Annotated in this window: 53 protein-coding genes, 1 tRNA gene and 3 pseudogenes (2 of these 57 running past the window's edge); 32 read left to right on the top strand and 25 right to left on the bottom strand. The window is 58.6% G+C overall.

Annotated features, from left to right (window positions below):
• The 4 genes from kdpB to ACYZTL_RS07065 form a co-directional block, all read left to right on the top strand.
• Window positions 1-479, top strand: partial view of a potassium-transporting ATPase subunit KdpB gene (gene kdpB / locus ACYZTL_RS07080; protein ID WP_461951169.1) — the end only. 1,579 nt of this gene lie to the left of the window's left edge; the window shows 479 of its 2,058 coding nt (coding positions 1,580-2,058); its start codon lies off the left edge, out of view; it ends in the stop codon at window positions 477-479.
• Window positions 480-677: 198 nt separating this feature from the next.
• Complete coding sequence (gene kdpC, locus ACYZTL_RS07075) at window positions 678-1,223, top strand: potassium-transporting ATPase subunit KdpC (RefSeq protein WP_461951168.1); 546 nt, start codon at window positions 678-680, stop codon at window positions 1,221-1,223.
• 131 nt (window positions 1,224-1,354) lie between these two features.
• On the top strand, window positions 1,355-4,006 hold the full coding sequence (locus tag ACYZTL_RS07070; RefSeq protein WP_461951167.1) for a DUF4118 domain-containing protein: 2,652 nt from the start codon (window positions 1,355-1,357) through the stop codon (window positions 4,004-4,006).
• A 49-nt stretch (window positions 4,007-4,055) separates the two neighbouring features.
• The gene (locus ACYZTL_RS07065; RefSeq protein ID WP_461954280.1) at window positions 4,056-4,754 is read left to right on the top strand and encodes a response regulator; all 699 of its coding nucleotides are present in this window, start codon (window positions 4,056-4,058) and stop codon (window positions 4,752-4,754) included.
• Between the two features lie 142 nt (window positions 4,755-4,896).
• Here the strand turns inward: ACYZTL_RS07065 and ACYZTL_RS07060 are convergent, their stop codons facing one another.
• Window positions 4,897-5,937 carry a patatin-like phospholipase family protein gene (locus ACYZTL_RS07060; protein ID WP_461951166.1) on the bottom strand — a complete coding sequence of 347 codons (1,041 nt, stop codon included), beginning with the start codon at window positions 5,935-5,937 and terminating at the stop codon, window positions 4,897-4,899.
• Window positions 5,938-6,159: 222 nt separating this feature from the next.
• Here ACYZTL_RS07060 and ACYZTL_RS07055 point away from each other — a divergent pair, with 222 nt between their 5' ends.
• From ACYZTL_RS07055 to ACYZTL_RS07045, 3 genes are all read left to right on the top strand, one after another.
• Window positions 6,160-6,438, top strand: coding sequence for a hypothetical protein (locus ACYZTL_RS07055; protein ID WP_045058957.1), 279 nt, complete (start codon window positions 6,160-6,162; stop codon window positions 6,436-6,438).
• A 95-nt stretch (window positions 6,439-6,533) separates the two neighbouring features.
• Entirely contained in the window at window positions 6,534-7,292 is a 759-nt protein-coding gene (locus ACYZTL_RS07050; RefSeq protein WP_461951165.1) for a CHAD domain-containing protein, read from the top strand.
• Between the two features lie 217 nt (window positions 7,293-7,509).
• Window positions 7,510-8,307, top strand: a complete 798-nt coding sequence (locus tag ACYZTL_RS07045) for an acyl-CoA thioesterase (RefSeq protein ID WP_461951164.1) — start codon at window positions 7,510-7,512, stop codon at window positions 8,305-8,307.
• Here the strand turns inward: ACYZTL_RS07045 and ACYZTL_RS07040 are convergent, their stop codons facing one another.
• Together ACYZTL_RS07040 and ACYZTL_RS07035 are read right to left on the bottom strand one after the other, a co-directional pair.
• Window positions 8,308-8,673, bottom strand: a complete 366-nt coding sequence (locus tag ACYZTL_RS07040; RefSeq protein ID WP_461951163.1) for a terminase — start codon at window positions 8,671-8,673, stop codon at window positions 8,308-8,310.
• 229 nt (window positions 8,674-8,902) lie between these two features.
• Window positions 8,903-10,384 (bottom strand): methyl-accepting chemotaxis protein, encoded by a 1,482-nt coding sequence (locus ACYZTL_RS07035; RefSeq protein WP_461951162.1) that lies wholly within the window; start codon window positions 10,382-10,384, stop codon window positions 8,903-8,905.
• A gap of 179 nt (window positions 10,385-10,563) precedes the next feature.
• Here ACYZTL_RS07035 and ACYZTL_RS07030 point away from each other — a divergent pair, with 179 nt between their 5' ends.
• The 8 genes from ACYZTL_RS07030 to ACYZTL_RS06995 all read left to right on the top strand — a co-directional run bounded on the left by ACYZTL_RS07030 (window position 10,564) and on the right by ACYZTL_RS06995 (window position 17,107).
• Window positions 10,564-11,094, top strand: coding sequence for a hypothetical protein (locus ACYZTL_RS07030; RefSeq protein WP_461951161.1), 531 nt, complete (start codon window positions 10,564-10,566; stop codon window positions 11,092-11,094).
• Window positions 11,095-11,164: 70 nt separating this feature from the next.
• Window positions 11,165-11,356, top strand: coding sequence for a PLDc N-terminal domain-containing protein (locus ACYZTL_RS07025; protein WP_461951160.1), 192 nt, complete (start codon window positions 11,165-11,167; stop codon window positions 11,354-11,356).
• A 280-nt stretch (window positions 11,357-11,636) separates the two neighbouring features.
• A complete protein-coding gene (speE, locus tag ACYZTL_RS07020; protein WP_461951159.1) occupies window positions 11,637-12,512 on the top strand; it encodes a polyamine aminopropyltransferase in 876 nt (291 codons plus the stop codon).
• Window positions 12,513-12,668: 156 nt separating this feature from the next.
• On the top strand, window positions 12,669-12,902 hold the full coding sequence (locus tag ACYZTL_RS07015) for a hypothetical protein (RefSeq protein ID WP_461951158.1): 234 nt from the start codon (window positions 12,669-12,671) through the stop codon (window positions 12,900-12,902).
• 217 nt (window positions 12,903-13,119) lie between these two features.
• Window positions 13,120-13,461, top strand: a complete 342-nt coding sequence (locus tag ACYZTL_RS07010; protein ID WP_090181832.1) for a ribonuclease E inhibitor RraB — start codon at window positions 13,120-13,122, stop codon at window positions 13,459-13,461.
• Between the two features lie 474 nt (window positions 13,462-13,935).
• Complete coding sequence (locus tag ACYZTL_RS07005) at window positions 13,936-15,345, top strand: circularly permuted type 2 ATP-grasp protein (RefSeq protein WP_461951157.1); 1,410 nt, start codon at window positions 13,936-13,938, stop codon at window positions 15,343-15,345.
• A gap of 11 nt (window positions 15,346-15,356) precedes the next feature.
• Window positions 15,357-16,307, top strand: coding sequence for an alpha-E domain-containing protein (locus ACYZTL_RS07000; protein ID WP_095945245.1), 951 nt, complete (start codon window positions 15,357-15,359; stop codon window positions 16,305-16,307).
• Window positions 16,304-17,107 carry a transglutaminase family protein gene (locus tag ACYZTL_RS06995; protein ID WP_461951156.1) on the top strand — a complete coding sequence of 268 codons (804 nt, stop codon included), beginning with the start codon at window positions 16,304-16,306 and terminating at the stop codon, window positions 17,105-17,107. Before ACYZTL_RS07000 ends, ACYZTL_RS06995 begins: the two co-directional genes overlap by 4 nt.
• A 155-nt stretch (window positions 17,108-17,262) precedes the next feature.
• On the opposite strand, the gene ACYZTL_RS06990 is transcribed toward ACYZTL_RS06995, so the two are convergent.
• A complete protein-coding gene (locus tag ACYZTL_RS06990; protein ID WP_461954279.1) occupies window positions 17,263-18,090 on the bottom strand; it encodes a c-type cytochrome in 828 nt (275 codons plus the stop codon).
• A 680-nt stretch (window positions 18,091-18,770) separates the two neighbouring features.
• Here ACYZTL_RS06990 and ACYZTL_RS06985 point away from each other — a divergent pair.
• From ACYZTL_RS06985 to ACYZTL_RS06975, 3 genes are all read left to right on the top strand, one after another.
• Window positions 18,771-19,976, top strand: a complete 1,206-nt coding sequence (locus tag ACYZTL_RS06985; RefSeq protein ID WP_461951155.1) for an acetyl-CoA C-acetyltransferase — start codon at window positions 18,771-18,773, stop codon at window positions 19,974-19,976.
• Window positions 19,977-20,016: 40 nt separating this feature from the next.
• Complete coding sequence (locus ACYZTL_RS06980; RefSeq protein WP_461951154.1) at window positions 20,017-22,161, top strand: 3-hydroxyacyl-CoA dehydrogenase NAD-binding domain-containing protein; 2,145 nt, start codon at window positions 20,017-20,019, stop codon at window positions 22,159-22,161.
• 95 nt (window positions 22,162-22,256) lie between these two features.
• Window positions 22,257-22,985, top strand: coding sequence for an amidotransferase (locus ACYZTL_RS06975; protein ID WP_461951153.1), 729 nt, complete (start codon window positions 22,257-22,259; stop codon window positions 22,983-22,985).
• A gap of 56 nt (window positions 22,986-23,041) precedes the next feature.
• Here the strand turns inward: ACYZTL_RS06975 and ACYZTL_RS06970 are convergent, their stop codons facing one another.
• The 3 genes from ACYZTL_RS06970 to ACYZTL_RS06960 all read right to left on the bottom strand — a co-directional run bounded on the left by ACYZTL_RS06970 (window position 23,042) and on the right by ACYZTL_RS06960 (window position 25,788).
• A complete protein-coding gene (locus ACYZTL_RS06970) occupies window positions 23,042-24,013 on the bottom strand; it encodes a magnesium and cobalt transport protein CorA (RefSeq protein WP_461951152.1) in 972 nt (323 codons plus the stop codon).
• A gap of 147 nt (window positions 24,014-24,160) precedes the next feature.
• Entirely contained in the window at window positions 24,161-24,883 is a 723-nt protein-coding gene (locus ACYZTL_RS06965) for a 1-acylglycerol-3-phosphate O-acyltransferase (RefSeq protein WP_461951151.1), read from the bottom strand.
• A 215-nt stretch (window positions 24,884-25,098) separates the two neighbouring features.
• Window positions 25,099-25,788 (bottom strand): crotonase/enoyl-CoA hydratase family protein, encoded by a 690-nt coding sequence (locus ACYZTL_RS06960; protein ID WP_461951150.1) that lies wholly within the window; start codon window positions 25,786-25,788, stop codon window positions 25,099-25,101.
• A gap of 310 nt (window positions 25,789-26,098) precedes the next feature.
• Here ACYZTL_RS06960 and ACYZTL_RS06955 point away from each other — a divergent pair.
• A tRNA-Ser gene (locus tag ACYZTL_RS06955) sits at window positions 26,099-26,188 on the top strand.
• Window positions 26,189-26,501: 313 nt separating this feature from the next.
• Here ACYZTL_RS06955 and ACYZTL_RS06950 read toward each other — a convergent pair.
• From ACYZTL_RS06950 to phbB, 5 genes and pseudogenes are all read right to left on the bottom strand, one after another.
• Complete coding sequence (locus ACYZTL_RS06950; RefSeq protein WP_461951149.1) at window positions 26,502-26,768, bottom strand: hypothetical protein; 267 nt, start codon at window positions 26,766-26,768, stop codon at window positions 26,502-26,504.
• 310 nt (window positions 26,769-27,078) lie between these two features.
• Window positions 27,079-27,195, bottom strand: a pseudogene (locus ACYZTL_RS06945) (AAA family ATPase); the annotation flags it as partial.
• Between the two features lie 110 nt (window positions 27,196-27,305).
• Window positions 27,306-29,009, bottom strand: coding sequence for a class I poly(R)-hydroxyalkanoic acid synthase (gene phaC / locus ACYZTL_RS06940; protein WP_461951148.1), 1,704 nt, complete (start codon window positions 29,007-29,009; stop codon window positions 27,306-27,308).
• A 160-nt stretch (window positions 29,010-29,169) separates the two neighbouring features.
• Window positions 29,170-30,348 carry an acetyl-CoA C-acetyltransferase gene (locus tag ACYZTL_RS06935; protein WP_461951147.1) on the bottom strand — a complete coding sequence of 393 codons (1,179 nt, stop codon included), beginning with the start codon at window positions 30,346-30,348 and terminating at the stop codon, window positions 29,170-29,172.
• Window positions 30,349-30,412: 64 nt separating this feature from the next.
• On the bottom strand, window positions 30,413-31,159 hold the full coding sequence (phbB, locus tag ACYZTL_RS06930; RefSeq protein ID WP_461951146.1) for an acetoacetyl-CoA reductase: 747 nt from the start codon (window positions 31,157-31,159) through the stop codon (window positions 30,413-30,415).
• A 267-nt stretch (window positions 31,160-31,426) separates the two neighbouring features.
• Here phbB and ACYZTL_RS06925 point away from each other — a divergent pair, with 267 nt between their 5' ends.
• On the top strand, window positions 31,427-32,536 hold the full coding sequence (locus ACYZTL_RS06925) for an AraC family transcriptional regulator (RefSeq protein WP_461951145.1): 1,110 nt from the start codon (window positions 31,427-31,429) through the stop codon (window positions 32,534-32,536).
• Window positions 32,537-32,549: 13 nt separating this feature from the next.
• Here the strand turns inward: ACYZTL_RS06925 and ACYZTL_RS06920 are convergent.
• Window positions 32,550-34,987: pseudogene (locus ACYZTL_RS06920) on the bottom strand (DUF3141 domain-containing protein).
• Between the two features lie 250 nt (window positions 34,988-35,237).
• Here ACYZTL_RS06920 and phaP point away from each other — a divergent pair.
• Window positions 35,238-35,801, top strand: coding sequence for a TIGR01841 family phasin (gene phaP / locus ACYZTL_RS06915; RefSeq protein WP_461951144.1), 564 nt, complete (start codon window positions 35,238-35,240; stop codon window positions 35,799-35,801).
• Window positions 35,802-35,836: 35 nt separating this feature from the next.
• Here the strand turns inward: phaP and phaR are convergent, their stop codons facing one another.
• From phaR to ACYZTL_RS06900, 3 genes are all read right to left on the bottom strand, one after another.
• Window positions 35,837-36,370: a polyhydroxyalkanoate synthesis repressor PhaR gene (gene phaR / locus ACYZTL_RS06910; protein WP_461951143.1), complete on the bottom strand. Its 534-nt coding sequence runs from the start codon at window positions 36,368-36,370 to the stop codon at window positions 35,837-35,839.
• A gap of 437 nt (window positions 36,371-36,807) precedes the next feature.
• Window positions 36,808-37,173, bottom strand: coding sequence for a DUF6538 domain-containing protein (locus ACYZTL_RS06905; protein WP_461951142.1), 366 nt, complete (start codon window positions 37,171-37,173; stop codon window positions 36,808-36,810).
• A gap of 96 nt (window positions 37,174-37,269) precedes the next feature.
• Window positions 37,270-37,494 carry a hypothetical protein gene (locus tag ACYZTL_RS06900; RefSeq protein ID WP_461951141.1) on the bottom strand — a complete coding sequence of 75 codons (225 nt, stop codon included), beginning with the start codon at window positions 37,492-37,494 and terminating at the stop codon, window positions 37,270-37,272.
• A 140-nt stretch (window positions 37,495-37,634) separates the two neighbouring features.
• Between ACYZTL_RS06900 and ACYZTL_RS06895 the strand changes: the two genes are divergently transcribed.
• From ACYZTL_RS06895 to ACYZTL_RS06860, 8 genes are all read left to right on the top strand, one after another.
• Window positions 37,635-37,817, top strand: coding sequence for a hypothetical protein (locus tag ACYZTL_RS06895; protein WP_461951140.1), 183 nt, complete (start codon window positions 37,635-37,637; stop codon window positions 37,815-37,817).
• A 101-nt stretch (window positions 37,818-37,918) separates the two neighbouring features.
• Window positions 37,919-39,199 (top strand): serine hydrolase domain-containing protein, encoded by a 1,281-nt coding sequence (locus tag ACYZTL_RS06890; protein WP_461954278.1) that lies wholly within the window; start codon window positions 37,919-37,921, stop codon window positions 39,197-39,199.
• Window positions 39,200-39,227: 28 nt separating this feature from the next.
• Window positions 39,228-39,548, top strand: a complete 321-nt coding sequence (locus ACYZTL_RS06885; RefSeq protein ID WP_461951139.1) for a YbjQ family protein — start codon at window positions 39,228-39,230, stop codon at window positions 39,546-39,548.
• Window positions 39,549-39,726: 178 nt separating this feature from the next.
• Complete coding sequence (locus ACYZTL_RS06880; protein WP_461954277.1) at window positions 39,727-39,915, top strand: hypothetical protein; 189 nt, start codon at window positions 39,727-39,729, stop codon at window positions 39,913-39,915.
• Window positions 39,916-40,225: 310 nt separating this feature from the next.
• Complete coding sequence (locus ACYZTL_RS06875; protein ID WP_461951138.1) at window positions 40,226-40,597, top strand: bacteriocin; 372 nt, start codon at window positions 40,226-40,228, stop codon at window positions 40,595-40,597.
• 189 nt (window positions 40,598-40,786) lie between these two features.
• A complete protein-coding gene (locus ACYZTL_RS06870) occupies window positions 40,787-41,215 on the top strand; it encodes a glycine zipper domain-containing protein (RefSeq protein WP_017337436.1) in 429 nt (142 codons plus the stop codon).
• Window positions 41,216-41,344: 129 nt separating this feature from the next.
• The gene (locus ACYZTL_RS06865; protein ID WP_461951137.1) at window positions 41,345-41,539 is read left to right on the top strand and encodes a hypothetical protein; all 195 of its coding nucleotides are present in this window, start codon (window positions 41,345-41,347) and stop codon (window positions 41,537-41,539) included.
• Window positions 41,540-41,647: 108 nt separating this feature from the next.
• Window positions 41,648-41,863, top strand: a complete 216-nt coding sequence (locus ACYZTL_RS06860; RefSeq protein WP_461951136.1) for a hypothetical protein — start codon at window positions 41,648-41,650, stop codon at window positions 41,861-41,863.
• Window positions 41,864-41,894: 31 nt separating this feature from the next.
• Here the strand turns inward: ACYZTL_RS06860 and ACYZTL_RS06855 are convergent, their stop codons facing one another.
• Together ACYZTL_RS06855 and ACYZTL_RS06850 are read right to left on the bottom strand one after the other, a co-directional pair.
• A complete protein-coding gene (locus ACYZTL_RS06855; RefSeq protein WP_461951135.1) occupies window positions 41,895-42,290 on the bottom strand; it encodes a hypothetical protein in 396 nt (131 codons plus the stop codon).
• Entirely contained in the window at window positions 42,287-47,161 is a 4,875-nt protein-coding gene (locus ACYZTL_RS06850; protein WP_461951134.1) for an RHS repeat-associated core domain-containing protein, read from the bottom strand. The genes ACYZTL_RS06855 and ACYZTL_RS06850 overlap by 4 nt, the downstream gene beginning before the upstream one ends.
• A 260-nt stretch (window positions 47,162-47,421) precedes the next feature.
• On the opposite strand from ACYZTL_RS06850, the gene ACYZTL_RS06845 reads away from it, so the two are divergent.
• Window positions 47,422-48,117 (top strand): HAD-IA family hydrolase, encoded by a 696-nt coding sequence (locus ACYZTL_RS06845; RefSeq protein WP_461951133.1) that lies wholly within the window; start codon window positions 47,422-47,424, stop codon window positions 48,115-48,117.
• Window positions 48,118-48,255: 138 nt separating this feature from the next.
• Here the strand turns inward: ACYZTL_RS06845 and ACYZTL_RS06840 are convergent, their stop codons facing one another.
• Complete coding sequence (locus ACYZTL_RS06840; protein WP_461951132.1) at window positions 48,256-49,002, bottom strand: 3-oxoacyl-ACP reductase family protein; 747 nt, start codon at window positions 49,000-49,002, stop codon at window positions 48,256-48,258.
• Between the two features lie 125 nt (window positions 49,003-49,127).
• On the opposite strand from ACYZTL_RS06840, the gene ACYZTL_RS06835 reads away from it, so the two are divergent.
• Window positions 49,128-50,051, top strand: a complete 924-nt coding sequence (locus ACYZTL_RS06835; protein ID WP_461951131.1) for a LysR family transcriptional regulator — start codon at window positions 49,128-49,130, stop codon at window positions 50,049-50,051.
• A 58-nt stretch (window positions 50,052-50,109) separates the two neighbouring features.
• Here ACYZTL_RS06835 and ACYZTL_RS06830 read toward each other — a convergent pair whose 3' ends face one another.
• The 3 genes and pseudogenes from ACYZTL_RS06830 to ACYZTL_RS06820 form a co-directional block, all read right to left on the bottom strand.
• On the bottom strand, window positions 50,110-50,838 hold the full coding sequence (locus tag ACYZTL_RS06830) for an aspartate/glutamate racemase family protein (protein WP_461951130.1): 729 nt from the start codon (window positions 50,836-50,838) through the stop codon (window positions 50,110-50,112).
• Window positions 50,839-50,886: 48 nt separating this feature from the next.
• Window positions 50,887-50,991, bottom strand: a pseudogene (locus ACYZTL_RS06825) (hypothetical protein); the annotation flags it as partial.
• 455 nt (window positions 50,992-51,446) lie between these two features.
• Window positions 51,447-52,187: a phosphoadenylyl-sulfate reductase gene (locus ACYZTL_RS06820; protein WP_429527468.1), complete on the bottom strand. Its 741-nt coding sequence runs from the start codon at window positions 52,185-52,187 to the stop codon at window positions 51,447-51,449.
• A gap of 173 nt (window positions 52,188-52,360) precedes the next feature.
• Here ACYZTL_RS06820 and thrH point away from each other — a divergent pair, with 173 nt between their 5' ends.
• The gene (gene thrH, locus ACYZTL_RS06815) at window positions 52,361-52,978 is read left to right on the top strand and encodes a bifunctional phosphoserine phosphatase/homoserine phosphotransferase ThrH (RefSeq protein ID WP_149420208.1); all 618 of its coding nucleotides are present in this window, start codon (window positions 52,361-52,363) and stop codon (window positions 52,976-52,978) included.
• An 89-nt stretch (window positions 52,979-53,067) separates the two neighbouring features.
• Here the strand turns inward: thrH and pabB are convergent, their stop codons facing one another.
• From pabB to rloB, 3 genes are all read right to left on the bottom strand, one after another.
• Window positions 53,068-54,405, bottom strand: coding sequence for an aminodeoxychorismate synthase component I (gene pabB / locus ACYZTL_RS06810; RefSeq protein ID WP_461951129.1), 1,338 nt, complete (start codon window positions 54,403-54,405; stop codon window positions 53,068-53,070).
• A gap of 205 nt (window positions 54,406-54,610) precedes the next feature.
• Complete coding sequence (locus ACYZTL_RS06805; protein ID WP_461951128.1) at window positions 54,611-55,597, bottom strand: alpha-L-glutamate ligase-like protein; 987 nt, start codon at window positions 55,595-55,597, stop codon at window positions 54,611-54,613.
• A protein-coding gene (gene rloB / locus ACYZTL_RS06800) for an osmotic stress tolerance membrane protein RloB (protein WP_461951127.1) crosses the window boundary here: on the bottom strand, window positions 55,597-55,890 show its 3' portion. 1,242 nt of this gene lie beyond the right edge of the window; the window shows 294 of its 1,536 coding nt (coding positions 1,243-1,536); the start codon falls outside the window, past its right edge; it ends in the stop codon at window positions 55,597-55,599. Before rloB ends, ACYZTL_RS06805 begins: the two co-directional genes overlap by 1 nt.

The following is a 55,890-nucleotide window of genomic DNA, read 5'->3' as shown; positions in this document are numbered from 1 at the left end:
CGGCCCTGGCCCAGGCAGACGTCGGCATGGCGATGAACGACGGCACCCAGGCGGCGCGCGAGGCGGCGAACATGGTCGACCTCGACAGCGATCCGACCAAGTTGCTGGACGTGGTGCAGATCGGCAAGGAATTGCTGGTGACCCGTGGTGCGTTGACGACCTTTTCCATCGCCAACGACGTGGCCAAATACTTCGCGATCCTGCCAGCGCTGTTCGCCTCGATCTACCCGCAACTGGGTGTGCTCAACGTGATGCATTTGAGCAGTCCGCAGAGTGCGATTCTGTCGGCGATCGTGTTCAACGCCTTGATCATTGTGGTGCTGATTCCACTGGCCTTGCGCGGCGTGCGGGTGCAGGCGGCGAATGCGGCAGCGTTGCTGCGTCGCAATCTGCTGATCTATGGATTGGGCGGGATTCTGGTGCCGTTCGTGGGCATCAAGGCGATCGACATGCTGTTGACGGCGTTGCATCTGGTTTGATTGTTGATGGGCGGGTGGAGGCTGCTTTTGTGGCGAGGGAGCTTGCTCCCGCTGGGCTGCGAAGCAGCCCCACCCTGGGCACTGTGTTTATTCAGGCACACCGCATTGACCGGTTTACGACTGCTGCGCAGCCGAGCGGGAGCAAGCTCCCTCGCCACGGGTTATGTGTGTGCCTCTCACTGATTCGAGGATTTTGAAATGTCCACAATGATACGTCCGGCCCTGAGCCTGCTGGTCCTGATGACCCTGATCACCGGCGTCGCTTACCCCCTGGTGGTCACCGGTGTCGCCCAGGTCGCGTTCCCGGATCAAGCCAACGGCAGCCTCGTACATGACGCCGACGGTAAGGTCCGTGGATCGTCGCTGATTGCCCAGGATTTCGTCGGTGATGCCTGGTTCCATCCACGGCCATCCGCCGGTGCTTTCGCCACGGTGTCGAGCAGTGCCAGTAACCTTTCGCCGAGCAACCCTGCGCTGGCCACTCGGGTGATCGACGATGCCAATAAACTGCTGGTGCCAGGTCAGGGCCCAGTGCCATTGGCGATGGTCACCACCTCCGGCAGTGGCCTCGATCCGCACTTGCCACCGGCCGCGATTGCCTATCAACTGGCGCGTGTTGCGGCGGCGCGTAATCTGCCTGTGGCGACGCTCCAGAATCTGCTGACTGCGCACATCGAGCAACCGCTCGTTGGGCCGCCGGTGGTGAATGTGCTGAAGTTGAATGCCGCGCTGGAAAAGCTGTAAATCAAAAGATCGCAGCCTGCGGCAGCTCCTACGGGGATCGCGGTGCTGACTCGGCCAAATGTAGGAGCTGGCGAAGCCTGCGATCTTTTAAGGCAACACCCCCCATTTAAAGTCGAACAAGGCAATGACAGATGAGTGACTCCGGCCGCGCCGACGCGCTGTTAGCAGACCTGCCCCGCGACGGCCGTGGCCGGCTCAAGGTTTTCCTCGGCGCCGCACCCGGTGTCGGCAAGACCTACGCCATGCTGCAAGCTGCCCACACCCAACTGCGTCAAGGCGTGAAGCTCATCGCCGGCGTAGTCGAGACCCATGGTCGCGCCGAGACCGAGGCGCTGCTCGGCGGCTTGCCGCAACAACCCCTGGTGCGCTCGGAATACCGTGGCGTGATCCTCGAAGAAATGGACCTCGACGGCGTACTCGCCGCCAAACCGAAACTGGTGCTGGTGGACGAACTGGCCCACACCAACGCACCGGGCAGTCGTCACGCCAAACGTTGGCAAGACATTCAGGAATTGCTCGCCGCCGGCATTGATGTGTACACCACGGTCAATGTCCAGCACCTGGAGAGCCTCAATGATCAGGTGCGCGGTATCACCGGCGTGCAGGTCCGCGAAACCCTGCCGGACTGGGTACTGCAAGAAGCCTACGAATTGATGTTGGTCGACTTGCCCCCACGCGAGCTGCTTGAGCGACTGCGTGACGGCAAGGTCTATGTGCCGGAGCAGGCGCGGGCGGCCATCGATGCGTACTTCTCCCAGACAAACCTTACCGCCTTGCGTGAGCTGGCGATGCAAACCGCTGCGGCTCAGGTCGATAACGATCTGGCCCAGGGTTATCGTCAACTCGGTCAGTCCGCACCCGCCGTGCGCGGTCGGCTGCTGGTCGGCGTCGATGGCGATGCTCAGGCCGAACGTCTGGTGCGTCACGCCAGCCGCGTTGCCCAGCGTCGGCATTTACCGTGGAGTTTGGTGCACGTGGACAATGGCAGCGTGCGCGACGAGCAATCGCGTTTGCGCCTGCAAAGTGCCCAGCAACTGGCCGAACGCCTCGGCGGCGAAGTGGTGTTGCTGCGGGCCGGCGAGGTGGCGAAAACCCTGATTCAGCATGCCGCCGAACGCCGCGCCAGTCTGGTGTTGGTCGGCCAGTCCCGGCAGCGATTGCGCCGTCGGCTGTTTGGTGGCGGCTTGGCGGCGCGTTTGTTGCGCCATGCGCGCGGGCTGGAAATCAACGTCATCGACAGCGATCACGAACAGGATCAACCACGACAACGTCCGGTTCATTCGCTGGTGTGGTTCGACTATGCACTGGCGCTGGTCGCGACCGTGATCGCCAGTGCCATGGCCTGGGCGGTGGCGAGTGTCTTGCCGCTGCCGAATATTTCGCTGGTGTTCCTCGCCGCCGTGTTGCTGGTGGCGGTGCGCAGCAGCCTCGGCCCGGCGCTGGCCTGTGCCGCGCTGTCGTTTCTGACCTACGACTTTCTGTTCATCCCGCCGACTTTCTCCTTCCGCATCCAGCGCGAAGAAGATGTGCTGACCTTGCTGTTTTTCCTACTGATGGCGGCGCTCACCGGCAACCTCGCGGCCCGCCAGCGCCGGCAATTGCAGGCGCTGCGCGACACCCAGGAAGAGACCACCGAACTGCTCGACCTGTCGCGCAAACTCACCGCTGCCACCGACCGCCAAGCCGTGGTCAACGCCGGGGCCCAGCACCTCGGCGGCTGGAGCGATCTGCAACTGTGCCTGCTCAATCGCGACGGCCAGAATGGCTGGAAGATCGAAACCGGTGGCCCGCTGGAGTTTACCGAAACCGAGCGTGCAGCCGCCGATTGGGCCTGGCAACACGATCAACCGGCGGGCGCGGGCACCGGCACGCTGCCGTTCGGGCGTTGGTGGTGGTGGCCGCTGTCCGTGGAAGACGGGCCGCTGGCGCTGCTAGGCGTCTGTGCCAAGGAGGGGCAGACCTTGAGCGGACAACGTCGGCGTCTGCTGACCGCGCTGAGTCAGCCGCTGGCCCAGGCCCTGGCTCGCGCGCAACTGGCCGAAGACCTGGAAGCCGCGCGACTGCACGGCGAAACCGAGCAACTGCGCAGTGCCTTGCTGGCCTCGGTGTCCCACGATTTGCGCACGCCGCTGACGTCCATGCGCGGCAGCATCGACAGCCTGTTGGCCCTCGGCGAAGCCATTCCGCTGGAGGATCGCCGCGAACTGCTTGAAGGTACGCGCGATGAGGCCGAGCGCCTTGATCGCTACATTCAAAACCTGCTGGACATGACCCGCCTCGGTCACGGCGCACTGAAACTGGCACGGGACTGGGTGTCACCGGCGGACATCGTTGGCAGTTCGCTCAATCGCCTGCGCGCGGTGCTGGCGCCGTTGCAGGTCAGCACCGACGTGCCTCCGGAGCTGCCACTGCTCTACGTTCACGCCGCGCTGATCGAACAGGCGCTGGTCAACGTGCTGGAAAACGCCGCGCGGTTCTCACCGGTTCATGGGCGTTTGCAATTGCGCGCCGGAGTGGGTGAAAACGAGCTGTTCTTCTCGGTGAGCGATGAAGGACCGGGGATTCCCATCGATGAGCGGGCGAAGATTTTCGACATGTTCTACACCGCCGCGCGCGGTGATCGTGGTGGGCAGGGCACCGGGCTGGGGCTGGCGATCTGTCAGGGCATGGTCGGTGCACACGGTGGACGAATCAGCGTCGGCGACGGTATTGAAGGGCGTGGCACTTGCATCACACTTCACCTGCCATTGCAGGAACAGCCTGCGTTTGAAAGTGAGCGCTGACAGTGAAGCCTGATACCCTTTGGATCTCTCCATGCCACGATCAGAAACCATGAGCCAGACCGCGACCATTTTGGTCATCGACGACGAACCGCAGATCCGCAAATTCCTGCGCATCAGCCTCGCTTCCCAGGGCTACAAAGTGCTGGAGGCCGGCACCGGAACCGAAGGTCTGGCGCAAGCCGCGCTGAACAAACCCGATTTGCTGGTGCTCGACCTCGGTCTGCCGGACATGGACGGCCAGCAAGTGCTGCGCGAGTTTCGTGAATGGTCGACGGTGCCGGTGCTGGTGCTGTCGGTGCGTGCCGGCGAAGGGCAGAAAGTCGAAGCGCTGGATGGCGGTGCGAATGACTACGTGACCAAGCCGTTCGGCATTCAGGAATTTCTGGCGCGGGTGCGTGCCTTGTTGCGTCAGGCTCCGGTGGGCGAGGCGCAGCAGGCGGCGTTGACGTTTGGTCCGCTGACCGTTGACCTGGCCTATCGCCGAGTGCTGCTCGACGGCGTCGAAGTGGCGTTGACCCGCAAGGAGTACGCGGTGCTGGCGCAATTGGCGCGGCATCCGGGGCGGGTCATCACCCAGCAGCAATTGCTCAAGGACATCTGGGGGCCGACCCATACCGAAGACAGTCATTATTTGCGGATTGTGGTGGGGCATTTGCGGCAGAAGCTGGCGGATGATCCGACGCAGCCGCGGTTTATCGTGACCGAGGCGGGGGTGGGGTATCGGTTGTTGAGTGAGGGTGGTCTTTAATTCTGAGTTGGCTGATCTGACGCCTTCGTCGGAACGCCGCCCGGAGCAAGCCCGCTCCCACAGGGATACGCATTCGAATGTGGGAGCGGGCTTGCTCCGGGCGGCGTTCCGACGAAGGGGCCAGATCATTCACCCGAGAACCTCAGGAATCCCGCTCATTCTCATACCGATCCAAGGTATCCCGCGCAATCTCGCGCCCCAGCGCGATCAACTCCGGCGCCTTGTAAAACTCGAAAAACCGGCACACCCGCTTCGGCACGTTGATCAGGATATCCGGTGGATAACCAGCAATCTTGTACTGCGCCAACGACGTCTGCATCACCTCGAAACTCTGGTTGATCAAGTCCAGCAAGGACGCCGGCCCCACGTTGTCGATGATGAACGAACCCGTGGCGGACTTCGGCGCGCCATCGCGTTCCGGAGCGGCCGCCGGTTGCTGGGCTTCGGGTTCGGCGGATTCGATCCAGGGGTTGATCTCGGCCGCCTCGGCCATCAACGCTTCCTTTTCCAGCAGCAGCAATTGTTCCGCCTGTTTGCGGCGGAACGGCATCTTCGAACCCAGCGAGCTGATCAGGCTGTCGAACCGGGTCTTGAACGCGGCCGGGCGCTGGATCACCGGCAGTTGATAGTGGCGCTGGTTGGTGGAGTTGAGGTTGACCGCGATGATCAGGTCGCAATGGCTCGACACCACCGGCACGATCGGCAAAGGGTTGAGGATGCCGCCGTCTACCAGCATGCGATTGCCCTGCATCACCGGTGTGAACAGGCTGGGAATCGCCGCCGAGGCGCGCATCGCCTGGTGCAGGCAACCTTCCTGAAACCATATTTCCTGCTGGTTGGTCAGGTCGGTGGCCACCGCCGTGTAGGGGATGCGCAGGTCTTCGATATTGATCTCGCCGACGATCTTGCGGATCTGCCCGAAGACCTTCTCCCCGCGTATTGCGCCCAGTCGAAAACTGACGTCCACCAGACGCAACACGTCGAGGTAATCCAGGCTCTCGATCCAGTTGCGGTATTCATCCAGTTTGCCGGCGGCATAAATTCCGCCGACCACCGCTCCCATCGAACAACCGGCGATGCAGGCGATGTCGTAGCCACGCCGCTCGATCTCTTCAATGACACCGATATGGGCATAGCCCCGGGCTCCACCGGAACCCAGCACCAGTGCGACGCGCTTTTTCATGAATCGCCCTCGTCTGACAAGGTTCAACAATGCACCCATCGAGGGGCGCGCTTCAATCGCTAAGGTCGCTTGGCAGGGTGAAGGCGTCGTTTTTTCGACACTCCATGGCGGCAGCTGGTTATTCTCGCCAGCGCTATAGTTTCCGCGGCGGGAGCAAGGCACTTTTCACGTGCCTGACCGTCTTACCTGCACGACTGTTTACCTATTGTTGAGGTGTAAGTGATGAAAGCCTGGATCTGTGTGCCTTTGATTGCGCTGGCGCTCGCCGGTTGTGCCGGCAAAACCGCTTACCGTGACAGCTGCGGCAGCGGGATCGATGCCGCGTGGCATGAGCTGGACCTGGCCAAGGCCGAAGGTTTCGCCGGCACCGTCAGCTACTCCAAAGCCCTGTCGTTGCTGACCGGCGCAAAGACCCAGCAGCAATTCGAAGCGTTCGAAGGCTGCACCAAGAAAGCCGAGAAGGCGCGCTTCTATATTCGTGAATCCCGCGCCGGCCGTTAAACAAACCGCTAATCTGTAGGAGCCGGCTTGCTGGCGAAGGCGTCATAACGGCCACCATCGCCAACAAGCCGGCTCCTACAAGTGGAGTCAATCCCATGATTAATCGGTTGGTGGCCCATATTTTGGGCCTGGAAGTCCGTCTGCTGTCCTGTCAGGCACGTTTGAATGCCCGCACCGACCCGGAAGCGTTGCACGATCTGCGCACCACGGTTCGCCGTTTGCGCAGTCTGCTGCGGCCGTTGCGCGGCTTGCCTGGAGTCGAGCAGCTCGAAGTGGCGGCGTCCCGGGTCGGTGACCTGACCACACCGTTGCGCGATCGTGAGGTGCTGGCGGCGTATTTGCTCGAGCACGATCAACCCGAGGCGGCGCAACGGCGCATGGCGCTGATGGCCGAGGCCTATCCGGCGGTCGCGGCGAGCACCGAGTTGGCGCAGTTGCTGATGATTTTCGATGCCTTCCCGCGTTTTCTGCGGGCGTCCCAGCGTCAGGGGTTGCTCAAGGGACTGCGCAAACGCATTGAAAAACGCTTGGCCAAGCAATGGAAGAAACTCGATCAGGCGCTGCACGATCCGGCTCATGATCGCCATCGACTGCGCTTGTTGATCAAGCGTGTGCGTTATGGCATCGAGGCTTACCCCGAACTGGACCGTTTGCCGAAACCGGCCCTGCCGAGGCTCAAATCGGCTCAGGCTGCCTTGGGTGATTGGCATGATTGCTGGCAATGGTTGGTCCGGGCCGAACAGGAAGCTGATCTGCAACCCTGCGTCGCGGTCTGGAAAACCACCATGGCCGAGGCCGAAGGCCGCGCCGACCGTGTTCTCGACAAACTCAGTGCCACCTGCTTCAAATCCTGAAACCACCACGGCCCCTGTAGGAGCTGCCGAAGGCTGCGATCTTTTGATTCTGGCGTGAATGACGACGCTGAAGATCAAAAGATCGCAGCCTTCGGCAGCTCCTACAAAGAGTGTGTGCATCCGGCTCATCTGTCAGTTCTTTTGGCCAGAATAAGCGCTGTGTCGTTTTCGCGGGCTGGTTAACATCCCTTCATCCTTTTCTGCCCTTGAGGTTTTCATGCGCTTTTCCGATCTGCTCGACGCCGTCCGCAGCCAGCCGCTGGAACTGTCTATTCCGGCCGAATGGGCACAGGGGCGTGCCAGCTTCGGCGGCCTGGTCGCGGCTCTGCAATACGAAGCCATGCGCGCACGGGTGTCGGCGGATCGCCCCGTGCGCTCGCTGGCGATCACCTTTGTCGGGCCGGTCGAACCCGAGGTGCCAGTCAGTTTTGAAGTCGATGTCCTGCGCGAAGGCAAGGCGGTCAGCCAGGTGTTGGGCCGGGCGATGCAGAAGGGGCAGGTCGTGACGTTGATCCAGGGCAGCTTCGGCGCCTCGCGACCGTCCGAAGTGGCGGTAACAGCCACGCCAGCCCCCGAAATGAAGCACTGGGACGATTGCCAGGAGCTGCCATTTATCAAAGGCGTGCTCCCGGAATTCATGCGCCATCTGGCGATGCGCTGGAGTGTTGGCGGCCTGCCGTTCACCGGCAATAAATCCCGTGAGATGGGCGGTTGGGTGCGCTTGCGTGGGGATGTGAAAGAAGAGGTGGTCAGTGAGTCGCATATTCTGGCGCTGGTCGACGCCTGGCCACCGGCGCTGTTGCCGCACCTGAACAAAGTCGCAATGGGCAGCACGCTGACCTGGACCATCGAATTCGTCCAGCCGTTGCTCGAACTGAGCACGCTGGACTGGTGCAAATACCTCGTTGAAATCGAACATGCCGCTGACGGCTACGGTCATGCGGCCGCGAAACTGTGGAGCGCGGACGGTCAGTTGATTGCCATGAGCCGGCAGACCGTAACGATTTTTGCCTGATCAGTGACGACGGTGGCGCTCACGCCAGGCGCGCCACCAGCCGCCGCTGAGGAAAAACCGCGGGAAAGTCAGGAACTGCTCGACCAGCAGACGCGACACCGCATCCTTGCGATCACTGAACGGCTCGGAGGCTTGCGCCTCCAAGCTGTGACCGTGGCGTTGCAAGCCCAATGCAGCGAGCAGACCGATGATGCCAATCGCGAGGTTCGCAAAGCTCAGGCTGAACACCCCGCACACCAGCAGCAGAAAGGCCACAATGAACAGCGGCACGGCAATCAGGTGCAGCACCAGATTGGCCGGGTGCTGGTGGTTGTCCGGGTACGCGCGCCATTGCCAGGCGGGAAGGTTGGGGTGACGTTTGCCCATGATGCTGATCCTCGATCCATGTTGAACACGTGATTGAAGAATAGGCGCGTCATTGGCGGGCGGCGAATCGAGGATGGCTATCGGATTGATAGGCGTCATGGGCAATATTGATGTTGCCCATACGGACGCCTTCGCGAGCAAGCCCGCTCCCACAATGGATTGGTGTTTACCCCAATTTAATGGTCACTGAAGATCCCCTGTGGGAGCGGGCTTGCCCGCGAAGAGGCCTTCAGAGTTTCAACTGCCCGATCGCCTTGCTCAACTCTCCGGCCAACGCCGCCAACTCATTACTGGTCGTCGCCGAACTCACCGTCTGCTGCACCGTGTTCTCGGTCACATCGCGAATGCTCACCACCGCCCGATTCATCTCCTCGGCCACCTGGCTCTGCTGCTCGGCCGCCACCGCGATCTGTGTATTGCTTTCACGCATCTGCGCCACGGCGCTGGTGATTTCCACCAACGCAGCGCCGGCCTCTTGAGCCTGTTGCACGCAATCGTCGGCCTTGAACGAGCTTTCCTGCATGAAATCCACCGCGTCCCGGGTGCCGGCCTGCAACGCCGAGACCATCAGGGTGATCTCGTCCGTCGACGTCTGCACGCGTTTGGCCAGGTTGCGCACTTCATCGGCGACCACCGCAAAGCCGCGACCCATTTCCCCGGCCCGGGCCGCTTCAATCGCTGCGTTCAGCGCCAGCAGGTTGGTTTGCTCGGCGATGCTGTGGATCACATTGACCACGCCGTTGATCTTCTGACTGTCCTCGGCCAGACGCTGGATCATCTCGGCCGTCTGCTGCACGCCGGTGGACAACCCGGCAATCGACTTCTGCACGCGACTGACCACTTCCTGACCGCTGCCGGCCAGGGTATCGGCGGTTTGCGAGAGGTCGCGGGTGGCGCCGGCGTGCTGGGCGATGTGATGGACGGTGGCGGTCATTTCGTTGATCGCCGTGGCGGCCTGGTCGGTTTCGCTTTGCTGGCCAAGCATGCCGTGACGCACTTCGTTCATGCTCGATGCCAGACGCGCCGCGCCGATATCCAGTTGCCGGGCGGTGCTGGCGACGGTGTTGACTACCCGCTGATAACCGGCCTGCATGGCGTTGAAAGCGCTGGCCATCTGCCCGACTTCGTCAGTGCAGGCCAGCGGCACACGGGCCGCCAGGTCGCCCGTTTTTTCGACGTGAAGCATCACATCTTTCAAAGTGTTGAGCTGACTCAGCAGAAAGCGGATCAACAATTGCGACGCCCCGAGCATCGCCAGCATCAGGATGAACACCGCCACCGCGTAGTTGGCGAAACGCTCGCCGAACACCTGGCTCAGGCTCGGGCCATAAGCGACCACCGCAACCTGCTGGCCATCGGTGCGCGTGAACACTTCAGCACCCATCAACGAATTGTCGCCGAACAGCGGCATCGGATTGATCCCGACCCAGCCGTGGGCATCCGCCAATTCCAGTACGGGCTGCTTGTTCAGCATTGGCGCTTGCCCGCGACTGAACGTCAGCAGGTTATCGGCCTTGGGCAGCGCTTGCCCGGCAGGCCAGGCACTGAGCAATCGCGCCTGTGCTTGAGCGGACGCTTGTGACGCATGACTGCGGGCCTGTTGTTCGAGCTGTACGGCGTACAGCACCAGCAACAGGGTGGTGACGAAGGCGACGGCGTTGACCGCCCAGAATTTATATTTCAGCGAGATGTTGCTAAGCCAGGCACCCATGGAGGTCTTCTCTGATAGCGGAAACAGTATTGGCAAGGTGCCAGCAGTGTGCTGCCGCGCGAGGCGCCGAATCTTGACATGCGTCAACATTCCCGGCTTTGTGCCCGCGCAGGAATTGCGGGGCGTAATGCGCTATCCTTCGCGCCTTCAACATTCCCTCGCTACAGGATTCCGCCCTCATGAAAGCCGCACTCGTCGAACTCATCAGCAAAATCAGCTCCGGGTGCATGAGCGAAGACGAGATCCTCAAAGTCGCTGACGAAGCGGCCCAGGCCTACGCCGATCCAGAGGCTTTTCTGACGGCCAATCCGGACATCAACTACGACGACACCTTCCCGATTCCGTTGGGCGAGTGGGTCGTTGTCGGTAGCCTGCCGGAAACCGTACTGTTCCAGGCCGACACTTACATGGACCTGTTCGCGCAGATCGTCGCGTCGTTCGGTCCGGGCGTGGATTTCAACATCAAACCCAAGCAACTGGCCAAGACCGAAGCCTTGACCGCGCTCAATCGCATTCAGGTGCAAATGGGCAGCATGAACAAGGAAAACGGCGGTTACACGCTGATGAATTTCAGCCAGTTGCTCGACGATGAACTGCAAGTGGTGCTGGTCTACGGCAACGACGTGCCGCGTGTGCTCGAGTTGTGCGCCGAGGTCGGCATCGCGGCCGCACCTTCCCTGGAAGCCTTGAAAGTGGCCCTCCACGTTTGACGGAATAAAACGGAACCCTCGCTGGAGCCGGCTATCCTAAGAGTGCACATCACTCTGAGGGAGCGACACCATGGGTTCCACGTTCAACGGCCTGGTTGGCCTGATCATTCTTGCCCTGGACATCTGGGCAATCATCAACGTGCTGAAAAGTGGCGCCGACACCGGGATGAAAATCGTCTGGGTCCTGCTGATCCTGCTGCTGCCAGTCCTGGGCCTGATCATCTGGGCCATCACTGGGCCACGGGGCAACGTCAGAATCTGACCCGTTTCTGGATAACAACACCGAACCTGTGGGAGCGGGCTTGCTCGCGAAAGCGGTGTGTCAGATGGCACTTGTATTGACTGATTCACCGCTTTCGCGAGCAAGCCCGCTCCCACATGGGTCCGATTTGTGTTCAAAAATGTCCTCTGCCTGAGGAAGGTTCGACCTGTCATCTTTCGCGACGTAGAATGCGCGCCTTTCCCGGGCAATCGAACAGATCGATTGCCCATCATGGGCGGGTAACCGTCCGTTGCCACCCGCATTCATCGGAGCACTTCCCATGAGCAACACCCCAACCAGCGATTACCTGGAAACCCTCTACGAAGGCTACGGCCAGCGTTTTCGCATGGAAAAACTGCTGCACGAAGTGCGCACCGAACACCAGCACCTGGTGATTTTCGAAAACCCGCGCATGGGCCGTGTCATGGCGCTGGACGGCGTGATCCAGACCACCGAAGCCGACGAATTCATCTACCACGAAATGCTCACCCATGTGCCGATCCTGGCGCACGGCAGTGCTAAACGCGTGTTGATCATTGGTGGCGGCGACGGCGGCATGCTGCGTGAAGTGGCCAAGCATCGCAGCATCGAGCACATCACCATGGTCGAGATCGACGGCACCGTGGTCGACATGTGCAAGGAATTCCTGCCGAACCACTCCAAGGGCGCGTTCGATGATCCACGCCTGAACCTGGTGATCGACGACGGCATGCGCTTCGTCGCTACCACCACCGAAAAGTTCGATGTGATCATCTCCGACTCCACCGACCCGATCGGCCCGGGCGAAGTGCTGTTCTCGGAAAACTTCTACCAGGCTTGCCGTCGCTGCCTGAACGAAGGCGGCATCCTGGTGACCCAGAACGGCACGCCGTTCATGCAGATCGAAGAAGTCAAAACCACCGCCGGGCGCCTGCGCAGCCTGTTCCCGGACTGGCACTTCTATCAGGCGGCTGTGCCGACCTACATCGGCGGCTCCATGACATTTGCCTGGGGCGCGACCAATACCGCCTATCGCAAACTGTCCCGCGAAACCTTGCAGCAGCGCTTCGCCGGCAGCGGCATCATCACCCGCTACTATAATCCTGAGATACACATTGGCGCGTTTGCCTTGCCGCAATACGTCCTGCAGGCGATCAACAAACCAAGCAACGACTAAGCTAAAGATGTACGCATGACCCCCTGTGGGAGCGGGCTTGCTCCCACAGGGTCCTGTATTTTCATGGGAGCACGCCATAATCCGTTTGAACGATCAGTCCGGGCAAAAGTCCAGATAGTTGTAAGCCCATTTGCGGGTTTGTTCGAGGAGGCACCGATGCAAAAGTGGAAAATCACTTTCGTGGATGATCACGGTGAAACAGTCGACGAAATCTTTGAGTGTGATGAGTGCCCGGATAACGAGCACGCCGCGAAACTGCTCAAGGAGAGACTTTTCCCCGTTGCCGCCGAACTGGATCTGAACGATCTGGAAGGGCGAACTGCTGACGCTACCGTCAAAAGTCTCATGACCCAGAACAGCATACAAATCCTCGGCATTACTCCCGTCTGATACCCCTCTGGCACACTCGTGAAGCACCAGTCCTTGGCAGCGGCGCTTACTTGAGGCTACTCTGCAAGCGAGATCAGCGAATGGATCGCTAAGGTCTGGTCTTGTCAGCTACATGCTTGTTTCCCATCGGCAACCTGGTTGCCGCATCGCTCGCACCATTCGGTTGCGGGAGGCGGGAGTACGGAAAGTCTATCCATCGGTTTGAGGAGGACGTTTCATGAGCACAGCCTATCAAGAAGACATCAGCAGCTCGGTGCTGCGCCGCATGAAAGAAGGCGGTTTCGACTTTTCACGATTCCATCCCATCGAGTTCTACGCCATTTTCCCGGACGAGGAGCGGGCACGCAGGGCGGCAGGTCATTACTGTGGTGAATCCCTGAATGCACAAATCAGCGTGCGCGATGACGGCGCGTGGGCCCTGGAACTGAGCAAAGTGATGTACGCCACCTATGACGGCATTGGCGACTTTGAACAGGACTTCGAGGCGGTGGTCGAGCCTTTGGGCGGCATTATCGAAGGATGGGGCGTCAAGCAGGAGGTACGAGGGCTACTCGCATAACACTATGAACAGCGACAACATCCACTAACGGCTAACCTTCGGGTTGGCCGTTTTCGTTTGTGCGGTTTGAAAAGCAAAAGATCGCAGCCTTCGGCAGTTCCTACAGGAAACGTATTCCAATGTAGGAGCTGCCGAAGGCTGCGATCTTTTGATCTCGTTTTTGATTCATAACGTTTCAAGGAAACAAAAAAACCGCCTGAACAGGCGGCTAAATGGGAAGTTCAGTGAGCTTTTTCAGCGAATGTGCGGATTATCCGCATCCGTTGCCGGGCAGTGAAATCAACTCTGGCTATGCTGGTGATAAGCGAAAGCTTTGCTTCGCAATGAAGCGGGGGCAATCAGGTTGGGGTATTTGCCGCACAGGAATGGTGCGGTGTATGCGCGACGAATATCTAACTGATTGATTTAAAAGCGTTTATGCCGATGGCACGGGCCTTGCGAAGGCCTGTAAGTCCGGGTGACAAGGAGTACGGCATGATCCGCAATTATTTTGATGAGATGTACGATGCCGGCGGCCATGTCCGCCCGCATTACCGGGAGTTTGCCCGTTGGCTGGCTGAGACGCCTGAAGAGCTTCTGGCCCAACGGCGACGCGAGGCCGATCTGTTGTTTCATCGCGCCGGGATTACCTTCACGCTCTACGGAGACGAGCAAGGGACAGAACGCCTGATTCCCTTCGACACCATTCCGCGCAGCATCCCCGCCAGCGAATGGCGGATTGTCGAACGCGGCTGCATCCAGCGGGTCAAGGCGTTGAACATGTTCCTCGCCGACCTCTATCACGAGCAGCGCATCATCAAGGCCGGCATCATCCCGGCCGAGCAAGTGCTGGCCAACGAGCAGTATCAGTTGGCGATGCAAGGGCTGGATCTGCACCGGGATATCTATTCCCACATCTCCGGTGTCGATCTGGTGCGCGATGGCGACGGCACGTACTACGTGCTCGAAGACAACCTTCGTACACCGAGCGGTGTGAGCTACATGCTCGAAGACCGCAAGATGATGATGCGCCTGTTCCCCGAGCTGTTCGCGGCCCAGCGCATCGCGCCGATCGATCACTATCCGAACCTGCTGCTCGACACACTGAAAAGCTCCAGCCCGATCGATAACCCGAACGTGGTGGTGCTGACGCCGGGGCGCTTCAACAGCGCATTTTTCGAGCATGCGTTCCTGGCGCGGGAAATGGGCGTTGAACTGGTGGAAGGCGCGGACCTGTTCGTGCGTGACGACAAGGTGTTCATGCGCACCACGGACGGGCCGAAAGCGGTCGATGTGATCTACCGTCGTCTCGACGATGCGTTCCTTGATCCGCTGGCGTTCAATCCGGACTCGATGCTCGGTGTTCCGGGGCTGTTGTCGTCCTACCGCTCGGGCAATGTGGTGCTGGCGAATGCCATCGGCACCGGGGTCGCGGACGACAAGTCGGTGTATCCGTTTGTCACGGACATGATCCGTTTCTACCTCGATGAAGAACCGATCCTGAAGAACGTTCCGACGTTTCAGTGTCGCAATCCTTCTGAGCTGTCCCACGTGCTGGCCAATCTTCCAGACCTGGTGGTCAAGGAAACCCAGGGCTCCGGCGGTTACGGAATGCTGGTGGGGCCGGCGGCGACAGCGGCGGAAATCGAGTCGTTCCGCGCCCGCATCAAAGCCAAGCCCCACGCGTATATCGCGCAACCGACGTTGTCCCTGTCGACCTGTCCGACCTTTGTCGAAAACGGCATCGCTCCACGCCACATCGACCTGCGTCCGTTTGTATTGTCTGGCCGCGAAACCCGGGTCGTACCCGGCGGTTTGACCCGTGTCGCCCTGCGTGAAGGCTCCCTGGTGGTGAATTCCTCCCAGGGTGGCGGAACCAAGGACACCTGGGTGGTTGAGGATTAAGGAAGCCTGCCATGTTAAGTAGAACTGCCTCGGATTTGTATTGGATGTCGCGTTACCTGGAGCGGGCGGAAAACCTCGCACGGATGCTCGACATCAGTTATTCACTGTCGCTGATGCCACAGGATGGACGCGGTGACGGTCTGCATGAACTCGCCATGCCGCTGCTGATTACCGGCACCCTGGACGATTATCTGGAGCGCCACGGCGAGCTGCATGCCGAACGGTTGCTGCACTTTTTCGCCCTCGACGCGGCCAACCCGGCGAGCATTTACAGCTGCCTCGGCGCCGCGCGGGCCAGCGCCCATGCGGTGCGTGGGCGAATCACCGCTGACATGTGGGAAAACATCAACGCCACCTGGCTGGAAATTCGCGGGATCGCCGAGCAGGGCTTGAGTCGCTACGGCATGAGCCGTTTCTGCGAGTGGATCAAGGAACGTTCGCACCTGTTTCGCGGCGCGTCCTACGGCACCATCATGCGTAACGATGCGTTCCGCTTCATTCGGCTGGGCACGTTTATCGAAAGGGCCGACAACACCTTGCGCCTGCTCGACGCCCGCTACGAAATGGCTGGCGATCAGGCCGAAGCGGTCAGCGACGGCACAGCCCACGCCTATTACCAGTGGAGCGCTTTGCTGCGGGCGTTGTCGTCGTTCGAGGCTTACACCGAGATCTACCGCGATGCGCCCGGCGCCCGGCACGTGGCAGAACTGCTGCTGCTACGCGCCGATGTCCCGCGTTCGCTACGGGCCTGCACCGAAGAAATCGATCAGATCCTCGCCCAACTGCCCGGCGCCAACGGCCGTCCCGCGCAACGCCTGGCCGCTGAGATGGACGCGCGCCTGCGCTACACCGGCATCACCGAAATTCTCGACGAAGGCCTGCACGCCTGGCTGACCGAGTTCATTCCGCTGGTGCGCCAATTGGGTAACGCCATACACAGTTCCTACCTGGAGGCTGCATGAGACTTTCCATTAGCCACGAGACCACCTATCACTACGAAGATCAGGTGCGGGCGAGCATCCAGTACTTGCGACTGACCCCTCACGACAGCGAGCGCCAACACGTGCTCAGCTGGCAACTCGACCTGCCGCGCCCGGTGCGTGCGCAACTCGATCCGTTCGGCAACATCCTGCACGTGCTGACCATGGACGAGCCGCATGAAGCGATCATCATCGGCGCCCGTGGCCAGGTCGACATCGACGAACTGCGCGAAGCCGAGCACGAGAGTCAGTCAGCGCTGCCATTCCTGCGTTTCACCCGCCTGACCGAGGCCGACGAAGCCCTGCGCGCGTTCGCCGGGAAGGCGTGCAAAAAGCGTCGGGATCGCACGGCGCTGATTGACTTGATGCACGGTCTGAACCAGCACATGACCTACACGCCGGGTTCCACTGAAGTGGACACCTGTGCGGCGCAGGCTTTCGCCGGGCGTTCGGGCGTGTGCCAGGACCACACTCACGCGTTCCTCGCCTGCGCCCGCAGCCTGGGCATTCCGTCGCGATATGTGTCGGGGTATTTGTACAGCGAGAACTGCGAGCATCTGGCCAGTCACGCGTGGGCGGAAGCCTGGCTGGATGACGCGTGGTACAGCTTTGACGTGACCAACGAACTGGCGAGGCCGGAGCGCCATTTGAAGCTGGCGGTGGGCCTGGATTACCTGGATGCCTGCCCGGTGCGCGGGATGCGTCGCGGCGGCGGATGTGAGCAGATGCATGCGAAGGTGCTTGTATCGCCGACGCCTGTGATCTCAGTGCAACAACAGTAATCGCGATTCCCTGTGGTGAGGGGATTTATCCCCGTTGGGCCGCGCAGCGGCCCTGAAACCTGCCTGTGATAATTCCACTGACACACTGTACCGCCTGATTTTTTAGGGCCGCTGAGCGGCCCAACGGGGATAAATCCCCTCGCCACAGGTGTGTGTTACTTGGCTGAAATCTGCTTGCGCCCGACCATATGCTTCAAATACCCCACCAACATCTCCAGATCCCCATCGGGCAACACTTGCGCCGAAAACCCGGGCATCTTCGCCTGCGGCCACTGCCGCAAACTCTGCGGATCACGGATGTACCGCTTCAAAAAGTCCGCCCCAAAATACTCGGTCGGGTTAAACGGAATATTCAGATCCGGCCCGAACTGCGCATCCCCGGCGCCATTGAGTCGATGACACGCCAGGCAATTCTTTTGAAACAGCGCAAACCCCAGATTCACCGGATCGCCCGCCTTTAACACCGGATCAGGCAGCAGGGCAGGGAAGCGCTCGGCCACCGGCGCCATGCGTTTGATGCTTGCCACTTGATAAGGCCATTGTTCAGGGCTGATATTGCCCGCCTGCGGGTCTGTCCAGACCAGATAAAACGGCCCGGCACCGGGCTTGCCTTCGGACAGCGCCGGCCACGGTCTGGCCGGGTCTTCAATCGCCAGCCACGCCCGCGCGCCCTTGACATCAAGCAACGGAGCAGCCGCCAGTTCAGCGGCAAAACCATCCAGCGCCACGGCTTGCAGGTGATCGTCAGGCTTGATGCCGGTCAACAACGCCGACAGGGGCACGACGCGATAGCTCATGTCCCGTTTATAGGAAACGTCGTTGCTAATAGTGATGGTCTGCACCTGAGGATGCTTGAGCAATTCCTCGGTCTGCCAGGTGCGACTGTTCGCGCCCAGCTCCAGGTTCAGCTGTGCGGCATAAAGGGGCGAGCCGAACAGCAAGGCCCCGAACAGAATGAGCGTTTTCAAATGAGCGCCGTCCATGTCGTGGAAGTGCCGCAAAGGTTGGCACACCCACGCTGGCCCGGGTAGCGAGCCAGTCACGTTTTTGATGAGGCGATAAAAACCTTGGCGCCGTATTTTTAATAACAGACTTAACCGATCACCTTCGTCAGGTTCGGCAAAATCAACAACAGCGTAGTGGCGAAAAGAATGAGCCCGGCTTGACGTACTTTCGAATGTTTGAACATGGCTTGACCGCCTTTTTGTTATTACCTGATGCCTGCCTGCATATCTCCATGACGGCAGAGCGTTGCACTTCCTGTAGGACGAGCGCCTCGGCAAAACCCGACGACAACTTCGCATATGTTCACCTTAGGGCCCGCGTCACCTGTGGCTTAGATCCCTTTCGTATGGAGTGCGCACTTATTGCTTTAAATAAGACATGAGGCCTATTGCCAGCTTCATTGCCGCCCTTTTGCTAGACAGCTTGGTGTCCTGAAACGGTTAATCCGGTAGCACACTACCGTCCGTCTGAGCGTGTCCGTCAACGTCCGTGAGCATTGCGGTCATTGAATCGGCGGCGGCTCGGCATAAGGTAGTGGCTCATTAAAGATCAAAAGATCGCAGCCTGCGGCAGCTCCTACATCGTGACGGGTTTCCTCGTAGGAGCTGCCGCAGGCTGCGATCTTTTGATGTGACCCACCATCAGGTTCGAGGACGTCATGACCCAAGCTTTGATTTTCGACGCGTTACGCACGCCCCGTGGCAAAGGCAAGGCCGATGGCGCTTTGCACAGCGTCAAACCGGTGAACCTGGTGGCCGGGTTGCTCAGGGCGCTGCAGCAGCGCACCTCGCTGGACACCAGCCAGGTTGATGACGTGGTGTTGGGCTGCGTGACGCCGGTCGGCGATCAAGGCGCCGACATCGCCAAAACCGCGACACAAGTGGCCGATTGGGACGTCAGCGTGGCGGGGCTGCAGATCAACCGTTTCTGCGCGTCGGGGCTGGAGGCGGTGAACCTCGGGGCGATGAAAGTGCGTTCCGGCTTCGAAGAGCTGGTGGTGGTCGGCGGCGTCGAGTCGATGTCCCGGGTGCCGATGGGCAGCGACGGCGGCGCCTGGGCGCTGGACCCGGAAACCAATCTGCACAGCCATTTCACACCGCAAGGCGTGGGCGCCGACCTGATCGCCACCCTTGAAGGTTTCAGCCGTCAGGACGTCGATGCCTACGCGCTGCATTCCCAGCAGAAAGCCGCACGGGCCCGTGCCGATGGATCGTTCAGTAAATCGCTGGTGCCGGTAGAAGACCAGAACGGCATTCTCCTGCTCGATCACGATGAATTCATCCGCGCCGATTCCACCCTGGAAGGCCTGGGCAAACTCAAACCGAGCTTCGAGATGATGGGGCAGATGGGCTTCGACGCCACGGCGTTGCGGGTCTACAGCCATGTCGAGCGAATCAACCATGTGCACACACCGGGCAACAGCTCCGGGATCGTTGATGGCGCCGCGCTGATGTTGATCGGCTCCGAGGCGAAGGGTCGCGCGCTGGGCTTGCAGCCACGGGCGCGGATCGTCGCCACGGCGGTCACCAGCACCGACCCGACCATCATGCTCACCGGCCCGGCGCCGGCCACGCGCAAGGCACTGGCCAAGGCCGGGTTGCGGGTCGAAGACATCGACCTGTTCGAGGTCAACGAGGCGTTTGCCTCTGTCGTGTTGAAATTCATAAAGGACATGTCCATCGACCCGGACAAGGTCAACGTCAATGGCGGCTCCATCGCCATGGGCCACCCGCTGGGCGCCACCGGTTGCGCGATCCTCGGCACGCTGCTCGATGAGCTGGAAACCCGGCGCCTGCGCTATGGCCTGGCGACGCTGTGTGTCGGCGGCGGCATGGGCATCGCCACCATCATCGAACGCCTCTGAGCCCTGACTTCAGGGAATCCCGATTTTAAGGAAAAGAGACATGACCGAAGCCATTCGTTACGAAAAAGGGCAGGACCAGATCGTCATCCTGACCATCGACATGCCGGGCCAGAGCGCCAACACCATGAACGCGGTCTACCGTGAGGCCATGGCTGGCTGCGTTGCCCGTTTGGTTGCTGAAAAAGAAAGCATCGCCGGCGTCATCATTACCTCGGCCAAGAAAACGTTCTTCGCCGGTGGCGACCTGAATGAACTGATCAAAGTCGGCAAGCTTGAGGCCAAAGCGTTCTACGACATGGTGCTGACGCTGAAGGGCCAATTGCGCACTTTGGAAACCCTCGGAAAACCTGTGGTCGCCGCGATTAACGGGGCCGCACTGGGCGGAGGCTGGGAGATTTGTCTGGCATGCCATCACCGCGTGGCGCTGGACAATCCATCGGTGCAACTCGGTTTGCCGGAAGTCACCCTCGGCCTGTTGCCGGGCGGCGGCGGGGTGGTGCGCATGGTGCGCATGCTCGGTCTGGAAAAAGCCTTGCCGTATCTGCTTGAAGGCAAGAAGGTCCGCCCGCAGCAAGCGTTGCAGGCGGGTCTGATTGATGAGCTGGCAGCGAATAGTGATGAGCTCCTGACCAAGGCGCGGGCCTGGATAATCGCCAATCCAGCACCTGTGCAGCGTTGGGACGTGAAGGGCTATCAGATTCCGGGCGGTACGCCATCGAATCCAAAAGTCGCGCAAATGCTGGCGATAGCGCCGTCGATACTGCGCACTAAAACCCAGGGCTGCATGCCCGCGCCGGAGAAAATCCTCTGCGCCGCGGTTGAAGGTGCACAGGTCGATTTCGACACGGCGCACCTGATCGAAACCCGTTACTTCACCGAGCTGACCACCGGCCAGATCTCGAAAAACCTGATCGGCACCTTCTGGTTCCAGCTCAACGAGATCAATGCGGGCGGCTCGCGGCCTCAAGGGTTTGCACCTTACGTGACGCAGCGCGTGGGTGTTTTGGGCGCAGGGATGATGGGCGCCGGGATCGCTTTTGTCAGCGCATTGGCGGGCATCGAAGTGGTGCTCAAGGACATCAACCTCGCGGCAGCGGAGAAGGGCAAGGCTCATTCGGCGACGTTGCTGGACAAGAAACTTGCTCGCGGCCAGTTCAGCGCCGAGCAGCGTGATGCGGTGCTGGCGCGGATTAAAACCACTGAAAATGACGCCGATCTGGCCGGATGCGACCTGATCATTGAAGCCGTGTTCGAAGACCGCGAACTGAAAGCCAAAGTCTCATCAGCCGCGCAACAGGTCGTTGGCCCGGACGCGGTGATCGCTTCCAACACCTCGACCTTACCCATCAGCGGACTTGCCACCGCCGTACCGGATCAGAGCAAATTCATCGGCCTGCATTTCTTCAGCCCCGTGGAAAAAATGCCCTTGGTGGAAATCATCAAAGGCGCCCGCACCAGCGACGAAACCCTGGCCCGTGGTTTCGATTTCGTACTGCAAATCAAGAAAACTCCGATTGTGGTCAACGACAGCCGCGGCTTCTTCACTTCACGGGTGTTCGGCACGTTCACCAACGAAGGCATTGCCATGCTCGGCGAAGGCGTCAGCGCAGCGATGATCGAGACTGAAGCGCGCAAGGCCGGCATGCCGATCGGGCCTCTGGCGATCTCCGACGAAGTTTCCCTCAGCCTCATGAGCCATATCCGCCAGCAAACCGCCAAAGACCTGCAAGCAGAAGGGAAACCGCTGATTGAGCACCCCGCGTTTGCCGTGATTGACTTGCTGCTCAACGAATACAAGCGTCCGGGCAAAGCCGCAGGAGGCGGTTTCTACGAGTACCCGGTCGGTGGGCAAAAGCATTTGTGGCCGGCGCTGAAAAGCCGCTTCGAGAAAGCCGACGGGCAGATTTCGCCAAAGGATGTGCGTGATCGCCTGCTGTTCGTACAAGCCCTCGAAACCGTACGCTGCGTGGAGGAGGGCGTGCTGACCTCGACAGCGGACGCCAACGTCGGGTCGATCTTCGGCATCGGTTTTGCGGCCTGGACCGGTGGCGCGCTGCAGTTCATCAACCAGTACGGTGTGAAGGACTTCGTCGCCCGCGCGCAATACCTCGCCGAACAGTACGGCGAACGGTTCGCACCACCAGCATTGCTGCTGCAAAAAGCCGCCAGAGGGGAGGTATTTTAAGGGACCGATGACGCACTTCGGGGCTTGCCTTGTCACCGTGTTTCGAGGCAGGCTCTGAGGTGTGCATTATTCCCATCACGTGTCAGGTATTTTTTATGTCGTTACGCATCTGCATTCTGGAAACCGACATCCTGCGTCCGGAACTGGTCGATCAATATCAGGGTTACGGGCAGATGTTCCAGCGTCTGTTTTCGCAGCAGCCCATCGCCGCCGAGTTCACCGTCTACAACGTGATGCAGGGCGAATACCCGAGCGATGATGAGACCTTTGACGCCTATCTCGTCACCGGCAGCAAGGCCGATTCCTTTGGCAGCGATCCGTGGATTGAAACCCTCAAGGCTTACCTGCTGACCCGCTACGAGCGCGGCGACAAACTGTTGGGCGTGTGCTTCGGCCATCAGTTGCTGGCGTTACTGCTGGGCGGCAAGAGCGAGCGCGCGACCCAGGGCTGGGGCGTCGGCACGCACAGCTACAAACTGGCGGCCAAGGCGCCGTGGATGAGCCCGTTGCGCGAAGAGCTGACGTTGTTGATCAGTCACCAGGACCAGGTGACATCGCTACCGGAAAACGCCACGGTCATCGCTTCCAGTGAGTTCTGTCCGTTTGCCGCGTACCACATCAACGATCAGGTGCTGTGCTTCCAAGGGCATCCGGAATTCATTCACGATTACTCGCGGGCATTGCTGGATATTCGTCAGGAAGCGCTGGGCGAGCAGATTTATTCGAAAGGCATGGCGAGCCTTGAGCATGAGCATCACGGCACCACCGTTGCGGAGTGGATGATGCGGTTTGTGGCGCACAAGCCGAAAGCACAGTCGGTTTAGCTGGCTGGGCACATCACCTGTGGTGAGGGAGCAAGCTCCCTCGCCACAATTGGTTGTCAAAGCCACCCCGACTTCTTGAAACTCGCCCACAAACTCACACACCCCACCGCAATAAACCCCAACACCCCGAAATACCCGTAATGCCAGGTCAGCTCAGGCATGTTCTCGAAATTCATCCCGTAAACACCGGCCACCGCCGTCGGGAACGCCAGAATCGCCGCCCACGCCGCAAACTTGCGCTGCACCACGCTCTGCCGTGACGCCTCCAGCAACACCCCGATTTCAATGGTCTGACTGGCGATATCCGCCAGGGTCGTCAGGTCTTCCATCTGCCGCGTCACGTGGATCTGCACGTCGCGAAAATACGGGCGCATGTTCTTGTCGATGAACGGAAATCTGAGCTTCTGCAACTCCTCGCCAATCTCCACCATCGGTGCCGCGTAACGTCGCAGGCGCAATACGTCTCGGCGCAGGCCATGAAGCTTCTGGATGTCATGTTCATTCAGCGCGCTGCACAGCACGTTATGTTCCAGCTCATCGATCTCGGCATGGATGGCTTCGCCCATTGGCTGGTAGTTTTCAATCACAAAGTCGAGGATGGCATAGAGTACGAAATCTTCCCCGTGCTCCAGCAACAGCGGACGCGCCTCACAACGCTGTCGGACAAGGGCGTAGGACGCCGAGTGACCGTTGCGGGCGGTAATGATGTAACCATTGCCGGCAAAGATATGAGTCTCGATGAACTCCAGTTTGCCTTCATTGCGAATAGGCGAATACGTGACGATAAACAGCGCGTCGCCAAAGGTTTCCAGCTTCGGTCGACTGTGTTTTTCCAGGGCGTCTTCAATGGCCAGTTCGTGCAGGTTGAACTGGCGTTGCAGATTGAACAGCTCTTGGGCATTCGGCTCTTCGAGTCCGATCCAGACAAAGTGGTCAGGCTTGGCAGCCCAGGCAGCGCCTTCGTCGAGGGTGATATTGGTGACCTTTTTACCGGCGCTATAAACCGCAGCAGCAACAACTCGACCCATGATTCAACTTCACTTCTTATTAGCAGGTGGCAGTAGCAGGCAGTGTTCAGCTTAACCTTGTCTGCTGCTTGAGAGTCAGTGAAATCTGCAGAGCTCGTAGGCAAAAGCTCGCAGGCAAAAGAAAACCCGCACAGGGCGGGTTTCGTTTCACGCGGCTTGCAGTTGCCGATCCATCGAGGCGATGCACTCGCGCATCTGCTCGCGGCACTGGGCGATCAGCAGGGGCATGTCGTCCAGGCTCAGTCCAGCCGTAGGAATTGCCGGCAGCGAACGGATCAGAATTTTCCCACTGCGCCAGCGGTTCAATCGCATGTGTTTAACGTAACTGCTGACACACACCGGGACGATCGGCACGCCGGCTGCGATCGCCATCTGGAACGCGCCTTTCTTGAAGGGCAGCAGTTCTTCGCCGAGGTTGCGCGTGCCTTCCGGGAATACCCAGATCGAGGTGTCTTCATGCTGCAAGGTATGCGTCGTGGTCAGCATCGACTGGCGCGCCTTGTGCGAATTGCCACGGTCAATCAACACATTGCCGGCCAGCCAGAACAACTGGCCGAACAGCGGCACCCACTTCAGGCTCTTCTTGCCGATGCACACGGTGCGGCGCGGCACCACGTTGCCGAACACAAACAGGTCGTAGTTGGACTGGTGGTTGGCGATGATCACGCAGCTGTCAGGCTTGTCCATCAACGGACCGACTTCTGCCTTCACCCGCAAACGCAAAATACACATTGCCGGCCACGCATACAGACGCGCGCACAAACGGCTGTTGTCCGGATTGAACGGCCGACACAGACCCAGGAGCACCCCCAGCACACCGGCCAGGATAAAGTGCAGGCCCATCAATAACATACGAAAAACAAACAGCATTTACAGGCCCCCACCGGGACAAAAGGTGGCGCAGTGTACGGATGTGCACTGTTTTCGGCAATTGTCGCTATAGAGGTAGGAGATAGCCGATGTTTGAGTGTATGTTTCCGACTTGTTGGTCAGACGTGTTCTAGAGCGGTTGTAGGCTTTTCAACAGGGTGCGTACGAAAAAGCCCGACATGACAGTCGGGCTTTTCGGTGGAGCGCGTTTGGGCTTAGCCCAAATGTGCCTGATCCAGGATGATCGCGTTATCCAGCGATTCCAGCAGTGCCTTGCGCACTTTCAGCTTGGTGTTCTTGTGCGCGGTCATATTGATCTTCTTCAGTTGACGAGCCGTCGCCAGTGCCGCGCCTTGCAACTCTTCGGCCGAGACCACCACGTCGAGGAAGCCCGCATCCACTGCGCTCTGCGGATTGAACATCTCGCCATTGATCACGGAGCGGTGGAACGCCGATTTACGCAGACGATCACGCGCGATCTCGATACCGGCGTGGTGCATGGTCATGCCGATCTGCACTTCGTTCAGGCCAATGCTGAACGGGCCGTCGACACCAATGCGGTAATCCGCCGACAACAACAGGAACGCACCCTTGGCCACCGCGTGCCCCGTGCACGCAACGATCACTGGGAACGGGTGCGACAGCAGGCGACGGGCCAGGGTCGAACCGGCCGTCACCAGCGCGACGGCTTCTTCAGGGCCGGCTGTCATCACCTTCAAGTCATAACCGCCCGACAGAATCCCGGGCGTACCGGTAATGATCACCACTGCACGATCAGTCACCGCCTGATCCAGTGCAGCATTAAACGCAGCAATCACGTCCGGGGAGATGGCATTGACCTTGCCGTTGCTCAAAGTCAGGGTCGCGATACCGTCTTCGAGGTGGTAGGTAATCAACTCACTCATGACGCTATTTCCTTGTATGAAAGTTGAGGCAAACGTTACCCACCGCCGCAGGCCAGGTAAAGCACCGTGAATGACCCATCGGTCACACTTCCCCTGTCGGAGAAGCCCAGCCCGCCATGCCCCCCGTGAATTGTCTTCTATATAGAGAAGAGGGCGCGACGCCGGAGATTGGCAGGTTTGCCATACCCCGAAACCCGCAGAACGTCCAAATCGGTAACCGCATGAAAATTCTGCAAAAAAAGTTTGCCATCAGAAAAGCTTTCGACTACATTAGCGCGCCTCGACAGACAGAACATGTTTGACGAGATACGGTGAAGTGTCCGAGTGGCTTAAGGAGCACGCCTGGAAAGTGTGTATACAAGAAATTGTATCGAGAGTTCGAATCTCTCCTTCACCGCCACATTTAAACGTTAGAGCCCTGATTATTCGGGGCTTTTTCGTTTCTGCGTTTCTGAAAAAAAATCCAGCCCATACTTTGGCCCATACCCTGGACGGCTCAGTGCTTTGCGACCAAAGGCTGATTTTTCGACAGTTTCTAAGCGGTGTACATCATTCGACGCACTGTATTTCAGTGATGATCCTCGCATCGCGTAAGCCCAAGGCATAGCCCTCTGCACGACCGGCTGCTTCCAACACCAGGTGCATGAGGCTGCCTTCGATGATCTTGAGAGTGGAGTATTCGGCGGATCGCCGGTAGCGATCCGCGAGAATGCTTACTCTGGCATTGTCCAGGATTGTAGCTTGTAGCCCTCCTGGCTCAACTCGGCGCGTACCTCTTCCAGCAGGCTTTCCAGCTGCGCCGGGTCGGAATAGGCACTGCTTGGAATCTGTTTGCGACAAATACGAGTGTTGGCCCGATCGATGACGGTCAGGCTCAGTTCGCCATTACCGTCTAGCGGCGCCCAGGCGACGCATTGAAAAGGTTCAAATGCGTGGCCGGCAATCAAAAGTGCTTCGTTGATGCGGAACGGGGTGCTCATGGGGTGTCTCTCCTTGTACCCATACAAATGATGTGCCGCCGGTTGGGCTTACCGGTCGGCTGTTTATTAGTAGGGGGGCGGGTCACACGTAGTAATAAGTTTGTTTAAACTTTATTTCATTCACAAAAATTAACCCGCGATTGTGAAAGTTGAATGGACGGTAGTAATTCATTAGGGAAGCTCTGAAAAAGACTTCCAAATTTGGTGGAATTGTTGGCGCTGATTGAAAACTGACCCATCCTGCCGATCACATGAGCCGCGGAAGACCTGCTGCATGCAGTCATGCAGCCGGGCATTTCCACAACAACAGTCAAAATAGCTCGTCTTCCTCCATACCAACCTCGTTCTTGCGCTTACGTTTGCGTGATTTGATCTTCGTCTGTGCAATCAAGCTGCTGTGTTGCAAGCGGTACGACTCGTTGCCCGTTGCCGATCAATCCTACTTCGGCACAACCCACAATATCTCGACGCTGCCGTCATCCAGGAAGTCGAGCGTCACGTACCAGAAAGTGTCGCGCTCTGGCATACAGCAGTCTTTCATTGCTTTACATAACTGCCTGGCGCCGGCTCCAGAGGCGGGAATTTGTCATTCCCTGTGTGCGGAACTGCTGGTTGGCGCTCGCCGGAGTGTCCCGCCAGCCAGTTGAACCAATCATTCCACCAGCTACCGGGTTGCTGCTCAGCATTCTTGAACCAGGTCTCCGGGTTTTTCGTGACCCGATTATTGGTCCAGTAATGGCGCTTCTGCTTGGCCGGTGGATTGATGACGCCGGCGATATGCCCTGAAGCTCCTAATACAAAACGCTTGGTCCCGGAGAGCAGGTTGGTGCTGGCGTAGGCGCTTTTCCAGGGCACGATGTGATCGTCATGGGTGGCGAGGATGTAGGCGGGAGCGTCAATGGTGCGCAGGTCCAGTTTTACCCCACAGCACTCCAGCTCGCCGGATTTCAGGTCGTTCTGCAGATAGGTGTGGCGCAGATACCAGCAGTACATCGGCCCCGGAAGGTTGGTGCTGTCGTTGTTCCAGAACAGCAGATCAAGCGGGATCGGCTTCTGCCCCTTGAGGTATTTGTCGACGTTGTAGTTCCACCACAGCTCGTTGGGGCGCAGTAGGGAAAAGGTATTGCCCATGTCCTCACCACGAAACAGACCGATGGGACCATTCATGCCGCCGATGGTGCGCTCTCGATAGGCCACCAGTTCTTCGTCGACGAATATGTCGATCGGCCCGGTATCGAGATAGTCGAGAAAAGTGGCCAGGAGGCTCACACTGCCAATGTCACGATCGCCGCGAGCCGCGAGCACCGCCAGCGCCGTGCTCAGCAGGGTGCCGCCGATGCAGAAGCCCACGCAATTGAGTCGCTGTTCGCCACTGATATCGCGGGTCACCTGCAGGGCGTCGATTACCCCGTGCTCAATCAGGTCATCCCAGGTGGTGCCGGCGTGCTCCTCGTCAAAGTTGCGCCAGGACATCAGGAATACGGGATGTCCCTGTTCCAGCAGGTGGCGGACCATCGAGTTGTCCGGGCGCAGATCAAGGATGTAGTACTTGTTGATCGACGGAGGTACGACGAATACCGGGTGTCGGTACTGGGTTTCGCTTTGCGGGTAGTACTGAATTAGCTGGAATAGGTGATTCTCAAAGACGATTTCGCCGGGGGTGTTGGCCAGATCGACGCCAACCTTGAAGGCGCCGCTATCACACTGGCGCATTTTGCCTTCGTTCATGTCGCTGGCCAGATGCTGCATACCTGTGAGCAGGCTGGCACCTTGAGTCTCAACCACACGCTGGAGCGCATCAGGGTTACTGACCAGGAAATTGCTTGGCGCACTGGCGGCAATGGCTTGCTCCACCAGATAGCGCAGGCGTTGGCGCGGTTTTTTTTCGTCGATCAGCAGCTTGTCGAGCAGTTTCAGGAGAAAGCTGGAGTTAAGCAGGTAAAACGCAGCGAGGGAGCCGAACAGTGGCTCGCTCCAGTTGTCGCTGGCGAAACGTCGATCATCGAAGCTGAAGGGTTGGCCGGTCAGCAGTTTTTGGCCGAGTTGGCCCCATTGAACCTGGTAGTCCGCTTGAAGGTTGTCCAGGGTTTCGCGAGGCAGCTCGAACCAGGCGCCGTGCTCATGCCCGGAGAACCAAGGATTAGTGCTGACCCATAGGCGTAATTGTTGCACTGCAAAGGACGCGATGAACGGAACCTGGCCTGACCAATAGGTCTTAAATGTATGCGTGTTGTTGTCCATAAAGTTCCTAGCCCATACAGATGAGTCGGGCAGAAAAAAGCCGCGCTTTGCCGGACTCCGGCGTAGCAACGGAAGGAATGCGGGCAGCATTGTTTGACGCCAGCCTGATGCGCGGAACAAGGGTCCCAAGTCCGCGCATTGGCTACTCAGATGCCGTTGGTTAGCGCTCGATAGCCAGGCCGACGCCTTGTCCGCCACCGATGCACAAAGTGGCAAGCCCCTTTTTGCCGTCGCGACGGATCAGTTCGTGCAACAGCGACACCAGGATCCGTGCCCCCGACGCGCCGATCGGATGGCCAAGGGCGATCGCGCCGCCGTTGACGTTGACTTTGCTGGTGTCCCAACCCAACTCTTTGCCAACCGCCAGCGACTGGGCGGCGAAGGCTTCATTGGCTTCGATCAGGTCCAGGTCCTCGACGCTCCAGCCGGCCTTTTTCAGGGTTAGACGTGTAGCCGGGACCGGGCCGATGCCCATGATCGACGGGTCCACACCGGCGCTGGCATAGGCTTTTACCCGTGCCAGTACCGGAAGGCCCAGCGCTTGTGCTTTAGCGGCGCTGGCCAGCAACAGCACGGCCGCACCATCGTTGAGGGTCGATGAGTTGCCGGCGGTCACGCTGCCGTTTTTCTGGAATGCCGGTTTGAGTTTCGTCAAGGCTTGCGCAGTGCTGTCGATACGCGGCTGTTCATCGGTGTCGAAGACCAGCGGTTCGCCCTTGCGCTGAGGAATCAGGATCGGGGTGATTTCGCTCTGGAAACGCCCGCCCTCAATGGCTGCGGCGGCCTTCTGTTGCGAGGCGGCAGCGAAGGCATCCTGTGCTTCACGAGAGATCTCATACTTCTGCGCCAGATTCTCAGCGGTGATACCCATGTGGTAGTCGTTGAAGGCGTCCCACAGGCCATCCTGGATCATGCTGTCTTGCAGTTGCGCATGGCCCATACGCAGACCGGTGCGTGCCTTGGGCAGCACATAAGGGGCCAGACTCATATTTTCCTGACCGCCAGCGATTACCAGTTCCGCGTCGCCGCAACGGATTGCCTGGACGGCGAGATGGACCGCCTTGAGACCGGAGCCGCAGACCTTGTTTAAGGTCAGGGCAGGTGTGGTGTGTGGCAAGCCAGCCTTGATCGCGGTCTGGCGTGCCGGGTTTTGCCCAGCGCCGGCAGTGAGTACCTGGCCGAGTATCACTTCATCAATTTGAGCAGCATCGATACCGGTCTGCTCCAGCAAGCGGCGAATCACTGCGGCACCCAATTCGGTCGCGGGAATTGCAGACAAAGCCCCCTGGAAACTGCCAATGGCGGTACGAGTAGCGGCAACGATTACGACTTCGTTCATGCGTGACCTCATGGAAAAGACAAAATTCGTCGAGCAAACCAGGGCATTTCTGCCCTGATCGGGGTTATTGCATGTTCATGCCGCCGTTTACCGAGAAATCGGCACCGGTGCTGTAGGCGGACTCTTCGGACGCCAGCCAGGCCACGATTGAGGCGATCTCTTCTGGCTGGCCAAGGCGACCAACCGGTGTTGCCGCGATCATGCCTTCGAGAATGTCCGGGCGGATTGCCGCAGTCATGGAGGTCTGGATGTAGCCTGGGGATACGGTATTGACGGTCACGCCCTTGCCGGAGACTTCCCGGGCCAGTGCCATGGTGAAACCATGGATGCCAGCCTTGGCGGCAGAGTAATTGGTCTGACCGAACTGGCCACGCTGACCGTTGATCGAGGAGATATTGATGATCCGTCCCCAACCGTTGGCCAACATGCCTTCAATGACCTGCTTGGTGGTGTTGAACAAGCCCGTCAGGTTGGTCCCGATCACGCTGTTCCAGTCTTGCGGGGTGAGCTTGCGAAAAGAGGCGTCGCGAGTGATGCCGGCGTTGTTAACCAGCACATCGATCGGGCCGAACTGTTCACGAGCCATCTCGAAAGCCTTGCGGGTGGTCTCCCAATCGGTGACATCGCCATAGATGCACTCGAACTGATAGCCCGCCTCCAGCTGGCTGGCAATCCAGTCGTTCTTGCGGCTGGAATCGGAGCTGCAGCCGACGATCACCTTGAATCCTTCCTTGTATAGACGTTGGCTGATTGCCGTACCAATACCGCCCATACCACCCGTTACCACAGCAATACGACTACGCGATTCCATACTTCTACTTCCTTTCTTTTTGCGCTGCAGGAGAGAAGATTGTTCGATATCGACGGGCCGTGCGGAAGTGTTTGAAGGTGACGTTTTCCTGTCCATCGGTGCCACGGGCGTTTTGGCACGCTTGCAAAAAATGAGGAGTGCCTATACTGGCGATTCTTGAAAATGAATGGGTAGTCATTATTTGTGCAACATGCTTGAAGTATGTTCAAAAGATGTCAGTATCGGCACCGGACAGGACGTTCGGTTCCACGGGTCAATGAGGACGCCATGTATAGAATGAGTTCAGGTTATGCCAGCGTGCTGGCGAATACGTTTTTGGCCCAAGGACTGGACCTTGCCCGTCTGTGCGAGGAAGTGGGGCTGGATGTCAATTTCGTGAATAAACCGGGTACATTCTGTGAGCGAAGCGTTATCTATCGTCTTTGGGATCTGGCTGCTCAGGCTTCGGATGATCCGAACATCGGTTTGAAAGCCTACGGGAATTTCCATCCCAGCAGTTTTCAGATCGTGGGCTACACGATGATGTCCAGTTCGAATCTGAAAAGGGCCCTTGAACGTCTGGTTCGTTTCAGCCCGTTGATTGGTACCGGATTAAGCCTTTTCTTTTTCCAAGAGCAGCAGCATTACCGACTGGCCAGCCTCGATCATCAGCAACGTGGCTCAGTCAAGCCCCGGCAATATACGGATGCAGGCTTGGCTTCGCTGCTGGGTTTCTGCCGTTGGCTGGCGGGTGGCAAGTCGCCGCAACCGTTGAGTGTGGAGTTCAATTATCCCGAACCTGAAGACACGTCGGAGCATCAGCGGCTTTTTGGCTGTCCGCTGCGTTTCGGGGCGGCTTATGACAGCATCTTGTTCGATGGCCAGGAGCTTCTGAGTCCTTTGAGTATGGCCAACGAGACGTTGGCCACACTCCATGACAGTTTTGCCGAGGCTCAATTGGACCTGTTGTCCGGCTACTCTATTGTTGGCAGGGTTCGCGCGCTGATTAACCAGCGCTTGAGCCAGGGGCAAGGCCAATGTGATATGGAATCGATTGCGGCGGCACTGAGCATCAGCAAGCGAACGCTCCAACGAGGTCTTGAGAAGGACGGCACGCAATTCAAGGATGTCCTGAGCGATGTGCGCCGGCAGTTCGCCGACTTCTATTTGCGCCATTCTCATTTAAACATGAAGCATGTGACTCACCTGCTCGGCTTTCATGATCACAGCAGCTTCCATAAGGCATGCACCCGTTGGTTTGGTATGACCCCTGGTCAGTATCGAACCGACGAGTCGTTGCTTGTGCTCGAGGAAGTCGCGTCGGTCCGACTCATGAACCCCGCAGGTCTGCTCAGAGATCAAAAGATCGCTGGCTTCGCCGAACGGATGCACCGCTAATCCTGGTGAAAGTTCATTGAGGTTTGGGGCCTGTTGTCCCTTTGCCCGCTTTGCGCTTCGCAGCTTTAACTACGATGGCGGGAGCGGGCGGTGGTGTGATCTGCGGCGACAGCGTTGCTGCAAGCGGAGATGGCTGCGAAGGGGCCTCCTGCGGGATGACAACTGTTTCACTGGGCGGTTGGGTCAGGCTGAAGCCCGGCAGGGGGACTTCGAGCAGCGCGTGCAGTTCACGCCAGAATTCGCCTTCAGCTCCAGTAGTCGCTAGCAGTTCAGGCATCAATTGCCCAACGGCTGTCAGGACCTGTTGGCGTTCCTTTGCCTCTGGTAGCAACAAGGGCAGGCTGCGCAAGCTTTCTTGCGGGTGGGCGAAAACCAGTAGGTTCTGCAATCGGATGGCTTCGCGCAGGGCAGTGGGCTCATTGCTGTAATCCTGGACCTGCAGGTGCACCTGCTGGATCAGTTTTTCGAGGCTTTCCTTACCCGCCTTGTCGCTGTCGCGGCCCAGCAAAAACAGAATCCGCACCAACGCTTCCAGGGGGCCACCATGGGGCAGCGCATCCTGCAGGCGTTCGATCAGGGCCTGGTCCTGCTGGTCGGCATGAGCCTGGAGATTTCGCGCAGGCTTGTTGCTGGTGAGGGTACTCAGTGCGCCGTAAATACCGTAAAAACACAGCTCCTGAGTGGAGTCACGCACATCGCGATAAGCATTCAGGGCGTCTTGCATCTGGTTAGAGAACAGCTCCTGCCAGGCCAGCAACGGGTTGTCTTTGCGTGCGGGACGACGATCACTGCTGACTTGGGAGGCGGTCTCGGCTAACCACCACAGCGCCGGATTCAGGCTGCTCCATAGCACTTGCTGCTGATTGAAGGGGTGCGTCCTGCGTATCAATTTGGCAATGGGCTCGTTGACTATCTGGCGCAGCCACGGACGTATGAACTCGTCGTAAAATGCACTGTTGATTACATAGGCGCGCTCCACCAGAGAGAATTCGCGATCGTCATCACGGGGCGGCTCGACGTCATCATGTATATCAGCGATTCGCCTTGATTCGAAACGCACTCGGTATTGCACGTCACTGCTGCCTGTAGGGGCCGGGAGATCGTCAATCAGCATTTCATACAGCCCCGCTGGCAGCGCATTGATGGCTTCGACCGCGCCGAGCAACCCTCGGTGTTCGCGCCGCGCCACCGTGCCGGAAACAAAAATACCTAAATGGCCGATGCTGGCGTGCCGCAGTTAGACGATGGTACGTCCTGCCTCATGCAAAGCGAGATCGCTGGGATAGACATCGGCTATCCAGTTCAATGCCTGCTGGGGAGGGGTGATGTTGTCTCCGTAGGAACAGAACACCACCACCGGTACTTCGATCCGTTTCAGGTCAATACCGCTGCTCTTGCGGCCGAGACCGCCGGACAACTGGTTGCCGATGAAAAGGTCATCGACAATCATCTCAATCTCTTCGCCATTGAGCAGGGTCGGGCTGCCCCACCAGCGTTCGAAGTCCAGGAAGCGCCCAGCCTCGCTGTCGACTTGGCTGAACAACTGGTAGTACTTGCCCCAATAGGTGTTGGCCGGGTCCAGGTTTTCGAAATTGCTGACCAGCCAGGTACCGTCAAAACGGTCATTGCCCAAGTCGCTGCCCAGGCGGGCCATCCAGCCGCCACCCAGCAGGCCACCGGTATAGCGCATCGGATTGCGTCCATTGACACCGGCCCAGTATGACAAGGGGGCACCATTGATAATGATCAATCCCGGCAGTTCCGGTCGTGTTGCCGCCAGTCCCATCAAGGCCCAGCCGGCCTGGCAGTCCCGATGATGATCGGCTTGCTGTTGGTCGGGTGAAGGGCGCTGACGACTTCGATGAACCGGGCCTGGGCTTCGACGATATCGGCCAGGGTTTGCCCAAGCTGTGGCGAGTGACTGAACGAGATGAAATAGGTGGGGTGGCCGGCTCTGAGGCTTTCACCTAATACCGAATCCTGTTTGAAGCCGCCGATTCCGGAGCCGTGGCCGCCGCGTGGGTCAATGATGATCACCGGCTGGCCGTTGCTGTCGATTCTTTGCTCTGGTCCGGGGAGGATTCGCAGCAGTGAATAGTTGACCGGGCGTGGGAGATCGGAGCCTGCGATCAGGGTTTCATGATCGAACTTGAGCAGCAGCGGATACCCGGCGCGTTCATGGGCCAGCGTATTGCCGCCGCGCTGGCGCAGGGTGTCCCAGAACAGCAGGCTGCGTTGGCCGAGGTCGGTGAAGTATTCCTGCCAGTCAGTGGGCGTGGGTTGTCTGAGTTGACCCCGCTTCAGAGGCGCGAGGGTTTTTTCCTGGCGCTGGCACAAAGCATCAAGGACGTTCAGGGTATTGAGGTGCTGCAGATGACTCAGGTGTTCGAACAGGCCGCGTTGAGAGGAGAGTTTTTCATATTGCGATGCAATAATATCTTCCTGATCCATGGTGATCTCCTGGCGTTATGCATGAGAAGCAGCTGCCTGCGCCTCATTAATATAGAGGGCTTGGCTGGATGTTCGATGCTAGGAGTCTATAGCGAATAGCGGCAGGAGAAGAAAGATTTTTGTGCGCTGCACAAAAAATCATTGCCAAACGGATTTGTGCACCGCAATATTAAGGCTAGCGCGATGACCGGCAGGATCGCTATCGCGTCCTCATGCCCATGTAGGCCTTCCAGTATCAGGAGATTCAAGCATGTCTTTTTTTAACTCGGAAAAATTGCAAGACGCTCAGAAAGCCAACCTAGACCTACTGCAGCAAATCAGCGGAAAAATCTTCTCCAGTGTCGAACAGTTCAGCCAATTGCAGTTCAAGACATTGCAGGCCTCCACCGAGGAGCAGTTCGACGGCTTTCGCAAGCTGCTGTCAGTCCGTGATCTACAAGGGCTCGCTGAGCTCCAGGCTTCTTTCACCCAGCCAAATGTGCAAGCCGAACGCCTGGCTGAGTTCAATCGCCAAGTGCAAGCGTTGATTGTCGGCACTCACTCGGAAATCGCCAAACTGACCTCGCGTCAGGTCGAGGCGGGCACCCAGCAGGTGCAAGAGTTCGTTGAAGTGATCAGTAAGAATGCACCGGCTGGCTCCGAGCCTGTTGTGGCCGCGTTCAAGTCGTCGCTGGCGAATGCCGGTACCGTTTTTGAAAGCGCACAGAAAGCCGTAAAACAGGCTGCTGACGTTGCCCAGAGTGGTTTTGACGCGGCGACCGCCGCAGCCGGCAAAACCGCTCCTGGTGCCAAGGCTACAAGCGGTAACAAGTAAGTCACATTAGAGCGGTTACACTGATGGCGATGGGTTTATTCCCCATCGCCATTTTTTTTCGGCCCGCCACCGGCACCTGGCTTGCCTGGTGGCATGCCGCCAAACAGGCCGAAGAGGTTCTGAGTGTTCAGGTAGAGGTTTTTTGACTGGTCGACATACTGGCGCATCAAATCCTGCATGACCGGTGCTTGCTGGTGCATGAACTCGCTCCAGGCTTCAGAGGACTGAGCGCCGGTCTGGGACTGGATGTCGATGACCGTCTGGATGCTTTTATCCAGGTAGCTGCCAAGGACACTCTGGTAGGGACCGTAGAACTGGATAATCCCCATGAGCATCTCACTGGAGAATATCGGCTCACCGCCACTTTCGGCTTCTAGAATGACCTGCAGCAAAATACTTCGGGTCAGATCCTCGCCAGTCTTGGTGTCGACCACCTCGAACGGGATTTTATCGACGACCAATCGGCGTATATCCGCAAGGGTCAAATGACTGCTGGTGTGCGTGTCATACAGACGGCGATTCGGGTACTTCTTGATCAGACGGGTGGTGTTCCGACTGTTATCTGTCATGCGGGGCTACTCACAGCGAGCCTGATTTGTAGGCATCTTATCCTACTCTGACCACTGCCACTCCAATGCGTCGCCTCACGCGGCACGCGCTGGGTGTTCAGCGTAAGAACTTTCTTCATCTTTTGAGTGCTGAGCTTGCGAGGCTGGCCAATTCGAGGCAGGGTCGTGGAGCCATACAAGGTTCCAGAGAAGGCTTCCAAAATCTCTGGAACCCCCAAGAAGCCCGCCTTCTGACGGGTTTTTTCGTTTTGGCGTTCCGGTGAATTCTGGTGGATTCCAACCGTTTTAAGGGTAGAGTTTGGGGTAAATGTTGGCGCCGACGCTGAATTGACCCAGTTACCGAGATGCCACTGACCCAGTCTGATTCCTCGCGAACCATTTCCTGTGCTGGATTTTCTGCCGATTGGAGTTGGGTGAGACTTGCGTCGGCACGTAGGTCAATTCGGCGTCGGCGCCAACACCGGGGGTAATGGTGGGACGATTTCACCGATCAGCGCTCGTTTCCGGTCCTGAACAAATTTGTTGACTGCTTCCATCCCATTGACAAGACGGGATTGCCAACCGTCGGGCGGTTGCCTGCTTTTCCTAGCTGCCTCTATTTGTGCCCACCATATCGTGAGATGCACGCCCCGACAACGTTGCGCTTCTGTCAGTGACTTGGTTTCAAGCGACTTGATAAACACCTTGCGCCCAATGACTTTCTGAACATCCAAAGGGACAGCGACGCGAACGTACCACACGGATTCACCCGCTTTCTGAATCAGGTTTTTGGTGTCTCTGCTGGTTTTGCTGGGCTTAGCCATTTTAGCGCCACGATACGGTAGAACGGGATCGGATTGTACTACTACTTTGTACTACTAATCCTTATGAAAGCCCCGTTTTAAAGCGGTTATTGACCATCAATGCCTTAAAATTCGAATCTCTCCTTCACCGCCAAATTCGATGTAACCAGAACCCCTGATTTCGAAAGAAGTCAGGGGTTTTGTGGTTTCTGGCGTCTGGATTTTGAGTTTGGCTGATGCTGTCTCAACGAAAGCGGCAGAGGCGTTTCTGAATTTGATGTAGGAGATGTCCCGGGCGTGTGGGACGTCATGGTGGAAACCCAAGTGGTTGAGTGTTTCCATGGGAATCAGCCCCTAAATGCACCCTCTCGGCCTGGGGTATTCGTTTTATGCCTATTGGGGCCAGAATGAATGAAAGGGCTGGACAGCCAATAGCCCCATCACCTGAAAATGGACGCAGGTACGTTATGCAGGAATTCACCATGAAGCAGGCCGAGCTGGAAAAGGTTCATGTCGAGATCGTCAAGCTGATAGCTGAACAGCGCAAACTGAACGCTGAGGCGGGCAAGATGACGTGTGAGATTTTCTGGTATCCAGTGACTATTGCGATCGGGTTGATCGGCACGGTGGCCACCGTCACGACTGTGTTGGTCAAGTTGCTTTAAGATTGGCATTCTTGCCTCTTTATGGGGGCCAGTCTTTCTCGAACGGAATCGAATCGATGTCTCACTCTCTCGCTGCATACCGCTGGCTAGTAGCCGTGTTGATGTTCACAGCTTCTTCATTGGCCACGGCATCTACCCCCGAAACCTATCCTGATGCAAACGCAAGCGACCCCGCAAAACTCGGCTGGATGGTCGGCTCGCCACCGCCCGCCGATCGTACTGTGCGCTTCGAAGATGGCAGCTACTTCCAGTTCCCGGCGATGCGCTGGAGCGTCTCGAACTTCCGCCAGCTCATGCCAACGATCAACGTTTCACGAGGTTTGGGTGCGCCGGTTCCGTTGGCGTCCGCACTGCGCAAGGACATCGAGGCCATCACGTTCACACCGCTCGGCGCGAAGGCGTCGATGACTTGGGATCAATCCCTGACGGCGACTTACACCGACGGGATTGTGGTGATGCACCGGGGCAAGGTGGTGTACGAGCGGTACTTCGGCGTGCTGAAACCCCAAGGCCAGCATGCGGCGATGTCGGTGACCAAATCCGTGGTCGGTACTCTGGGCGCGATGTTGGTCGCCGAAGGACAAATCGATGCGAACAAGCGTGTCGCCGATTACGTCCCCGAATTGGCCGCATCCGCCTTTGGCAGCGCCACGGTGCGCCAGGTCCTCGATATGACCACCGCGCTCAAGTACAGCGAAGACTACGCCGACCCGAATGCCGAGGTCTGGGCTCATGCGAAGGCCGGCAGCCCGCTACCCAAGCCGAAGGACTACACCGGCCCGAGAAGTTACTACGAGTTTTTGCAGACGGTTCAACGGCAAGGCGAACACGGTAGCGCGTTCGCCTATAAGACAGTCAACACAGATGTTCTGGGTTGGGTCATCGCTCGAGTGACCGGGCGCAATGTTGCGCAGTTATTGTCGGAGCGTATCTGGAGTCGGCTGGGTGCCGAGCAGGACGCCTGTTTCACGGTGGATGCCATCGGCACTCCATTTGCCGGCGGCGGGTTGAATTCCGGTCTGCGGGACTTGGCGCGGTTTGGCGAGATGCTGCGCAATGACGGTCGGTTCAATGGCCAACAGATTGTGCCCAAAGCAGTGGTCGATGACATCCGCCGTGGTGGCAACAAGCAAGCATTTGCCAAGGCCGGTTACGACTTGTTGAAAGGCTGGAGTTACCGTTCGATGTGGTGGGTGACGAACAAGGAAGGCGGGGCATTCATGGCACGGGGCGTTCATGGCCAGCGCATCTATGTCGACCCTGCGGCCGAGATGGTCATTGTTCGATACGCGTCCCATCCGGTCGCCAGCAACTCGGCCAACGATCCCGTTACGTTGCCGGCGTTTGATGCGCTGGCTCAACATTTGTCTCGGTTGCCTTGAGTGCCAAGGCCATGAAAAAGGAAAATCCATGATCACCACCACAACCCACGCCATCGAAGGTCGACAAATCACCGCGTACCTGGACATTGTCAGCGCCGAGTCTGTGCAGGGCGTCAACGTTATTCGCGACATGTTCGCCGGGATGCGCGACTTTTTCGGCGGGCGGTCTCAGACATTGGAGCGTGCGTTGAAGGAGGCGCGGATTCAGGCGACCGACGAGATCAGGGAGCGGGCCCGGGCGATTCAGGCCGATGCCGTGGTGGGGCTCGATTATGAAATCAGCATGCCAGCCGGGAAAGGCGGGATGGTGGTGGTTTTCGTAACCGGGACGGCCGTTAAGCTGAGGTGAGTCTGGTGAAAAATTACGTGTTGGTTTTGTAGGAAGCGCTATATTCCATTCGTCGGGCATTGAGGGATCTGGGTTACAAGTCCGGTAATGACCGACTAGTCTAAAAAGCTTGGTGGTCGATATGTCTCAGGCAAATGGGCTTGCCTGTGTCGATCCCGCATTTGAGAGGGGCGAAAAGATGGCTGGTCCGTATATCGAAGACGACGGTTCTGAATTTCCGATCAACAATTGCGTGCAGTGTGGCCAAACGGAGTATGTGGTGGGTTTTGGTGACGACCAGGCCAAGCTCGGCAAGATGAAAACCATGGTGCGCCAAGGACCGAAGGCGAAATTTTTACCCAAGGTCGTGGCACCGGTCAGGAAGTAGCTCCCACCAATGGACCCCGTCATCGAGCGGGGTTTTTTATGCCTGAAGGATTTTGCTGACGCCTGTTTTCTTGCCCGGTTTTTTCACAAAGTTTTCACAAGGTCTTACGTAGTCTCAACTCATCCGTTAGAAAGCAACACCTGGCCCGTCTCCCCAGCGGGCTTTTTTTTGCCTGTCATAAAACCTTTTCCATAATCGTTGTCCAACCGTCACCAATGGCGAGGTTAGGTCCGTGCGTCTGGACTTTCTCGCCGCCAAAGCATTCAATCTCGCCCCTTTTTGATTTCCCCCTATTTTTGAGGTTCTTGTCATGCGTTTAACACTGCCCGCCCTGGTTTTGGGGCTTTTGGTTGCTCAAGGTGCAATGGCTGCTGGCGACGGCACGGCCGCGCTGGGTGGCGGTCTGGGTGGCGCGCTGGGTAACGTCGTCGGCCAAAGCATGGGCGGCAGCACGGGCGCAGCAATTGGTGCCGGTGTAGCGGGCGCAGCCGGCAGTGCGGTGGCAGCACGCAAAGGCAGCCGCACCAAAGCGGCGATCGGCGGCGGTGTGGGTGCAGCGGGCGGCTCGCTGATCGGCAACAGCCTGGGCGGCAAGACCGGCTCCACCATCGGTGCTGGTTTGGGCGGTGCATTGGGCGGCGGTGTTGGCAGCAACCTGGCCAAGGGTCACAAGCGTCACTGATGCTGAGTGATCAGTTCAAAAGCCCGGCTTGATGCCGGGCTTTTTGTATCTGGCTGTTTCTCTTTCGCAGCTATCGCATCTTTAGCGGTCCAACCGTCATCGCTGGCCGGATTCAGTGGGGGCAGGTGCTAGACTCCGCCGATCCGCAGCGCGTTCTTTTCCCCCGATGCGGAATTAGAGGTTCATATCATGCGTTTGACATTGTCCACGTTGGTTCTGGGACTTTTGGTCGCTCAAGGTGCGATGGCGGCCGGTGATGGCACCGCTGCAGTCGGCGGTGGCATTGGCGGTGCGTTAGGCAACGTGGTCGGCCAGCAAATGGGCGGCAGCACAGGTGCAGCGATTGGTGCAGGTGTGGGTGGCGCGGCGGGCAGTGCGGTTGGTGCGCCTAAAGGGAGCCGCACCGCCGCGGCCGTCGGTGGTGGTTTGGGCTCGGCGGGTGGTTCGGTGATTGGTAACAGCCTCGGTGGCTCGACCGGTTCCACTATCGGCGCAGGCCTGGGCGGTGCTGCGGGTGGCGCGGTGGGTAACAATCTGGGCACCGACAGCGGCAGTTCCCATTCCGGTAACGGGCACAAAAACAAACACAAGAATAAACACAGGAATAAACATCGCTGACTCGATAGCGAATGACAGTAGAAACCCGGCCTGGTGCCGGGTTTTTCGTTTGTGCGAGAAGTACTCCGGAACGTTTGACCCCAGGCTGCCTCGAAACCTCATACACACCTGAATATTGAGAGGTCTGCCATGACACCTGAAACCGAAGGCAAGGAAGAAAAAGGTCCGAGCGGACTGCCGTTTATCAATGATCCGGGTAAAGAAGATCCGGGGTCGCTGATGGATGATGCAACGGTGCCGCTCAACGATGCCGATGACGCGGGTGACGTGGGCCAGACCGAGTTTGAAGACGAGGATGACGACGAAGACGAAGACGAGCAGTGATCAGCCACTGCGATCGGAGCTACCGATCGTCCCCCTGATCGAACTGCATTCGTCACGCTGTCATCGAAATGTCAGTACCTGTTTTTCAGGCCCCTTGAGAGGTGCCTTATGAACGCTGACCCCAAAGACACCGACATCGACGATACGCCTGAGTATCCGCTGCCTTCGCCGACTGATTCGCTGAGTCGTGACCAGCGCCCGCCGGATGATGAGGCGGGTGTGGAGCGAGTGCCTGATGGTGATGTGAAGCGCGCTGATACTGATGTTGAAGCGAATCCTGACGATCCGGACGCAGGCGAAGATGGTTCTGGCGAATCGACTTGAGAGCTCTAAGAAGACAACGTGGATAACCACGTTAGTCTTTTTCTGATTCAATCCATTTTCTGTAAAAGTTTCGCTGCTCATTCGGATCATTCGTCAGGTTGTTGTCGTCATAGTCAAAAATGTAAATGATATCGTCGGGTAACGCTTTTTTACCGATCGTTAATTCGTACGCCTTCAGTCCGAGAGACATTTGTGAAGACATGCTGGAAGGGTGGACATTAATCTTTGCCCCTTTGCAAAAAAACTTTATATGAGGATTGTCTTCTCGAACCCGACCAAAGCATTTGTAAAAGTTAGTATCCGTATAAGTTTTGTTGAAGCCGTTTCCCATTACGAAATTTATGGATACGGCTTTGCTGTCGCAGATGAGTTGAGCCGTTTCCTTTGTGCCATCGATACTGATTGTTAATTTAACTTCAGATGTCATGGTTTGATTTTCCTGTTTGGGTTAGGTATGGAATAGCCGAACTCTCGGCCGTTATCAATGATCAACGTTGCCCCGAGGACATCCTCGTTGCTGATCCGGCTTGGTATGGCAATCTCCTTCTCCCTATCGAATTGGTACATCGTTCCGAGTTCTTTTATCAAGTCGTATCCGGGGATTTTCTGGAGTGTATAGAGGTAACCAATTTTCGTATTAAAGCCAGTGGCGAAGTTTTTTCCCATATCTCGGGAAGTTGATGTGCTAATAAAGTTGCTCGGTGGATAGTCACTGTCGATGGAGTGGAGCAAGAGATCATTGCTTTTACCTTTGCTTTTGAAGCCATTTTCGAATACATCGTCGGGCTCTCGTTCATCTCCACGGTATAGGTAATCATCTTCTCCTTTTGGCTTGGGTGATTTGGGCTCAGCATCTTTTACGGTTGCCTTGTGGGTTGGGTCCTCAACCCCCTCAACCGACCCGCATTTCCCCGTCCCCGGACAATCACTCAACCCCAACGGATCAACCCACCCCGTCGGACTCCGCGTGTATTGATACTGGTTCAACCCACCCGCCAAGCCGCTCGGATCCGGCGTCAGATACCGTCCAACCTCCGGCTGGTAATACCGGTGCCGGTTGTAGTGCAGTCCGGTTTCCGGATCGAAGTACTGGCCCTGAAACCGCAACGGCTGGTCGAGGATCTGGTGGGTGTCCCGGTTCAGGCGGGTGAGGCGGCCGTAGGCGGTGTACTGGGCGGCCCAGACGATGTCGCCGCTGTAGTCAGTGAGCTCCTGCGGTGTGCCAAGATGGTCGAGTTGGTAGTAGAACGGGCAGGCTTTGCGCGGGCCTTTGCCGTCGAGCATGGCCAGCGGTCGGAAGCTGCCCTGTTCGTAGACATAGCTGCGGTAGTGCTCGCGGCTGCTTTCGGCAACGAGGTTGTCGCCCTGCCAGAAGAACTCGGTGGTTTTGCCATCGACGGTTTTGCTGATACGACGGCCGAAGGCATCGTAGCGGTAGGCTGCCTGACTGCCGTTGGGCTGGGTGACGCCGATCAGCCGATGCTGGCAGTCGTAGCGGTATTCGGTGACAAGTTTTTGCGCAGTGCCACGGCGTTCGCGGATGAGGTTGCCGAAGCCGTCGTAATCGTAATGACGGTCGCCTTGCATCAGCAGGCGATTACCAAGAACCTTCGCTACGCCAGGACGATCCTGCATCAGCAGATTTCCGGCCGGGTCGTGGGCGAAACTTTCCGGTTGCTGATCGCGGGAGTGACGGACGCGAATCAGGCGGTCGAGCGCGTTGTAGTGGTAACTGCGCTGGCCGTGGCGGGTGTCGGCGATGCTGTCGAGATTGCCATTGGCGCTGTAGGCATAATCGCGGCGATACAGCGATTGCTGCTGTTGGCTCACGGCGTGGGCTTTCAGACGCCCCTGGTCGTCGTACTGATAATCGCTGAGCAACAGACCCTGTCGGCGGGTTTGCTCGCGATCGGCCACGAAGGTATGCGACGTCAGGCGGGAACCATTGAGGTCAATGGCCGTCAGTGCGCCGCCCTTGGCATGGTGGTAATCGAGCTTGCTGTTGTCCGGCAGACGCAGATGATTGAGTTGTCCACAGGCATCGTAGCCATAGCGCAACGTGCCCCACCCTTGGTGTTCGGTGACTAGCCGATCCTGTTGGTCGTACTTGAATTCCAGTGGGTGATCGTGACCGTCATCGACGCTGACCAACCGTCCAAGACTGTCGTAGCGGTACTCGACGTTGACGCCATCCGGCAGCGTCTTTACCAGCAACCGTCCAGTCGAATCCCGTTGATAGGCGGTAATCAGTTTCGAGTCGTCATCACCGAACTCGGTTTTCTCCAGCAGATGACCGTTAAGGTCGTAGGCATACGCGGTGCGGCGGCCATCGAATCCGGTTTCCTGTCGGATCAATCCATTGGGCGTGTAGTCCAGCTGATATTTTTCGCCGGATTCGTTTTCGATCTCGGTCAGCAATAGCCGCGCGTTGTCGTAGCGATAGCGCAGTTGGGTGCCGTCGGGATTGATCCGCCGACTGATCAGGTGCAGATCGTCGAGGTATTCGTAGCGAGTGACGCGGCCCAGTTCATCGCGCTCGGCGGTGACCTTGCCGTAGGCGTTGTAGCTGAAGGCGCGACTGGCGCCTGTGGGAAAAGTCGTCTGGATCAGTCGTCCAACGGCGTCCCACTGGTATCGGGTGACGGCACCGTGTTCGTCCTGACGAGTCGCCTGTCGGCCAAACAAGTCGTAGGAAAAACGACGCTGACTGCCGTCCGGCAAAGTCTCTTCGATCAACTGTCCCAAGGCATTGCGGACGAAAAGATGCCGGCTGTTGTCCGGATAACGTGCCGACAGCAGCCGACCTTTTTCGTCGTAGTGATAGTGGGTTAAGTGACCGTCAGGATCGGTCGCTTCGGTGACGTCACCCTGAGCATTGCGCTGGTACTTGCAAACCGCTTTGCCGCGATACTGCGCATGCAGGAAACCATTGCGGTATTCGTAGGATGTCGGCTCGCCTTCAGGTGGAATCAGGGCTATCAGTCGCCCGATTTCGTCATAGCGGTATTGGGTAATCGCCCCCAGCGGATTCTTTTCGGCAATCAGCCGGCCTTTGTCGTCATAGGCGTTGTGGTGTTCCGCGCCATCTGGCTCCACCCGCCGCACCAATCGCGCCTGATGATCGTGCTGGTAAAACGCTTCGCTGCCATCGACGCTTTTTACCCGCACACCACCGTTGTCATCCCAGACATACCGCGTGTCCATTTGCGAAAACGACGCCCAATGTCGGACACATCGCACAGCCTTGCCGGACCTTTCCCACTCCCAGAAGAAACTTGCGCCACCGGCCAGTTGCCGCTGCAAAATGACCTGCTGTTCGTCGTAGTCGTAGCGTTCACGTTCACCGGCTGCATTGGTCGCTTCGATCAAGCGATGGCAGGCGTCGTAGCGGTAGGCAACCAGTGTCTGCTCGCTACGCCAGGCGTCTTCCAGCGTGTCGGCGGGATGAAAGCTCTGATACTCGACCGCGGCGAGGTGTCGGCGGTCATAGCGCAATCGCAGCGAACGCCCGGCACCGTTGTCGAGGCGCATGATTCTGTCGGATCTATCGCGCTGCACCGTCAGCCGATTGCCGTAGGCATCGCTGATGGCCGTCAGTCGTCCTGTCCGGAAGTGGTAAAAACGCGTTGCTTCGCCGGCCCGTGCGAGGATCAGTTCTTCCGGCTCGTCCCCCAGGTAAATCGCCGCCCGCGAAAGGCTGTTGTGGATGGCCGGTCGTTCGCTGTTCGGCAACGGGAAAGTGATGCGACGGTTTTCGTGGTCGATCCAGCTGACGTTGTCGACACCGATTTCCAGCCGGTGCTCCAGGGAATGACTCCAGCCAAATCCGAGTCCGCCGTCGATTTCGACGGCACTGGTGCGATACACGCGGGTGAACTCGAACGGCAACAGACCATCAAGCGAGCCATCGACCAGGGTCAGCAGTTCTTCGCCGGTGACCATCGACACCGGGCAGCCGTTGGTCACGGTGTTGTCCGCTGAATCGACACTGTCACCGTTCGGGTTTTTCGCCGGGGCAGGGGCATCATCGCGATGTTCCATGCGGCTCAGGCGGGTCCTGGTTTGGGACTTGTTGCGGGCAATGGCGAGCGGATTGTTGACCTGCACAACCGCTGATTCACTGACGGTGATGTGCAATGGAACCGCTGGTGCCGGTTTGAGCGGCGCACTCCGGGCGTTGACCATCAAAGGTTTAAGCGCGTTCGCGTGACGGGTAAGGTCGGCGCCCGGCGTGAATTCAGCCAGTCGCAAACTCGCCGCCGCCAGCCATTGTCGGGCTCGCTCGGACTTGATCTTGCCCAGTACTTTGGCGCTCATGCCGACGTTCAGGCCTGCAGGACCCGTCAGGCGCACCAGCAGGAAACCGATCAGTACCTCTGTGCGAATTTCCGCTACCACCTCGGCGACGTACTGCGGCGGCAACATCCGCAACCAAGTGGTGAAGGCGGCGAGATGGATGAACATCAGCGGCTCATCGCTCAGCACCAGCAGTACGTTGGCGATGGCTTCGGCCGAGGCGTTCAGCAGCGTCTCAAGCTCAAGCGCGGTCAGGTACTCAAGGAGTTTTTCGCTGTTGGCTTGCAGGTCTGCCATCAGGGCAAAGACCTGCTTCACGTCATCCCATAAACCGTGCAGCGATTGTTCGAAGCCACGCCAATCTGCCCGTTGCAGCAAGCCGTAGCGCTCGGTGAAACCGGCCTTGGAAAAATCCGCCCACAACGGCTCGAATTCGCTCGTCCACTCTTTACGCAACCAGCCTTCAAGATCGTCGATCACGCTTTGATAAGAGGCGTAAAGCGCTTTGACATGATCCGTGGAAACGTTGGGAAAGAACGTGACGCGATAACGGTAGCCGCGCCAGCATTCGGGTATTTCGAGAATGCCGCTGGGGCCAATGACTTTGTGAATCGGCTCGCCAAACGTCGGTACGCCGTTGTCTTCGGCCAGCAGGGGTTCGAGCATCACCGGCGTATCGCCGATCGGCACAAAGCGCGCGGCTTCGAACATGTGCACAAGGGTCAAGGGGCCGCTGGCCGGGCACGTGGCGAGTGTCGAACTGACAGGCTCGGTGGAGTCCTTCGGTGCGCGTAAACGAACGTCGTTTCCAACCTTGAACACCTGCTCGACGTCCAGCGCCCATCCGGTCCAGAAGTTTTCCGCCCAGGCGTCGTAGTCGTTGAGGCAGAGGCGAAAATCCCCGAGCAGCGCTTCGACGTCCGGTCGCCCGGGGTTCATGGCGGCGAACACGAGCAGACCTATGGCGTTGTTAAAGGCCAGGACCTTGTCGGGGTTGAACATTCGCAGTCCCTCGGGCGGATCGATATGGATCGCGAGACTTTGCGGGGGATCAACGGGGAAAGAAGTCGGGAAAGGAGGTGTTTGGTGTAGGGCGAATCGCTAAATCCCGGGCCAGCGCTTCGGTTCGGGTTTTGCACCGTCGGGAGATTGCCCGTTGCTCTATGTCGGCCGCGCTCGTTATGCTGCTGAACCCTTTAATCAAATCCGCGACTCAGCCATACCTGGTCGGTCGGGATGTCATTAAAAACGGATCAGATGCGATGAATGCACCGCTGAAAGAGTTCGGCCCGATCAAAGCCGTGATTTTCGATATGGACGGCTTGTTACTGGACACCGAGGGCATTTACACCGAGGTCACGTCCATCATTGCCGGGCGCTATGGCCGGACCTTCGACTGGAACGTCAAACAGAACATCATCGGCCGTGGTGCGGGCGATCTGGCGCGTTATGTGGTCGAGGCGCTGGAACTGCCGATCACCGCCGAGGAGTTTCTGGTGATCCGCGAGCCGCTGATGCGCGAGCGTTTTCCTACAGCGCTGGCGATGCCCGGTGCAGAGGAACTGGTTCGGCACTTGAAGGCCAACAACATTCCGATTGCGGTGGGCACCAGTTCTTCGCGTCAATCGTTCAGCCAGAAAACCACGTTGCACCGGGACTGGTTTGCGCTGTTCGACTTTGTCGTGACAGCGGATGACCCGGAGGTCGGCGCGGCCAAACCGGCGCCGGATATCTTCCTCACGGCAGCGCGACGTCTGGGTGTGGCGCCTGAGGATTGCCTGGTGTTCGAAGATTCGCCGTTCGGTGTCACGGCGGCGAAAGCGGCGGGAATGACGGCGATTGCGATTCCTGATGCGGCGATGGCTGATGAAAAATACGCACACGCCGATGGCATTCTTCGTACGCTGAAAGCGTTCACACCGAGTGCATGTGGTTTGCCAGCGCTCGAATGGGCTTAACGACGGAAATGTGGGAAGGGCCGGGCGACGTTCGCTTGCTCGCGAAGGCGGTGTGTCAGGCAACAATTATGTCGACTGACACACCGCCTTCGCGAGCAAGCCCGCTCCCACATTTGATTTGCGTGTGACCGACTAGTATCAGGCGCCGAAACCACCGTCGATGGTCAGGCTGGCCCCAGTGATATAGCCGGCTTCCGGTCCCGCAAGGTAGGCGACGAAACTGGCGATCTCTTCCGCTTTACCATAACGGCCCACCGCCATCAGCGGGATCAGGCTTTCGGCGAAGTCGCCGCTGGCCGGGTTCATGTCGGTATCGACCGGGCCGGGTTGCACGTTGTTGATGGTGATGCCGCGCGGGCCGAGATCGCGGGCCAGGCCTTTGGTCAGGCCGACCAGGGCCGCTTTGCTCATGGCGTACGGGCCACCACCGGCGAAAGGCATGCGGTCGGCGTTGGTGCTGCCGATGTTGATGATGCGACCGCCTTCGCTCATGTGTTTCGCGGCGGCCTGGGTGGCGATGAACACGCTGCGTACGTTGATCGCCAGCGTCTGGTCGAAATCTTCGAGTTTGAAATCTTCCAGCGGGGCAACGGCCAGCACACCGGCGTTGTTGACCAGAATGTCCAGACGACCGAAGGCGTTGACGGTGGCGCTCACGGCGTTGCGAATGGCCTCGGCGTCGGCACTGTCAGCCTTGATCGCCAGCGCTTTGCCGCCGCTACCGGTGATACTGTTTTGCAGCTCTTCGGCTTTGGCCGTGGAGCTGACGTAGGTGAAGGCAACGGTTGCGCCTTCAGCGGCCAGGCGTTTGACGATGGCTGCGCCGATGCCGCGCGACCCGCCTTGAATCAAAGCCACTTTGCCGCTGAGGTTTTGAGTAGTCATGTCGATCTCCAAAGTCCCGAGGCGAGATGTCCCGGTTGATGGAGCCTAGTATTGATTCCGGATTGCACGCTGAGTAGCCGGTAATTGAGATAGTCTGTGTAAACCAAAAGTTTATAGTGGCGCCTATGGAAACCTTCAGCAGTATCGAATGCTTTGTGCGCAGCGCGGAAGTCGGCAGCTTTGCCGAAGCGGCGCGACGACTGAGCCTGACACCGGCAGCGGTGGGCAAGAGTGTTGCAAAACTTGAAGCGCGCCTCGGCGTGCGGCTGTTCCAACGCAGCACCCGCAGCCTGACGTTGACCGAAGCCGGTCATCTGTTTCTCGGCGAAGTCAGTTCCAGTCTGATCACAATCCAGAACGCAGTGGCTAACCTCGCCAGCGCAGAAGGGCGCCCGGCCGGTACGCTGAAAGTCAGCATGGGCACGGTGTTCGGACGTTTGTATGTCGTGCCGTTGCTGGGCGAGTTTCTGCGGCGGTTTCCGGCAATCAACCCGGATTGGCATTTCGATAACCGACAGGTCGATCTGATCGCTCAGGGATTCGATGCCGCGATAGGCGGAGGATTCGAGCTGCCGCAAGGCGTTGTGGCGCGCAAGCTGACGCCGGCCCATCGGGTGTTGGTGGCTTCGGCCGAGTATCTGGCGGGGCGTCAGGCGATCGTCGAGCCCGATGATCTCAAACATCACGATGGCATCCTCATTCGGTCGCCGCAGACGGGTCGTGTACGTTCCTGGCAGTTGACCAGTCGCACTCGGCAACACAGTCCTCTGACGCTCAAGGCGCGGATGACCATGAGCGATTCCGAGGCTGCCTGTGCGACCGCAACTCAGGGTTTGGGGATTGCGTTGGTGAGCATGCCGTTCGCCGTGGGGTATCTGGAGGCGGGGACGCTGCAACGGGTGTTGCCGGACTGGTATGTCGACGATGGCAACATTTCCATCTATTACGCGGAGCACAAATTGTTGCCGGGGAAGACCCGGGCGTTTGTGGATTTCATTATTGAGCAGTTTGCGGAGCAGGGGCTGGGGGCGCGGTTTAGTGCGGTTTGAGTCTGGCTTGATACCGAGTCGTCCCCTTCGACTTGCTCGCGAAGAACGATAACGAGGTCTACCTGCCTAACGGCCCCGGCCAGCCAATAATCTTCTTCGGCCGTGGCGTCGCATACGTCCGCACCTTCGACGTCGACAACCCCAACCGCACCAGCGACTCGGCAATGGTCACCGCCGCCGTCACACCATCCACCACCGGAACTCCGGTGCGCCGGCGAATCTGTTCGTCCAGCCCGGCCATTCCGCCACAACCGAGGCAAATCACCTCGGCCTTGTCCTCAAGCACCGCCCGTTCAGCCTGATGAACAATCGCTTCCAGCGCCCGTTGCGGATCGGATTCCAGCTCCAGCACCGCCAGGCCACTGGCCCGCACCGACGCACAGCGGTCCCAGAGCCCGGACAGTTTCAGGCGGTCTTCGATCAGCGGCACAGTACGGTCCAGCGTAGTGACCACCGAATAGGCATGACCGAGGAACATCGCCGTGCTCGCCGCCGCGTCGGTGATGTCCACCACCGGCACGTTGAGCAATTCCTGCAAGCCTTCGCGGCCGTGCTCGCCGTAACCCGCCTGGATCACCGCATCGAAGGGTTGATCGTAGGACATCACCCGGTCCATCACGGCGATAGCGGCCAGGTAGCTTTCAAAATTGCCCTCGATGGAGTCGGCGCCGAAATGTGGCGTCAGGCCGATAATTTCCGTGCCGGGCGCGGCTACAGCTTGAGCCGAACGCGCAATGGCCTGGGTGATGGATTCGGTGGTGTTGACGTTGACCACGAGAATTCGCATGGAGAGTCCTTATAGCGCGGTGGTTCTGCGGCGATCAGCACTGCAGGAATGAACGCCGTCGGGATCCTCGCTGTACAACTGCGGCACGTTGACCTGACCTTTTCGTACAAGCCAGTAGTCGACCATGATCACGCCATACAACGGGCCGCGGAGATCAGAGCGGAAAATACTTGTTTTGTGGTAATTGTATACAAAATATGTATGCGCTTAAGCCAGAACCATGCCAGTCAGCGATCTATGAAATTCGCCGGTAATTTTGTTTTGTTATCTTGTAATGGTAAGTAACTGAAATTAAGGCGATATAAATTGACCGATTGAGCAGTTATTTATTTTTCAGTGGGAAGTATGGGAAAGGTCGACTGAGGAAGTCAGGAAGGGCAGATGTAATCTTTTGGGGCGAGAAAACAAAAAGCGCACACATAAATGACACCTATGGTGACAGTCGTGTGTACACATTTTTTAAGTCCAGCGCAGATCAAATGTGGGAGCGGGCTTGCTCGCGAAGCCGGTGTATCAGTCAATACATGTGTCGACTGATACACCGGCTTCGCGAGCAAGTCGAATCGTCGCACCGCCGCTCCCGCAGGGGATTGCATCAGAGCGGGGGATTACGCCTTGGACTTGCTGATGATATTCCCCGCATGCAACCCGCATTCTTTCTGCGTCGCCTCTTCCCACCACCAACGACCTTCACGCTCATGCTGGTTCGGCAGCACCGGGCGGGTGCACGGTTCGCAGCCGATGCTGATGAAACCGCGTTCGTGCAGGCTGTTGTACGGCAGTTCAAGCATGCGGATGTAACCCCAGATCTCTTCGCTGGTCATTTGCGCCAGCGGGTTGAATTTGTACAGGGTGCGTTCCGGAGTAGAGAAGGCGGTGTCGATTTCCAGTACCGCGACGGCGCTGCGAGTGCCCGGGCTCTGGTCCCGACGCTGGCCGGTGGCCCAGGCGGTCACGCTTGAAAGCTTGCGGCGTAGCGGCTCGATCTTGCGGATGCCGCAGCACTCACCATGGCCGTCCTTGTAAAAGCTGAACAGGCCTTTTTCCTTCACGAACGGTTCAAGTTTCGTGTAGTCCGGCGACACCAGTTCGATGTCGATCTTGTAGTGCTCGCGCACCTGATCGATGAAGCGGTAGGTCTCGGGGTGCAAGCGACCCGTGTCGAGGCTGAACACTTTGACGTTCTTGTTCAGCTTCCAGGCCATGTCCACCAGCACCACGTCTTCGGCGCCGCTGAAAGAGATCCACAGATCATCGCCGAACTCGGCAAACGCGAGTTTCAGGATGTCCTGGGCGGATTTGTTGGCATAGGTCGTGGCGAGTTCCACGACATCGAACGATGGGCTCATCAGGGCGGCTTCCTACAGGTCGGTGGCGCTGGGCGCTCTATATGGACCTGATGGTAACAAAATCCTGCAGTGGCTGGTGCGCCCTCTGCGTTGCGCAGGCCCGCCCGAGTCGCTAGAGTTCGGCAGTCCTTTTGCTCGCTCGACTCAATAATCAATACAAATGGGAGTGTCTTGTGGAAATTGCCTGTCTGGATCTTGAAGGTGTGCTAGTCCCGGAAATCTGGATCGCCTTCGCCGAAAAAACCGGGATCGAGTCCCTCAGGGCCACCACCCGGGACATCCCTGACTATGACGTGCTGATGAAGCAGCGCCTGCGGATTCTCGACGAGCACGGCCTGAAACTCACCGACATCCAGGAAGTGATCGCCACGCTCAAGCCACTGGACGGTGCTATCGAGTTCGTCAACTGGCTGCGCGAGCGCTTTCAGGTGGTGATTCTGTCGGACACGTTCTATGAGTTTTCCCAACCGCTGATGCGCCAACTGGGCTTCCCGACTTTGCTCTGCCACCGTCTGATTACCGACGATGCCGGGCGGGTGACCAGCTATCAGTTGCGTCAGAAAGATCCGAAACGTCAGTCGGTTCTGGCGTTCAAGAGCCTTTATTACCGGGTGATTGCAGCGGGGGATTCGTACAACGACACCACGATGTTGGGCGAGGCGGATGCAGGGATTCTGTTTCATGCGCCGGATAATGTGATTCGCGAGTTTCCGCAGTTCCCGGCGGTGCACAGTTTTGAGGATTTGAAGCAGGAGTTCATCAAGGCTTCCAACCGTGCTTTGAGCCTGTAAACACATTCCATGTAGGAGCTGCCGCAGGCTGCGATCTTTTGACTTTGCTTTTAAAGGCAAGATCAAAAGATCGTAGCCTGCGGCAGCTCCTACAGGTTTTGCAGGGTGTCGAGCAGCACTTTCACCTTGGTAATCGACTCCTGATACTCGGCCTGCCACTCCGAATCCGCGACAATCCCGCCGCCGCCCCAGCAACACACCTGCCCATCTTTCACCAGCAAGCTGCGAATCGCGATGGAGCTGTCCATCTCCCCGCGCACATCCAGATACAGCAACGAACCGCAGTACAAACCGCGCCGGGTCGGCTCCAGCTCATCGATGATCTGCATCGCGCGGATCTTCGGTGCGCCGGTAATCGAGCCGCCCGGGAAGCTGCCGGCAATCAGGTCCAGGGCATCCCGGTCATCCGCCAGCTCACCGGTCACGCTGCTCACCAGGTGATGCACGTTCGGATAACTTTCCAGGCTGAACAACTCCGGCACCCGCACCGAACCGATGCGGCATGTACGGCCGAGGTCATTGCGCAGCAGATCGACGATCATCAGGTTTTCCGCGCGGTCCTTGGGGCTGGCCAGCAGTTCGGCGGCGTTTGCCGCATCTTCGGCAGGGGTCAGGCCTCGGGGGCGGGTGCCTTTGATCGGGCGGGTTTCAACGTGGCGTGCGCTGACTTTGACGAAACGTTCAGGTGACAGACTCAGCACCGCGCCACCGTCGGGCAGGCTCTGGAAACCGGAAAACGGTGTCGGGCACGCCGCGCGCAACGCGCAGTACGCGGCCCACGGATCGCCTTCGCACTCGGCGCGAAAACGCTGGGCGAAGTTGACCTGATAGCAGTCGCCCGCCTGGATGTATTGCTGAATGCGCTCCAGTGCGTGGCGATATTGATCCGCGCTCAGGTCGGCATTCATCGGGGTTTTCAACCTGAAAGGTTTGACCGCTTCAACCGAAGGTTCACTGAACAGTGCGATAAGACGCTGACGTTCGCTGTCGATCAGCGACGGATGGAACACCAACTGACTTGTATTCAGTTGGTGATCGGTGATCAGCGCCCAGTCGTACAGGCCGAAACGCGCATCCGGCAACTGCAAGTCGTCCCGCGCCTGGCTCGGCAGATGCTCCAGATGCCGGCCGAAGTCATAGCTCAGGTAGCCGATCAAGCCGCCTGCGAAGGGCAGGTCAAGAGGAATAGCTGCCTCACCCAGTCGTGTCAGATTGTCGCGAAGGCGTTGCAGGAAATCGCTGCCGCTTTCGTCAGGCAGTACCGCCAGTTGTTCCAGCGGCCACGCGCTGAGCAGGTCATAGCGACCGCGATCAGCCGTTGGCCGGCCACTGTCGAGCAGCACGGCGCCGGGGGCATGACGGATCGCCGCGAAGTACTCGGCGGGGTTGGCGCGATAAGGCAGCGGGTGTACGGAACAGGTCAACATGGGCGGGGCAGATCAGCCATCGAGGCGGGGGTGGCGATTGTAGTCCCCTCGGGGAATTGCTCCTAGGGGGATGTCGGTGTTGGGCAGATTGGCAGCAACTGGTGAGAGAACTGTGGCGAGGGGATTTATCCCCGTTGGACTGCGCAGCAGGCCTGATTCTGGGGCCGCTTCGCTGCCCAACGGGGATAAATCCCCTCGCCACAGGTCAGCCCTCAACCGCAGGAACATGCCCGAACATCTCCTGAGCAAACTCGACCCGCTCCTGCACCGTCTCGGTAATCCCGCGAGCCTTCAACTCCTCCAGCCGTGCCTCGACCGCATGGGTGCGCAACGTCAGCCCGCAATCATTGGCAATCTGGATGTTCAGACCCGGCCGGGCGTTCAGCTCAAGAATCAGCGGCCCTTTCTCCTGGTCCAGCACCATGTCGACACCGATGTAACCCAGCCCGCACAGCTCATAACAGCCGGCGGCGAGTTTCATGAAACCGTCCCAGTAGGGCAGTTGCACGCCGTCCACCGCGTTGGTGGTGTCCGGGTGTTTGGTGATGATGTTGTTCAGCCAGGTGCCGCGCAGGGTCAGGCCGGTGGCGAGGTCGACACCGACGCCGATGGCGCCCTGGTGCAGGTTGGCCTTGCCGCCGGACTGGCGCGTCGGCAGGCGCAACATTGCCATCACCGGGTAGCCCATCAGCACAATGATGCGGATATCCGGCACGCCTTCGTAACTGATGCTTTTGAAAATCTGATCGGGTGTCACGCGGTATTCAATCAGTGCGCGATCGCGGTGACCGCCCAGGGAATACAGGCCGGTGAGGATGCTGGAGACATGGTGCTCGATTTCCTCGTGACTGATGATCTTGCCGGACACCGTGCGATAGCGGCCCTCGAAACGGTCGGCAACCACAATGATGCCGTCGCCGCCCGCGCCCTGGGCCGGTTTGATCACGAAGTCATTGCGCCCGCCGATGATCTCGTCGAGGTTGTCGATCTCTTTCTCGGTGGAAATCACGCCATACAGTTCCGGCACATGAATGCCGGCGGCGATCGCTCGCTCCTTGGTGATGATCTTGTCATCGACGATCGGGTACAGGCTGCGCTTGTTGTACTTGAGCACGTAGTCCGCGTTGCGCCGATTGATCCCCATGATGCCCCGGGCTTCGAGGGCCTTCCAGGTCTTCCAGAAGCCGAACATCAGGCGTCAGCCTTTTTCAGGAACGCCTTGAAACGGACCAGTTCGGTCAGGCGGTAGCCGCGATAGCGACCCATCGCCAGCATGAAGCCCACCAGGATCAGCAGGATCGCCGGGAAGGTGAACACGAAGTACACCAGTTCCGGCACGCTCATGATCAGGTGCGCCAGAGTGGCAGCGAACAAGGTGCCGATCGCCACTTTCATCGCATGCCCGGAACCGCGTTCTTCCCAGGTGATCGACAGGCGTTCGATGGTCATGGTCAGAATCACCATCGGGAACAGCGCCACGGACAA

This window comes from Pseudomonas sp. LB3P81 (assembly GCF_054897965.1).
The sequence above is the reverse complement of the archived record's forward strand: the minus strand, read 5'-3'. Positions and strand labels throughout refer to the sequence as shown.

Excerpts from the sequence above, each read along its gene's own strand:
- ACYZTL_RS06895 (WP_461951140.1), top strand. The coding sequence starts at position 37,635 with ATGAAGCAGGCCGAGCTGGAAAAGGTTCATGTCGAGATCGTCAAGCTG.
- ACYZTL_RS07000 (WP_095945245.1), top strand. The coding sequence starts at position 15,357 with ATGTTAAGTAGAACTGCCTCGGATTTGTATTGGATGTCGCGTTACCTG.
- ACYZTL_RS07050 (WP_461951165.1), top strand. The coding sequence starts at position 6,534 with ATGATTAATCGGTTGGTGGCCCATATTTTGGGCCTGGAAGTCCGTCTG.
- ACYZTL_RS06850 (WP_461951134.1), bottom strand. The coding sequence starts at position 47,161 with ATGTTCAACCCCGACAAGGTCCTGGCCTTTAACAACGCCATAGGTCTG.
- ACYZTL_RS07070 (WP_461951167.1), top strand. The coding sequence starts at position 1,355 with ATGAGTGACTCCGGCCGCGCCGACGCGCTGTTAGCAGACCTGCCCCGC.
- ACYZTL_RS06925 (WP_461951145.1), top strand. The coding sequence starts at position 31,427 with ATGTATAGAATGAGTTCAGGTTATGCCAGCGTGCTGGCGAATACGTTT.
- ACYZTL_RS06965 (WP_461951151.1), bottom strand. The coding sequence starts at position 24,883 with ATGCTGTTTGTTTTTCGTATGTTATTGATGGGCCTGCACTTTATCCTG.
- ACYZTL_RS07065 (WP_461954280.1), top strand. The coding sequence starts at position 4,056 with ATGAGCCAGACCGCGACCATTTTGGTCATCGACGACGAACCGCAGATC.
- phaC (WP_461951148.1), bottom strand. The coding sequence starts at position 29,009 with ATGGACAACAACACGCATACATTTAAGACCTATTGGTCAGGCCAGGTT.
- ACYZTL_RS06885 (WP_461951139.1), top strand. The coding sequence starts at position 39,228 with ATGATCACCACCACAACCCACGCCATCGAAGGTCGACAAATCACCGCG.
- ACYZTL_RS06855 (WP_461951135.1), bottom strand. The coding sequence starts at position 42,290 with ATGACATCTGAAGTTAAATTAACAATCAGTATCGATGGCACAAAGGAA.
- ACYZTL_RS06865 (WP_461951137.1), top strand. The coding sequence starts at position 41,345 with ATGACACCTGAAACCGAAGGCAAGGAAGAAAAAGGTCCGAGCGGACTG.
- ACYZTL_RS07060 (WP_461951166.1), bottom strand. The coding sequence starts at position 5,937 with ATGAAAAAGCGCGTCGCACTGGTGCTGGGTTCCGGTGGAGCCCGGGGC.
- kdpC (WP_461951168.1), top strand. The coding sequence starts at position 678 with ATGTCCACAATGATACGTCCGGCCCTGAGCCTGCTGGTCCTGATGACC.
- ACYZTL_RS06950 (WP_461951149.1), bottom strand. The coding sequence starts at position 26,768 with ATGAGCACCCCGTTCCGCATCAACGAAGCACTTTTGATTGCCGGCCAC.
- ACYZTL_RS07010 (WP_090181832.1), top strand. The coding sequence starts at position 13,120 with ATGAGCACAGCCTATCAAGAAGACATCAGCAGCTCGGTGCTGCGCCGC.
- ACYZTL_RS06840 (WP_461951132.1), bottom strand. The coding sequence starts at position 49,002 with ATGACTACTCAAAACCTCAGCGGCAAAGTGGCTTTGATTCAAGGCGGG.
- ACYZTL_RS06990 (WP_461954279.1), bottom strand. The coding sequence starts at position 18,090 with ATGGACGGCGCTCATTTGAAAACGCTCATTCTGTTCGGGGCCTTGCTG.
- phbB (WP_461951146.1), bottom strand. The coding sequence starts at position 31,159 with ATGGAATCGCGTAGTCGTATTGCTGTGGTAACGGGTGGTATGGGCGGT.
- ACYZTL_RS06980 (WP_461951154.1), top strand. The coding sequence starts at position 20,017 with ATGACCGAAGCCATTCGTTACGAAAAAGGGCAGGACCAGATCGTCATC.
- ACYZTL_RS07030 (WP_461951161.1), top strand. The coding sequence starts at position 10,564 with ATGAAAGCCGCACTCGTCGAACTCATCAGCAAAATCAGCTCCGGGTGC.
- ACYZTL_RS06995 (WP_461951156.1), top strand. The coding sequence starts at position 16,304 with ATGAGACTTTCCATTAGCCACGAGACCACCTATCACTACGAAGATCAG.
- ACYZTL_RS07045 (WP_461951164.1), top strand. The coding sequence starts at position 7,510 with ATGCGCTTTTCCGATCTGCTCGACGCCGTCCGCAGCCAGCCGCTGGAA.
- ACYZTL_RS07035 (WP_461951162.1), bottom strand. The coding sequence starts at position 10,384 with ATGGGTGCCTGGCTTAGCAACATCTCGCTGAAATATAAATTCTGGGCG.
- ACYZTL_RS06880 (WP_461954277.1), top strand. The coding sequence starts at position 39,727 with ATGGCTGGTCCGTATATCGAAGACGACGGTTCTGAATTTCCGATCAAC.
- phaP (WP_461951144.1), top strand. The coding sequence starts at position 35,238 with ATGTCTTTTTTTAACTCGGAAAAATTGCAAGACGCTCAGAAAGCCAAC.
- ACYZTL_RS06935 (WP_461951147.1), bottom strand. The coding sequence starts at position 30,348 with ATGAACGAAGTCGTAATCGTTGCCGCTACTCGTACCGCCATTGGCAGT.
- pabB (WP_461951129.1), bottom strand. The coding sequence starts at position 54,405 with ATGTTGACCTGTTCCGTACACCCGCTGCCTTATCGCGCCAACCCCGCC.
- ACYZTL_RS06900 (WP_461951141.1), bottom strand. The coding sequence starts at position 37,494 with ATGGAAACACTCAACCACTTGGGTTTCCACCATGACGTCCCACACGCC.
- ACYZTL_RS06845 (WP_461951133.1), top strand. The coding sequence starts at position 47,422 with ATGAATGCACCGCTGAAAGAGTTCGGCCCGATCAAAGCCGTGATTTTC.
- ACYZTL_RS07055 (WP_045058957.1), top strand. The coding sequence starts at position 6,160 with ATGAAAGCCTGGATCTGTGTGCCTTTGATTGCGCTGGCGCTCGCCGGT.
- ACYZTL_RS06985 (WP_461951155.1), top strand. The coding sequence starts at position 18,771 with ATGACCCAAGCTTTGATTTTCGACGCGTTACGCACGCCCCGTGGCAAA.
- ACYZTL_RS06860 (WP_461951136.1), top strand. The coding sequence starts at position 41,648 with ATGAACGCTGACCCCAAAGACACCGACATCGACGATACGCCTGAGTAT.
- ACYZTL_RS07005 (WP_461951157.1), top strand. The coding sequence starts at position 13,936 with ATGATCCGCAATTATTTTGATGAGATGTACGATGCCGGCGGCCATGTC.
- phaR (WP_461951143.1), bottom strand. The coding sequence starts at position 36,370 with ATGACAGATAACAGTCGGAACACCACCCGTCTGATCAAGAAGTACCCG.
- ACYZTL_RS06835 (WP_461951131.1), top strand. The coding sequence starts at position 49,128 with ATGGAAACCTTCAGCAGTATCGAATGCTTTGTGCGCAGCGCGGAAGTC.
- ACYZTL_RS06875 (WP_461951138.1), top strand. The coding sequence starts at position 40,226 with ATGCGTTTAACACTGCCCGCCCTGGTTTTGGGGCTTTTGGTTGCTCAA.
- ACYZTL_RS06890 (WP_461954278.1), top strand. The coding sequence starts at position 37,919 with ATGTTCACAGCTTCTTCATTGGCCACGGCATCTACCCCCGAAACCTAT.
- ACYZTL_RS07025 (WP_461951160.1), top strand. The coding sequence starts at position 11,165 with ATGGGTTCCACGTTCAACGGCCTGGTTGGCCTGATCATTCTTGCCCTG.
- ACYZTL_RS06830 (WP_461951130.1), bottom strand. The coding sequence starts at position 50,838 with ATGCGAATTCTCGTGGTCAACGTCAACACCACCGAATCCATCACCCAG.
- speE (WP_461951159.1), top strand. The coding sequence starts at position 11,637 with ATGAGCAACACCCCAACCAGCGATTACCTGGAAACCCTCTACGAAGGC.
- ACYZTL_RS06960 (WP_461951150.1), bottom strand. The coding sequence starts at position 25,788 with ATGAGTGAGTTGATTACCTACCACCTCGAAGACGGTATCGCGACCCTG.
- ACYZTL_RS06805 (WP_461951128.1), bottom strand. The coding sequence starts at position 55,597 with ATGTTCGGCTTCTGGAAGACCTGGAAGGCCCTCGAAGCCCGGGGCATC.
- ACYZTL_RS06820 (WP_429527468.1), bottom strand. The coding sequence starts at position 52,187 with ATGAGCCCATCGTTCGATGTCGTGGAACTCGCCACGACCTATGCCAAC.
- ACYZTL_RS07040 (WP_461951163.1), bottom strand. The coding sequence starts at position 8,673 with ATGGGCAAACGTCACCCCAACCTTCCCGCCTGGCAATGGCGCGCGTAC.
- ACYZTL_RS06870 (WP_017337436.1), top strand. The coding sequence starts at position 40,787 with ATGCGTTTGACATTGTCCACGTTGGTTCTGGGACTTTTGGTCGCTCAA.
- ACYZTL_RS06905 (WP_461951142.1), bottom strand. The coding sequence starts at position 37,173 with ATGGCTAAGCCCAGCAAAACCAGCAGAGACACCAAAAACCTGATTCAG.
- ACYZTL_RS06970 (WP_461951152.1), bottom strand. The coding sequence starts at position 24,013 with ATGGGTCGAGTTGTTGCTGCTGCGGTTTATAGCGCCGGTAAAAAGGTC.
- ACYZTL_RS06975 (WP_461951153.1), top strand. The coding sequence starts at position 22,257 with ATGTCGTTACGCATCTGCATTCTGGAAACCGACATCCTGCGTCCGGAA.
- ACYZTL_RS07015 (WP_461951158.1), top strand. The coding sequence starts at position 12,669 with ATGCAAAAGTGGAAAATCACTTTCGTGGATGATCACGGTGAAACAGTC.